At 72.2% G+C, this 57,671-nt stretch carries 46 protein-coding genes (2 of these 46 cut by a window edge); 29 read left to right on the top strand and 17 right to left on the bottom strand.

Annotation, left to right across the window (positions count from 1 at the left end; genetic code table 11):
* Both guaB and IE257_RS20035 read left to right on the top strand, forming a co-directional pair.
* Positions 1-530, top strand: partial view of an IMP dehydrogenase gene (gene guaB, locus IE257_RS20040; protein ID WP_189970555.1) — the final stretch only. Its footprint begins 970 nt before the window's first position; 530 of the gene's 1,500 nt are visible here — the last part of the coding sequence; the start codon falls outside the window, past its left edge; its stop codon occupies positions 528-530.
* A 208-nt stretch (positions 531-738) separates the two neighbouring features.
* Positions 739-1,863 carry a GuaB3 family IMP dehydrogenase-related protein gene (locus IE257_RS20035; RefSeq protein WP_189970553.1) on the top strand — a complete coding sequence of 375 codons (1,125 nt, stop codon included), beginning with the start codon at positions 739-741 and terminating at the stop codon, positions 1,861-1,863.
* Positions 1,864-1,950: 87 nt separating this feature from the next.
* Here IE257_RS20035 and IE257_RS20030 read toward each other — a convergent pair whose 3' ends face one another.
* Both IE257_RS20030 and IE257_RS20025 read right to left on the bottom strand, forming a co-directional pair.
* A complete protein-coding gene (locus tag IE257_RS20030) occupies positions 1,951-2,421 on the bottom strand; it encodes a hypothetical protein (RefSeq protein WP_189970551.1) in 471 nt (156 codons plus the stop codon).
* A 53-nt stretch (positions 2,422-2,474) separates the two neighbouring features.
* Complete coding sequence (locus IE257_RS20025; RefSeq protein ID WP_189970549.1) at positions 2,475-3,704, bottom strand: nucleotide sugar dehydrogenase; 1,230 nt, start codon at positions 3,702-3,704, stop codon at positions 2,475-2,477.
* Positions 3,705-3,936: 232 nt separating this feature from the next.
* Between IE257_RS20025 and IE257_RS20020 the strand changes: the two genes are divergently transcribed.
* The 7 genes from IE257_RS20020 (at position 3,937) to IE257_RS19990 (ending at position 18,095) form a co-directional block, all read left to right on the top strand.
* Positions 3,937-5,655, top strand: coding sequence for a glycerol-3-phosphate dehydrogenase/oxidase (locus IE257_RS20020; protein WP_189970547.1), 1,719 nt, complete (start codon positions 3,937-3,939; stop codon positions 5,653-5,655).
* 161 nt (positions 5,656-5,816) lie between these two features.
* On the top strand, positions 5,817-8,255 hold the full coding sequence (locus IE257_RS20015; RefSeq protein ID WP_189970545.1) for a serine/threonine-protein kinase: 2,439 nt from the start codon (positions 5,817-5,819) through the stop codon (positions 8,253-8,255).
* A gap of 77 nt (positions 8,256-8,332) precedes the next feature.
* Positions 8,333-10,882 (top strand): serine/threonine kinase C-terminal domain-containing protein, encoded by a 2,550-nt coding sequence (locus IE257_RS20010; protein WP_189970543.1) that lies wholly within the window; start codon positions 8,333-8,335, stop codon positions 10,880-10,882.
* A 125-nt stretch (positions 10,883-11,007) separates the two neighbouring features.
* Positions 11,008-12,663, top strand: coding sequence for a serine/threonine-protein kinase (locus IE257_RS20005; RefSeq protein WP_189970541.1), 1,656 nt, complete (start codon positions 11,008-11,010; stop codon positions 12,661-12,663).
* Positions 12,664-12,766: 103 nt separating this feature from the next.
* Entirely contained in the window at positions 12,767-14,398 is a 1,632-nt protein-coding gene (locus tag IE257_RS20000; RefSeq protein ID WP_189970538.1) for a succinic semialdehyde dehydrogenase, read from the top strand.
* Positions 14,399-14,426: 28 nt separating this feature from the next.
* The gene (locus IE257_RS19995; protein WP_189970536.1) at positions 14,427-16,238 is read left to right on the top strand and encodes a GMC oxidoreductase; all 1,812 of its coding nucleotides are present in this window, start codon (positions 14,427-14,429) and stop codon (positions 16,236-16,238) included.
* 189 nt (positions 16,239-16,427) lie between these two features.
* Entirely contained in the window at positions 16,428-18,095 is a 1,668-nt protein-coding gene (locus IE257_RS19990) for an LPXTG cell wall anchor domain-containing protein (RefSeq protein ID WP_189970534.1), read from the top strand.
* 271 nt (positions 18,096-18,366) lie between these two features.
* Here IE257_RS19990 and IE257_RS19985 read toward each other — a convergent pair whose 3' ends face one another.
* The 3 genes from IE257_RS19985 to IE257_RS39620 all read right to left on the bottom strand — a co-directional run bounded on the left by IE257_RS19985 (position 18,367) and on the right by IE257_RS39620 (position 20,383).
* Positions 18,367-18,630 (bottom strand): chorismate mutase, encoded by a 264-nt coding sequence (locus tag IE257_RS19985; protein ID WP_189970532.1) that lies wholly within the window; start codon positions 18,628-18,630, stop codon positions 18,367-18,369.
* A gap of 220 nt (positions 18,631-18,850) precedes the next feature.
* Positions 18,851-20,053, bottom strand: coding sequence for an RNA-guided endonuclease InsQ/TnpB family protein (locus tag IE257_RS19980; protein WP_189970530.1), 1,203 nt, complete (start codon positions 20,051-20,053; stop codon positions 18,851-18,853).
* 96 nt (positions 20,054-20,149) lie between these two features.
* Positions 20,150-20,383, bottom strand: a complete 234-nt coding sequence (locus tag IE257_RS39620; RefSeq protein WP_397733098.1) for a DUF7848 domain-containing protein — start codon at positions 20,381-20,383, stop codon at positions 20,150-20,152.
* Positions 20,384-20,715: 332 nt separating this feature from the next.
* Between IE257_RS39620 and IE257_RS19975 the strand changes: the two genes are divergently transcribed.
* The 6 genes from IE257_RS19975 (at position 20,716) to IE257_RS19950 (ending at position 26,787) form a co-directional block, all read left to right on the top strand.
* The gene (locus IE257_RS19975; protein WP_189970528.1) at positions 20,716-21,474 is read left to right on the top strand and encodes a DUF6879 family protein; all 759 of its coding nucleotides are present in this window, start codon (positions 20,716-20,718) and stop codon (positions 21,472-21,474) included.
* A 13-nt stretch (positions 21,475-21,487) separates the two neighbouring features.
* Positions 21,488-22,351: a helix-turn-helix domain-containing protein gene (locus IE257_RS19970; protein WP_189970526.1), complete on the top strand. Its 864-nt coding sequence runs from the start codon at positions 21,488-21,490 to the stop codon at positions 22,349-22,351.
* A 70-nt stretch (positions 22,352-22,421) separates the two neighbouring features.
* Positions 22,422-24,008 carry a glutamine-hydrolyzing GMP synthase gene (gene guaA, locus IE257_RS19965; protein WP_189970524.1) on the top strand — a complete coding sequence of 529 codons (1,587 nt, stop codon included), beginning with the start codon at positions 22,422-22,424 and terminating at the stop codon, positions 24,006-24,008.
* A gap of 124 nt (positions 24,009-24,132) precedes the next feature.
* Positions 24,133-24,894 carry a class II aldolase/adducin family protein gene (locus IE257_RS19960; RefSeq protein ID WP_189970522.1) on the top strand — a complete coding sequence of 254 codons (762 nt, stop codon included), beginning with the start codon at positions 24,133-24,135 and terminating at the stop codon, positions 24,892-24,894.
* Positions 24,895-24,996: 102 nt separating this feature from the next.
* A complete protein-coding gene (locus tag IE257_RS19955; RefSeq protein ID WP_189970521.1) occupies positions 24,997-26,253 on the top strand; it encodes a hypothetical protein in 1,257 nt (418 codons plus the stop codon).
* Between the two features lie 18 nt (positions 26,254-26,271).
* Entirely contained in the window at positions 26,272-26,787 is a 516-nt protein-coding gene (locus tag IE257_RS19950; RefSeq protein WP_189970519.1) for a TQO small subunit DoxD, read from the top strand.
* On the opposite strand, the gene IE257_RS19945 is transcribed toward IE257_RS19950, so the two are convergent.
* Positions 26,733-26,957, bottom strand: a complete 225-nt coding sequence (locus tag IE257_RS19945; RefSeq protein WP_189970517.1) for a hypothetical protein — start codon at positions 26,955-26,957, stop codon at positions 26,733-26,735. The two genes, IE257_RS19950 and IE257_RS19945, sit on opposite strands and share 55 nt — an antisense overlap.
* Positions 26,944-28,269, bottom strand: coding sequence for a PspC domain-containing protein (locus IE257_RS19940; protein ID WP_189970515.1), 1,326 nt, complete (start codon positions 28,267-28,269; stop codon positions 26,944-26,946). The genes IE257_RS19945 and IE257_RS19940 overlap by 14 nt, the downstream gene beginning before the upstream one ends.
* A gap of 131 nt (positions 28,270-28,400) precedes the next feature.
* Here IE257_RS19940 and IE257_RS19935 point away from each other — a divergent pair, with 131 nt between their 5' ends.
* The 3 genes from IE257_RS19935 (at position 28,401) to IE257_RS19925 (ending at position 31,581) form a co-directional block, all read left to right on the top strand.
* Positions 28,401-29,696 carry an ATP-binding protein gene (locus IE257_RS19935; protein ID WP_189970513.1) on the top strand — a complete coding sequence of 432 codons (1,296 nt, stop codon included), beginning with the start codon at positions 28,401-28,403 and terminating at the stop codon, positions 29,694-29,696.
* Entirely contained in the window at positions 29,693-30,391 is a 699-nt protein-coding gene (locus IE257_RS19930) for a LuxR C-terminal-related transcriptional regulator (RefSeq protein WP_189970511.1), read from the top strand. The genes IE257_RS19935 and IE257_RS19930 overlap by 4 nt, the downstream gene beginning before the upstream one ends.
* An 86-nt stretch (positions 30,392-30,477) precedes the next feature.
* Positions 30,478-31,581 carry an alpha/beta hydrolase gene (locus IE257_RS19925; RefSeq protein ID WP_189970509.1) on the top strand — a complete coding sequence of 368 codons (1,104 nt, stop codon included), beginning with the start codon at positions 30,478-30,480 and terminating at the stop codon, positions 31,579-31,581.
* A gap of 90 nt (positions 31,582-31,671) precedes the next feature.
* On the opposite strand, the gene IE257_RS19920 is transcribed toward IE257_RS19925, so the two are convergent.
* The 3 genes from IE257_RS19920 to IE257_RS19910 all read right to left on the bottom strand — a co-directional run bounded on the left by IE257_RS19920 (position 31,672) and on the right by IE257_RS19910 (position 34,256).
* The gene (locus IE257_RS19920) at positions 31,672-32,742 is read right to left on the bottom strand and encodes a C40 family peptidase (RefSeq protein WP_189970507.1); all 1,071 of its coding nucleotides are present in this window, start codon (positions 32,740-32,742) and stop codon (positions 31,672-31,674) included.
* A gap of 143 nt (positions 32,743-32,885) precedes the next feature.
* Complete coding sequence (locus IE257_RS19915; protein ID WP_189970505.1) at positions 32,886-33,239, bottom strand: hypothetical protein; 354 nt, start codon at positions 33,237-33,239, stop codon at positions 32,886-32,888.
* A gap of 111 nt (positions 33,240-33,350) precedes the next feature.
* The gene (locus IE257_RS19910) at positions 33,351-34,256 is read right to left on the bottom strand and encodes an alpha/beta fold hydrolase (RefSeq protein ID WP_189970503.1); all 906 of its coding nucleotides are present in this window, start codon (positions 34,254-34,256) and stop codon (positions 33,351-33,353) included.
* 124 nt (positions 34,257-34,380) lie between these two features.
* Between IE257_RS19910 and IE257_RS19905 the strand changes: the two genes are divergently transcribed.
* Positions 34,381-34,740: an ArsR/SmtB family transcription factor gene (locus IE257_RS19905; RefSeq protein ID WP_189970501.1), complete on the top strand. Its 360-nt coding sequence runs from the start codon at positions 34,381-34,383 to the stop codon at positions 34,738-34,740.
* Between the two features lie 12 nt (positions 34,741-34,752).
* Positions 34,753-37,302 (top strand): DNA helicase PcrA, encoded by a 2,550-nt coding sequence (pcrA, locus tag IE257_RS19900; protein ID WP_189970499.1) that lies wholly within the window; start codon positions 34,753-34,755, stop codon positions 37,300-37,302.
* A gap of 49 nt (positions 37,303-37,351) precedes the next feature.
* Here pcrA and IE257_RS19895 read toward each other — a convergent pair whose 3' ends face one another.
* Positions 37,352-39,001 carry a M23 family metallopeptidase gene (locus IE257_RS19895; RefSeq protein ID WP_372453143.1) on the bottom strand — a complete coding sequence of 550 codons (1,650 nt, stop codon included), beginning with the start codon at positions 38,999-39,001 and terminating at the stop codon, positions 37,352-37,354.
* 164 nt (positions 39,002-39,165) lie between these two features.
* A complete protein-coding gene (locus IE257_RS19890; RefSeq protein ID WP_308279490.1) occupies positions 39,166-39,927 on the bottom strand; it encodes an esterase/lipase family protein in 762 nt (253 codons plus the stop codon).
* A gap of 192 nt (positions 39,928-40,119) precedes the next feature.
* Between IE257_RS19890 and icmB the strand changes: the two genes are divergently transcribed.
* Positions 40,120-40,521: a coenzyme B12-dependent isobutyryl CoA mutase small subunit gene (icmB, locus tag IE257_RS19885; RefSeq protein WP_189970495.1), complete on the top strand. Its 402-nt coding sequence runs from the start codon at positions 40,120-40,122 to the stop codon at positions 40,519-40,521.
* Positions 40,522-40,633: 112 nt separating this feature from the next.
* On the opposite strand, the gene IE257_RS19880 is transcribed toward icmB, so the two are convergent.
* Positions 40,634-42,214, bottom strand: coding sequence for a DUF5691 domain-containing protein (locus IE257_RS19880; RefSeq protein ID WP_189970493.1), 1,581 nt, complete (start codon positions 42,212-42,214; stop codon positions 40,634-40,636).
* Between the two features lie 294 nt (positions 42,215-42,508).
* The gene (locus IE257_RS19875) at positions 42,509-43,852 is read right to left on the bottom strand and encodes an SWIM zinc finger family protein (protein ID WP_189970491.1); all 1,344 of its coding nucleotides are present in this window, start codon (positions 43,850-43,852) and stop codon (positions 42,509-42,511) included.
* 134 nt (positions 43,853-43,986) lie between these two features.
* Here IE257_RS19875 and IE257_RS19870 point away from each other — a divergent pair, with 134 nt between their 5' ends.
* The 5 genes from IE257_RS19870 (at position 43,987) to sucD (ending at position 51,098) form a co-directional block, all read left to right on the top strand.
* Entirely contained in the window at positions 43,987-45,093 is a 1,107-nt protein-coding gene (locus IE257_RS19870) for an ATP-binding protein (RefSeq protein ID WP_189970489.1), read from the top strand.
* Entirely contained in the window at positions 45,090-47,399 is a 2,310-nt protein-coding gene (locus tag IE257_RS19865; RefSeq protein WP_189970487.1) for a DUF5682 family protein, read from the top strand. The genes IE257_RS19870 and IE257_RS19865 overlap by 4 nt, the downstream gene beginning before the upstream one ends.
* A 217-nt stretch (positions 47,400-47,616) precedes the next feature.
* On the top strand, positions 47,617-48,729 hold the full coding sequence (locus IE257_RS19860) for a VWA domain-containing protein (RefSeq protein ID WP_229920559.1): 1,113 nt from the start codon (positions 47,617-47,619) through the stop codon (positions 48,727-48,729).
* Between the two features lie 281 nt (positions 48,730-49,010).
* Positions 49,011-50,189 carry an ADP-forming succinate--CoA ligase subunit beta gene (sucC, locus tag IE257_RS19855; RefSeq protein WP_189970484.1) on the top strand — a complete coding sequence of 393 codons (1,179 nt, stop codon included), beginning with the start codon at positions 49,011-49,013 and terminating at the stop codon, positions 50,187-50,189.
* 21 nt (positions 50,190-50,210) lie between these two features.
* Positions 50,211-51,098 carry a succinate--CoA ligase subunit alpha gene (gene sucD, locus IE257_RS19850; protein ID WP_189970482.1) on the top strand — a complete coding sequence of 296 codons (888 nt, stop codon included), beginning with the start codon at positions 50,211-50,213 and terminating at the stop codon, positions 51,096-51,098.
* Positions 51,099-51,154: 56 nt separating this feature from the next.
* Here sucD and IE257_RS19845 read toward each other — a convergent pair whose 3' ends face one another.
* Entirely contained in the window at positions 51,155-52,414 is a 1,260-nt protein-coding gene (locus IE257_RS19845; protein WP_189970480.1) for a helix-turn-helix domain-containing protein, read from the bottom strand.
* Positions 52,415-52,533: 119 nt separating this feature from the next.
* On the opposite strand from IE257_RS19845, the gene IE257_RS19840 reads away from it, so the two are divergent.
* On the top strand, positions 52,534-54,129 hold the full coding sequence (locus IE257_RS19840) for a cell division protein PerM (protein WP_189970478.1): 1,596 nt from the start codon (positions 52,534-52,536) through the stop codon (positions 54,127-54,129).
* 136 nt (positions 54,130-54,265) lie between these two features.
* Here IE257_RS19840 and IE257_RS19835 read toward each other — a convergent pair whose 3' ends face one another.
* Positions 54,266-54,853 carry a hypothetical protein gene (locus IE257_RS19835; protein WP_189970476.1) on the bottom strand — a complete coding sequence of 196 codons (588 nt, stop codon included), beginning with the start codon at positions 54,851-54,853 and terminating at the stop codon, positions 54,266-54,268.
* A 243-nt stretch (positions 54,854-55,096) separates the two neighbouring features.
* On the opposite strand from IE257_RS19835, the gene purN reads away from it, so the two are divergent.
* Together purN and purH are read left to right on the top strand one after the other, a co-directional pair.
* Positions 55,097-55,720: a phosphoribosylglycinamide formyltransferase gene (gene purN, locus IE257_RS19830; RefSeq protein WP_189970474.1), complete on the top strand. Its 624-nt coding sequence runs from the start codon at positions 55,097-55,099 to the stop codon at positions 55,718-55,720.
* Entirely contained in the window at positions 55,717-57,321 is a 1,605-nt protein-coding gene (gene purH / locus IE257_RS19825) for a bifunctional phosphoribosylaminoimidazolecarboxamide formyltransferase/IMP cyclohydrolase (RefSeq protein ID WP_229920526.1), read from the top strand. The genes purN and purH overlap by 4 nt, the downstream gene beginning before the upstream one ends.
* A gap of 91 nt (positions 57,322-57,412) precedes the next feature.
* Here the strand turns inward: purH and IE257_RS19820 are convergent, their stop codons facing one another.
* A protein-coding gene (locus IE257_RS19820; protein WP_189970472.1) for a hypothetical protein crosses the window boundary here: on the bottom strand, positions 57,413-57,671 show its 3' portion. 434 nt of this gene lie beyond the right edge of the window; the window shows 259 of its 693 coding nt (coding positions 435-693); the start codon falls outside the window, past its right edge; its stop codon occupies positions 57,413-57,415.

Below are 57,671 nucleotides of genomic sequence, written 5' to 3'. Positions count from 1 at the left end.
CGATCTACGAGGCCGCGCTCGCCGCCAAGGCGGCCGGCGTCCCGGTCATCGGCGACGGCGGCCTCCAGTACTCCGGCGACATCGCGAAGGCCCTGGTCGCGGGCGCCGACACGGTGATGCTCGGCTCGCTGCTCGCGGGCTGCGAGGAGTCCCCGGGCGAGCTGCTCTTCATCAACGGCAAGCAGTTCAAGTCCTACCGCGGCATGGGTTCGCTCGGCGCGATGCAGTCCCGCGGCGACCAGCGCTCCTTCTCCAAGGACCGCTACTTCCAGGAGGGCGTGGGCGGCGACGACAAGCTCATCCCCGAGGGCATCGAGGGCCAGGTCCCGTACCGCGGCCCGCTCTCCGCGGTCGTGCACCAGCTCGTCGGCGGCCTGCGCCAGTCGATGTTCTACGTCGGCGGCCGCACGGTCCCCGAGCTGCAGGACCGCGGCCGGTTCGTCCGGATCACCTCGGCGGGCCTCAAGGAGAGCCACCCGCACGACATCCAGATGACGGTCGAAGCGCCGAACTACTCCCGCAAGGGCTGAGCGGGCGCGAGCGAGCGCTGACAAGGGGCGGGGCCGGGACGACCGGGCCCGCCCCTTTCGCGGTTGCCGGGGGCCCCGCCCCCGGACTCCCGCGCCCCGAACGCAGTCGGGGCCCCGGGTTCCGGCGTCCGTACAGCGGTCATGGGAACGCGGCTCTCCGGCGTTCGGGGATACTGGACGGGCAGACCCAGAGGAAAGGCCACCACACGTGACTGAGATCGAGATCGGGCGCGGCAAGCGCGGCCGCAGGGCGTACGCGTTCGACGACATCGCCATCGTCCCGAGCCGGCGTACCCGGGATCCGAAGGAGGTCTCGATCGCCTGGCAGATCGACGCGTACCGCTTCGAGCTCCCCTTCCTGGCCGCTCCCATGGACTCGGTCGTCTCCCCGCAGACCGCGATCCGCATCGGCGAGCTCGGCGGCCTCGGCGTGCTGAACCTCGAAGGCCTGTGGACCCGGTACGAGGACCCGCAGCCGCTGCTCGACGAGATCACGGAGCTGGACGAGGAGTCCGCGACCCGCCGTCTCCAGGAGATCTACTCCGCGCCGATCCAGGCGGACCTGATCCGTCAGCGGATCAAGGAGGTGCGCGACTCGGGCGTCGTGACCGCCGCCGCGCTCTCCCCGCAGCGCACCGCCGAGTTCTCCAAGGCCGTCGTCGAGGCGGGCGTGGACATCTTCGTGATCCGCGGTACCACCGTGTCGGCCGAGCACGTGTCGGGCGCCGCCGAGCCGCTGAACCTCAAGCAGTTCATCTACGAGCTCGACGTCCCCGTCATCGTCGGCGGCTGCGCCACCTACACGGCGGCCCTGCACCTGATGCGCACCGGCGCGGCCGGTGTCCTCGTCGGCTTCGGCGGCGGCGCCGCGCACACCACGCGCAACGTGCTCGGCATCCAGGTCCCGATGGCGACCGCCGTCGCCGATGTGGCCGCGGCCCGCCGCGACTACATGGACGAGTCCGGCGGCCGCTACGTGCACGTCATCGCCGACGGCGGCGTGGGCTGGTCGGGCGACATCCCGAAGGCCGTCGCCTGCGGCGCGGACGCCGTGATGATGGGCTCCCCGCTGGCCCGTGCCACCGACGCGCCCGGCAAGGGCAACCACTGGGGCATGGAGGCCGTCCACGAGGACGTGCCGCGCGGCAAGAAGGTCGACCTGGGCACCGTGGGCACCACCGAGGAGATCCTCACCGGTCCCTCGCACACCCCGGACGGCTCGATGAACATCTTCGGCGCGCTGCGCCGCTCGATGGCCACCACCGGCTACAGCGAGCTCAAGGAGTTCCAGCGGGTCGAGGTCACGATCGCGGACTCGCAGCACAGCCGCTGATCGTTCCCACGGTCCGGCTCGTACGCACGAAGGGCCCGGCACCCCGAACGGGGGTGCCGGGCCCTTCGACGTCCGGGGCGGGCCGGCTCAGGCGGAGCCCTTGCGGGCCGTCTGGAAAGCGGCGTACGCGCCGATCGCGAAGAACAGGACCGAGATCGGCTGGAAGTTGTCCAGGTAGGTCTGGTGGGTCAGGGCGAGCTCGCTGGTGAGGAGCTCGGGCACCGAGACCGGCCAATCCTTGGAGATGGCGATCGCGATGTCCAGGACGTAGCCGACGTACACGCCGACGAGCGTCAGTACGGCGCTCAGGACCGGGAGGATCGGGTTGCGGCCGCCGAGGCGCGTGGCGACCAGGGCGACGAGGATCCCCACACCCGCCGCCAGGTAGCCGATCTGGAACTCGATCGCACTCATGATGCCGCCGTAGGCGGCACCCGCGGCCAGAGCCGTGACGAGGGCCCCGGCGGCCGCCAGGCCGATGTTGCCGGTGCGGGCCGGGGCCGGGGCCGGGGCCGCCGTGAAGGAGTCGGGCGCGGGCGGCGTGAAGTTCTGGCTCATGGAAAATCCCCCCGGGGATGTGCGCGCACAACTGTCCACGGGGACGTATGTGCTCAGAGCCGGTGGGCCGCGCCCACCGGGCTGGCGCCGCGGGTGTCCAGGAGCAGCTGGGCCTTCACGGCGAGTCCTTGCAGGTCGTAGGTGCGGTGGTGCTGGAGCAGGATGGTCAGGTCCGCGTTGGCGGCGGCCTCGTACAACGACTCGGCACGGGGGACCGGCTGGTCCCTGACCCGCCACCCCGTGATGTACGGGTCGTGGTAGCTGATCAGCGCGCCCAGGTCGAGGAGGCGGCTGGCGATCTCGCGGGCCGGAGAGCCCTCCTGGTCGGCGAGGTCGGGCTTGTAGGTGACGCCGAGGAGCAGGACGCGGGCCCCGCGGGCGGATTTGCCGTGCTCGTTCAGCAGGGTGGCCGAGCGCTGGATGACGTACTGCGGCATCCGGTTGTTGATCTCCTGCGCCAGCCCGACCATGCGCAGGGGGTGGCCGGGGGTGCGCGTGGTGTGGGGGAGGTAGTTCGGGTCGAGGGGGACGCCGTGGCCGCCGACCCCGGGGCCGGGACGGAAGGCCTGGAATCCGTAGGGCTTGGTCTCGGCGCAGCGGATGACGTCCCACAGATCGACGCCGAGGTCGTGGCAGAGCACGGCCATCTCGTTCATGAGGGCGATGTTGACGTGGCGGTAGTTCGTTTCGAGCAGCTGCACGGTCTCGGCCTCGCGCAGGCCGCGGGCGCGGACCACCTTCTCGGTGAGGCGTGCGTAGAAGGCGTGCGCGGACTCCGTGCAGGCGGGGGTGAGGCCGCCGATCACCTTGGGGGTGTTGGAGATGCCGTGCGTGCGGTTGCCCGGGTCGTGGCGGCTGGGGGAGTAGGCCAGGTGGAAGTCCCGGCCGGCCCGCAGTCCGGATCCGGTTTCGAGGATGGGGCGGAGGTAGTCCTCGGTGACGCCCGGGTGGGCGGCGGATTCGAGGATCACGGTGGTGTGGGGGCGCAGCCGGGCGGCGAGCGCGCGGCCGGCCTCGCCGACGGCGGAGAGGTCCAGTGCGCGGTCGGCGCCGAGCTGGGTGGGGGCGCAGATGACGGCCGTGCGGACCCGGCCGAGCTCGGCGGGGTTGGTGGTGACCCGGAAGCCGGCCGCCGACATGCGGCGGATCTCGGCGGCGGTGAGGGTGGAGTCCGTGACCGGACCGCTGTCGTAGCCGACCGTCTCGATTCCGGCGGCGACGGCCGCCTGGGCGAGTGGGAGGCCGAGATGGCCGAGTCCGATGACGGCGAGATCTGCGGGCATGGGGGTGCCGTCCCTTCCCTGACATGAGGGGGCTGCGGCGCAAGTCCTCCGGGGGCACAGGGGAAGCTGGCGCAATGTCAGACTAGGCGTATATATGACAGATATGTCGCATTCCGGGGCGAACGCCACCGTTGTGTTGTCCACAGGCGGTGGCTGATGTGGGTGCGGGCGGTCAGAATCAAGGAACGGGGGCATGTGAGCGGGATCTCATCCGCACCAACGGGAGGCAGCCGTGAGGACAGCGACACTGGGGCCGACACAGCGGGCCGAGGCTCTCAGCCGGATGGCCGAGCGGGAACTGGACGTGCTGGTGGTGGGCGCGGGGGTGGTGGGCGCCGGCACCGCGCTGGACGCCGTGACCCGCGGCCTGTCGACCGGCCTGGTGGAGGCCCGGGACTGGGCCTCGGGCACCTCCAGCCGCTCCAGCAAGCTGATCCACGGAGGCCTGCGGTACCTGGAGATGCTCGACTTCGCCCTCGTACGTGAGGCCCTGAAGGAGCGCGGCCTGCTGCTGGAGCGCCTCGCCCCGCACCTGGTGAAGCCGGTGCCCTTCCTGTACCCGCTTCAGCACAAGGGCTGGGAGCGGCTGTACGCCGGCTCGGGCGTCGCGCTGTACGACGCGATGTCGGTCTCCAGCGGACACGGGCGCGGCCTGCCCGTGCACCGGCACCTGTCGCGGGCGCGCGCCCTGCGGGTGGCGCCGGCGCTGCGCAAGGACGCGTTGGTGGGCGCCCTGCAGTACTACGACGCCCAGATGGACGATGCCCGGTACGTCACGACGCTGGTGCGGACGGCTGCGGCGTACGGGGCGCACTGCGCCAATCGGGCGAGGGTCGTCGGCTTTCTGCGCGAGGGCGAGCGGGTGGTCGGCGCGCGGGTGCGTGATGTGGAAGGGGGGCGGGGGGCGACCGGGGAATACGAGATCCGGGCGAAGCAGGTCGTGAACGCGACGGGGGTGTGGACGGATGACACCCAGGCGCTGATCGGGGAGCGCGGCCAGTTCCACGTACGGGCCTCGAAGGGCATCCATCTGGTCGTACCGAAGGACCGGATCCATTCGAGCACCGGGCTGATCCTGCGCACCGAGAAGTCGGTGCTGTTCGTCATCCCGTGGGGCCGGCACTGGATCGTGGGGACCACGGACACCGACTGGGACCTGGACAAGGCGCACCCGGCGGCGTCGAGCGCGGACATCGACTACCTCCTGGAGCACGTCAACTCGGTGCTGGCGGTGCCGCTCACGCGCGACGACGTCCAGGGCGTGTACGCGGGCCTGCGGCCGCTGCTGGCCGGGGAGTCGGACGCCACGAGCAAGCTGTCGCGCGAGCACACGGTGGCGCACCCGGTGCCGGGGCTGGTGGTGGTTGCCGGGGGCAAGTACACGACGTACCGGGTCATGGCGAAGGACGCGGTGGACGAGGCCGTGCACGGGCTGGACCAGCGGGTGGCGGACTGCGTGACGGAGGACGTCCCGCTGGTGGGGGCGGAGGGATACCAGGCGCTGTGGAACGGCCGGGCCCGGATCGCGGCCCGGACGGGCCTTCATGTGGTGCGGGTGGAACACCTGTTGAACCGCTTCGGGTCCCTGACGGAGGAACTGCTGGACCTGATGGCCGCAGACCCGGGGCTGCGCGAGCCGCTGTCCGGAGCGGACGACTACCTCCGGGCGGAAATCGTGTACGCCGCCTCGCACGAGGGGGCGCGGCACCTGGACGACGTACTGACGCGGCGGACGCGGATCTCGATCGAGACCTTCGACCGGGGGACGCTGTCGGCGCGGGAATGCGCGGAGTTGATGGCGCCGGTCCTGGGGTGGGACAAGCAGCAGATCGAGAAGGAAGTGGAGCACTACGAGAAGCGGGTCCAGGCGGAACGGGAATCGCAGCGCCAGCCGGACGATCAGACGGCGGACGCGGCGCGGCTGGGGGCGCCCGACATCGTTCCGTTGTAACTCCGGGATGCGGAGGGGGGAACCGCAGACCCGGGGCGCCCGTCCGTTGCGGAGTGAGGAACAATGAGGGTTCTGCCGGGGCGGGTTATCGCGGGCCCCGGCCGCCGGGTCGCTCAGCCGCTGGGGCAGGCGGAGCAGCGGCACGATCGCAGAGGGGACGCATGTCGAAGCCGGAGCACACCGAGTCGCCTGCCGGGTCGCCTGCGGCGAAGCCCAGCAGTGAGAAGTCTGGGGCTGGCGCCGCGGCTTCGGCTGCCGGATCGCCTGTGGCGCAGCCCGCGGCTGCCGAGCCGGCTGACGCTGCGCCTGCGGCCGCGGCTGCGAAGCCCGGGTCGCCTGCGGCGAAGCCGCGCAGTGAGGAGCGTGCGGCTGACGCCGCGGCTTCCGATGCGCCTGCGGCGGAGCCGGCGGATGCCGAGCCGGTGGCTGATGCTGCGTCCGAGGCGAAGCCCGGGCTGAGCAAGGCCGCGGGGTCGCCTGCCGCTGCTGAGGCGCCTGCGGCGGAGCCCGCCGGCGACGGGCCGGTGGCTGCGAAGCCCGGGTTGGGCAAGGCGGCCGCGGCGCCGGTGGCGGAGACCGCCGATGCCAAGCCGGCCGTGAAGCCCAAGGGCGGGGGGAATCCCGTCGTCGAGAAGGCGGATGCCATGGCCGCCGCCGTCAAGGCCGCGGCCGCGAAGGCCGCCGGGGACGGGCAGGACAAGGGGCGGTTGCTGGCCGGGCGGTACCGGCTCGGCAGCGTGCTCGGCAAGGGCGGGATGGGTACCGTCTGGCGGGCCCAGGACGAGACCCTGGGCCGGACCGTCGCCGTCAAGGAACTCCGCTTCAGCAGCGGGGTCGACGAGGACGAGAAGCGACGCCTCATCACCCGTACCCTCCGCGAGGCCAAGGCCATTGCCCGGATCCGCAGCGGCGGCGCCGTCACCGTCTACGACGTCGTGGACGAGGACGCCCGGCCGTGGATCGTCATGGAGCTCATCGAGGGCCTCTCGCTCGCCGAGTTCATACGCGAGAACGGCCCGCTCACGCCGCACCGCGCCGCCGAGGTCGGCCTCGCGGTGCTCGACGTGCTGCGCGCCGCGCACGGCCAGGGCATCCTGCACCGTGACGTGAAGCCGTCCAATGTGCTCATCGCCGGCAACGGCCGGGTCGTCCTCACCGACTTCGGCATCGCGCAGGTCGAGGGCGACCCCTCCGTCACCTCCACCGGCATGCTCGTCGGCGCCCCGTCGTACATCTCCCCCGAGCGCGCCCGCGGCCACAAGCCCGGCCCGCCCGCCGACATGTGGTCCCTCGGCGGGCTGCTGTACGCCTCCGTCGAGGGAGTGCCCCCGTACGACAAGGGGTCCGCGCTCGCCACCCTCACCGCCGTGATGACCGAGCCGGTGGATCCGCCGAAGAACGCGGGTCCGCTGGCCGAGGTCATCTACGGCCTGCTCGCCAAGGACCCGGCGCACCGGCTCGACGACACCCGAGCCCGGGCGATGCTGGGCGCCGTCCTCGCGGCGCCCGAGCCCGAGCCCGCTCCCGTAGTCGCCGCGGCGGCCGAGGAGACCCGGCAGATTTCGCTCGCGGACGCCAAGGAGGCCGCGGAGAAGTCGGCCGCCGAGAAGGCCGAGAAGGCAGCCGAGAAGGCGGCGAAGAAGGAACGCGAGCGCCGCGACCGCGAGCAGCGCGAGCGCGCCCGCGCCGCGCTGAAGGCGGCCCGCAAGGCGGCGACGACCGCGGCCGCCACCACGGCCGTTTCCGCCGCGGAGCCGCCGAAGTCCAAGCCGTCCCCCGTCAAGGCTCCGCTCACGGACGTCATGCAGCGCCGCACCATCGTGCTCGCGGCGGCGGCCGTGGTCGTGGTGCTGGCCGTCGTCGGCTCGCTCATCGCCTACGCCTTCAGCGGCGACGACAAGGACACCAAGGACGAGAGCAAGGGCGGTGGCAAGCCCACCCCGGCGGCCTCGGCACCGAAGGACCCGAGCGGCGGCGGGACCGGGGACACCTCCCCGAAGCCCTCGGGGAACACCGGTGACCCGGGCGGCAACGCCAATGGCAGCGCGGGGGCGGGCACCGGTGCCGGTACCGGCGGGCAGCAGTCCCCGGCCGCGAACCAGGGGCAGGGCGCCACGTCCGGCGGCGGCGCGGGCGGCGCGCTCCCGGCGGGGTTCGTCCAGGTGCAGGACTTCGGGTTCCACTTCTCGATGGCGATGCCCGAGGGCTTCAAGCAGACGGGCACCGCGGGTGAGAACTCCGGCGGCATATACAGCCGTGACGGCGGATTCCCGCGGATCCAGGTCGACTACACCGACAAGCCGGGCAACGACGCGCGCCTCGCCTGGGCCAAGGCCGCCCCGGCGGTTGCGGGCAGCAGCACGAGCTACCGGCAGATCCGCATCGACGCGGTGGACTACCGGGGCTACCCGACCGTCGCGGACTGGGAGTTCGAGCGGGAGCAGAAGGGAATCAAGGTCCGCGTGCTCAACCGCGGCTTCAAGCTGGACGCGACGCACGGCTACGCCATCATGATCAGCTGCGCCGCCGACCAGTGGGACGGCGCCGAGTGCACCCAGTTGCGCAACGTCGCCTTCGAGACCTTCCAGCCGCTCGGCTGACCTCGGGACGCGGGCGGCCCCGGCGACGTATCGTGTCGGAGGGGCCATGGGGACCCGCCGCACTCGGGGGAGGCGATGTGGAGGAGTACGCGGGCCGGATCCTGGCCGGCCGCTACCGCCTGCCCCTGCCGCCGTCCGACGAGTACGAACTGATCGAGACGCGCGCCTTTGACACGCGCAGCGGGCAGGAAGTCCTGGTACGGCAGGTGCCGTTGCCGGAGGTCGTGGACGCGGAGCTGCTGGACGGGCACCGCGCCGTGCCGGCCGCGCGCCGGTCGCCCGCCGATCTGCCGGCCGTCCGCCGCGCCATCGAGGCGGCGCAGGCGGCGGCTTCGATCCCGGACCATCCCCGGCTGGACCAGGTCTTCGACGTGTTCGCCGAGGGCGAGTCGCTGTGGATAGTGAGCGAACTGGTCCCGGCCAGGCCGCTGGCCGCGCTCATAGCCGATGAACCGCTGAGTCCCTACCGCGCGGCCGAGGTGGCCTCGGACGTGCTCACCGCGCTGCGGGTGCTGCACGCGCACGGCTGGACGCACCGGAACATCACCGTCCGGACGGTGTTGGTGTGCGAGGACGGGCGGGTCGTGCTGACCGGCCTGGCGGCCGGCGCGGCGGAGGAGGCCCTGTGCGGGTACGACCCCGTCCCGAGCGCCGAGGACACCGGCGGCGCGACGGGGTGGGGTACCGCCCCGGTTCCCGTTCCGCTTCCGGTCCCGCTTCCCGGTCCCGCCACCGGTTCGCTTCCGCTCCCGGCACCGGCACCGGCACCGGCACCGGCACCGGCGTCGGGGCCGGGGCGGGTGCCTGTTTCCGCTCCGGTCGTGATCCCGGACCCGGCTCCCGCAGCCGGCCCGGTGGAGCTCCGTACGGAGCCGCCCGCCGCCTACGCGCCGCTGGTGGCCCCCGGGTACGACACCGGGCCGCGGTACAACGACCACATCACCCCCGGCCGGCCGCAGGAGCGCCCCGACCTCCAGGCCGCAGCACGGGCCGGGGCCATCGCCGCCTACCGGGCCGGGGCGCGGGCCGCAGCCGCCCGGGTCGTCGAGGAGCGCAGGGCCGGGGCCGAGATCGAGGGCGGTTCGCCATCGCCGGAGCGTCGGCCCGAAGGGTCGACCCTCCCGCACGGGTACTCGTACCCCTACGGCGGTCCGCAGACCGGTGCCGCCGCCCCCTGGCACGGCGCCACCCCCCGCCGGGCGGAACTCCCCGCAGCAGCCCCGGAACCGGAACCGGAGCCCTTACCGGAACCGGAACCGGAACAAGTACCGGAACAAGTACCGGAACAAGTACCGGAACTCCGGCCCGAGCCGGCGCCCGAACCCCAGCCCGAACGCCCCGCCCTGCCCGCCCGACTCGCCCTGCCCCAGGGCTACCGGCAGGCCGAGGCCCCGGCCCCGCCCGCGTCGGACCAGCCGCAGTCGAGCGGCCGGTCCGGGCCGCGCACCGGCCTGGACGCCGAGCGCGCGCGGCAGACCCGGATGGCCGTCGTCGGGGCGGTCACCGAGCGGTGGGCCCCCGAGCAGGCCGGTCCCGTGCACGGGCACTGGCAGCTCGCGGCGCCCGTCGGGCCCGCCACAGACCTGTGGGCGCTCGGCGCGCTGCTCTACCGCGCGGTGCAGGGGCACGCCCCGTACCCGGAGGACAGCGCCGCCGAGCTGGTCGAGATGGTCTGCGCGGAGCCGCCGGCCTTCGCGGAGGAGTGCGGGGCGCTGCGCCCGATCGTCGAGTCGCTGCTGCGCCAGGACCCCACGGAGCGGCCCGACTTCGAGGAGCTGCGCGGCTGGCTGCGCTCGCTCGTAAGGTCGGCGCCCGAGCCGGACGCCGGATTCGGGATGCTCCCGATGCCGGAGCCGGATCCTGCGCGGCTGCCCGTCGTACGCCGCCGCGGCGAGGTCCACGGGCGGCACCGGAACCCCTCCGCCCCCCGCAAACCGCGCGCTCTCGGCCGGACCCTGCTCGTCGGGATCCTGGTCCTGCTCGCCGGCGGGGTGGCGTACGCGCTGCTGTTCATGCCGCGGGCCGCGGATCCGGAGGCCGCGGGCGACGCCCAGGGCAGCACCGGCCAGGCTCCGGCCAAGCCGAGCCCCTCCCAGGTGCCTTCCGGCACGCCCGAGTCCAAGCCCGCGCCGCAGACGACCGGGCCCGCCGAATCACCGGCCGCCCCGGCCCCGGCTCCGGCCGGTTACACCACCCAGCAGGATCCGGAGCACTTCGAGATCGCCGTGCCCGAGGGCTGGGAGCGTCGCGGAATCAATGAGTCCGGTCAGGTCCGGTACACCGACGGTCAGTTCGTGCTGACGGTCGTCCCCGGCCGTGACAAGGTCCAGGGCAATCCGGACCCGGCGGCGTACCAGAAGGACAAGGAGCCGGAGCTGACCCCGTACCGGACGTCCACCTGGTCCACCGTCGGGGACGTGAAGACCACGAAGGTGGGCCAGCAACTGCGCGCCACGGGCCGGTACACATGGATCGACGGGACCGGTCGCAACGTGTTCGCACGCAACTTCGTGGTCGCACTGGGCGGGAGCTACCACGTCGTTCTGGTCACCGGTCCGGAGGACGAGCAGTCCAAGGTCACCGAGGTCTTCGAAAAGGCCACGGCGAGTTACAAGGCGGGCGGTTGAACGAATACTGACGACTGATCAGTACGGCGATTGCGTCACAGTGCCGTCTTTCGGCGCCCGGGCGGTTCCGGCAGCCCCTCCGGGCTCCGTAATCTGGCCTGAAGTGCAGAGAGCGGCGGGATTTCGTGGAACAGCAGACAGGTGGGGGCGACGTGCTGGCGGGCCGGTACCGGCTCGTCGAGCCGATCGGCCGGGGCGGCATGGGCAAGGTGTGGCGTGCGCATGACGAGCTGCTCCACAGGACCGTCGCCGTCAAGGAACTGACGGCGGGTCTGTACGTCGCCCAGGCCGACCGGGACGTCATGCACGCCCGGACCCAGAAGGAGGCCCGGGCCGCGGCCCGGATCCAGCACCCGGCGGTCGTCACCGTCCACGACGTGCTGGAGCACGACGACCGGCCGTGGATCGTCATGGAGTACATCGACGGCCCCTCCCTGGCGGAGGCGGCCAAGGCGGCGGGACGGATCGAGCCGCGCGAGGCGGCCCGGATCGGGCTGCACGTGCTGGGCGCGCTGCGCGCCGCACACGCGGTCGGCGTACTGCACCGGGACGTGAAGCCGGGCAACGTGCTGCTCGCCAAGGACGGCCGGGTGCTGCTCACGGACTTCGGCATCGCCGCGATCGAGGGCGACTCGTCCATCACGCGGACGGGTGAGATCGTCGGCTCCATCGACTACCTGGCACCGGAGCGCGTCACCGGCGGGTCCCCCGACCCCTCCTCGGACCTGTGGTCGCTGGGCGCCACCCTCTACACGGCGGTCGAGGCCCGTTCGCCGTTCCGCCGTACGTCGCCCATCTCCAGCCTGCAGGCCGTGGTCAACGACGAGCCGCCGGCGCTGCGCCAGGCCGGGGCGCTCGGGCCGGTCATCACGGCCCTGCTGCGCAAGGACCCGAAGGAGCGCCCCTCGGCGGCGGAGGCCGAGCGGATGCTGCTGGAGGCGATGGAGGGCCGGGAGTCGAAGGCGGCGCAGGCGTACGTACCCACGCGCGCGCTGACTTCGCAGGAGCTCGCCCCGGCCCAGGAGCCGGCCCCGCAGCCGGCGCCGCAGGGCGAGGTCGGGCAGACGACCGCACTGCCGGAGCCCCCCACCCGTCCGCCCACGGCGACGGTGGCGACGGCGGCTTCCCCGGCCGACCCGGCCCGGGGCTGGGGCGGGCGCGCGGTGGTCGTGGCCCTGGTGGCGGCGCTGCTCGGCGGGGGCGGGGTGTTCGGGGTGCTCAAGTACACCGGGGACCAGGGCAAGGAGGGCGATCCGGACAAGGTCGTCAGCTCGACCGGCGGACAGTCGGGCGACGACGGGAAGCCGCAGGCGGCGACCCCGCCGGCCGGCTACAACAGGGTCACCGACCCCATCGCAGGCTTCACGCTGTTCGTCCCGGAGGGCTGGAAGCGCCAGGCGAACGGCGACCAGATCGACTACACCCCGGACGACGGGAAGCACTTCATCCGGATCGCCGCCGATCCCAGCCCCGACTACAAGGACCCGTATGCGCACCTGCTGGACCTGGAGCAGCAAGTGGCGAAGCGGACGGACTACAAGAAGCACCAGCTGAACCAGAACACCTTCCAGGGCAGCACCCGGGCCGCGCTCTGGGACTTCAGCTGGACGGAGAAGCAGAACCACCCCGGTCCGCGCAGGGCCAGGGAGCAGATGTACGTCGCCCCGGACGAGACGGAGTACGCGATCTACATGTCGAGCCCGGTCGCCGATTGGGACAAGACCCGCCAGCAGTTCGACATCGTGCTCAGCGGCTGGGAGCCGCCCGCCGGGAAGCCCTGATCGGCCCCGATCCCGTCATCCTGCCAGCGATCACTGGCGGAAATGGCAAAATCCGGTTACCGGCGGGTACCCAAAGGCTGTCCGGCGCAATACGCTCACCGGCATGACGGACTCGCAGGCCCCCGCCGCCCCCCTCCGGACCGCACCGCAGCCCACCAACCCGGTCGCCCCGGCGCCGGCCGGTGCCCGCACCGCCGCCGATGTGGTGACCCCCGACCTGGTCGCCCGGCTGACCCGCGGAGTGATCGGATCCGGTCGCACCGCCAACCACACCCCCTTCACCGGGGACCGGCTGGCGGAGCTGCCCGAGGCCACCCCCGAGGACGTGGCCGAGGCCTTCGAGCGGGCCCGCGCCGCCCAGCCCGCCTGGGCGGCGGTCCCCGTACGCAAGCGGGCCGCGGTCCTGCTGCGCTTCCACGACCTGGTCCTCGCCCGGCAGGCCGAGGTCCTCGACCTGATCCAGCTGGAGACCGGCAAGGCCCGCCTGCACGCCCACGAGGAGGTCCAGGCGGTCGCCGTCTCGGCCCGCCACTACGGCCGCAAGGCCCCCGGGTACCTGCGCCCCAAGGGCCACACCGGCGCCATGCCCACCCTCACCAAGGTCACCGAGCTGCGCCAGCCGCGCGGGGTCGTCGGCCAGATCGCCCCCTGGAACTACCCCCTCGAACTGTCGGTCGGCGACGCCCTGCCCGCCTTCGTCTCCGGCAACGCGCTCGTCATGAAGCCCGACACCGAGACCGCCCTGACCGCCCTGTGGGCCCGCGACCTGCTGATCGAGGCCGGCCTGCCCGCCGAGGTCTTCCAGATCGTCCTCGGCGAGGGTCCCGTCGTCGGCCCCGAGGTGGTCCGGCACGCGGACTACGTCTCCTTCACCGGCTCCACCCGGACCGGCCGAGAGGTCGCCCGGGGCGCGGCCGACCGCCTCGTCGGGGTCTCCCTCGAACTCGGCGGCAAGAACGCCATGCTCGTGCTGCACGACGCCGACATAGAGAAGGCCGCCGCGGGCGCCGTCCGCGCCTGCTTCTCCTCCGCCGGACAGCTGTGCATCTCCATCGAGCGGCTCTACGTCCACGCCTCGATCGCCGACGCCTTCGTCGAGCGGTTCGCCGCCCGTACGAAGGCCATGCGGCTCGGCGCCTCCCTCGCGTACGGGGCGGACATGGGCTCGTTGGTGGGGACGCGCCAGCTGGAGACCGTGCAGCGGCACGTGGACGAAGCCGTGGCCAAGGGCGCCACCCTCGTGGCCGGCGGCACGGCCCGCCCCGACATCGGACCGCTCTTCTACGAGCCCACCATCCTCGACGGCGTCGAGGCGCCCATGGCGGTGTGCGGCGAGGAGACCTTCGGCCCGGTCGTCTCGATCTACCGCTTCACCGACGAGGCCCGGGCGATCGACGAGGCCAACGCCACCGCCTACGGCCTGAACTCCAGCGTCTGGACCAAGGACTCCCGCCGCGGTCACGCCGTCGCCGCCCGCCTGCGCACCGGCACCGTCAACATCAACGAGGGCTACGCCCCCGCCTACGGCAGCGCCCAGGCGCCCATGGGCGGCATGAAGGACTCCGGCCTCGGCCGCCGCCACGGCTCCGAGGGCATCCTCAAGTACACCGAGGCCCAGACCGTCGCCCACCAGCGACTGCTCCCGATGGCGCCCTCGCTGGGCATGGACGACGAGAAGTACGCGGCGTTCATGACCCGCAGCCTCCAGGTCATGAAGGCCCTGCGACTCCGTTGATCCTCCGATTCCGTTAAGGGGCAGCACCGTGTCTGAGTCGTACGACTACGACGTCATCGTCATCGGATCGGGCTTCGGCGGGTCCGTCTCGGCGCTGCGACTGACCGAGAAGGGCTACCGCGTCGGCGTCCTGGAGGCCGGCCGCCGTTTCACCCGCGAGAGCCTGCCGAAGAACAGCTGGGACCTGCGCAACTACCTGTGGGCCCCGGCCCTCGGGCTGTACGGGATCCAGCGGATCCACCTGCTCGGCAACGTGATGGTGCTCGCGGGCGCCGGTGTGGGCGGCGGCTCGCTCAACTACGCCAATACCCTCTACGTGCCGCCCACCGCCTTCTTCGAGGACCGGCAGTGGGCGTCCATCACCGACTGGCGGAGCGAGCTGGCCCCCTACTACGAGCAGGCCAAGCGGATGCTCGGGGTGCGCCTCAACCCGACCATGACCCCCTCCGACGTCCACCTGAAGGCGGCCGCCGAGAAGATGGGCGTCGCGGACTCCTTCCACATGGCCCCGGTCGGCGTCTTCTTCGGGGACGGCGACGACGCCGCCGGTCAGCCGAAGGTGCGGCCCGGCGAGGAGGTCCCCGACCCGTACTTCGGCGGCGCCGGTCCCGCCCGCAGGGCCTGCACCGAATGCGGCGAGTGCATGACGGGCTGCCGGCACGGCGCGAAGAACACCCTGAACGAGAACTACCTGCACCTCGCCGAGCGCGCCGGCGCCGTCATCCACCCGATGACCACCGTCACCGCGCTCTCCGACCACCCCGAGGGCGGCTACCGCGTCCGCACCGTCCCCACCGACGGCCGCCGCCGGGGCCGCGCCAAGGTCCTACGCGCCCGTTACGTCGTCGTCGCGGCCGGTACCTACGGCACGCAGACCCTGCTGCACACGATGAAGGACCGCGGCGAACTGCCGCGCCTCTCGCAGCGGCTCGGGGAGCTGACCCGGACCAACTCCGAAGGGCTGGTCGGCGCGCAGACCGACGACCGCCGCTACCGCAAGCGCCACGGCGCGGGCCCCGGCGCGGGCCCCGGCGCGGGCCCGGGCAAGGAGCAGCGCGCCGATTTCACCCGGGGCGTGGCGATCACCTCCTCGGTGCATCCCAACGCCGACACCCACATCGAGCCCGTGCGGTACGGCCGGGGCTCGAACGCCATGGGGTTCATGACCGTCCTCCAGGTCCCCCACAGCAAACACCGGGTCCGTGCCTGGCTTGGCCGGACCGTGCGGCACCCGCTGCAGCTGGCGCGGTCGCTGTCCAACCGGCGCTGGTCGGAGCGGACCATCATCGGCCTGGTGATGCAGTCGCTGGACAACTCGCTGACCACGTACCGCAAGCCCGGGGGGATCGGGAAGGGCCTGCTCACCGCCCGCCAGGGGCACGGCGCCCCGAATCCGGTCCAGATCGCGGAGGCCACGCAGGCCGCGACCCTGCTGGCCGAGGAGATCAACGGCTTCCCGGGCAGCAACATCGGCGAGCTGATGGGGACCCCGCTGACCGCACACTTCCTGGGCGGCTGCCCGATCGGCGCCTCGCCCGAGGAGGGCGTGGTGGACCCCTACCACCGGCTCTACGGGCACCCGGGCATTTCGGTGGTGGACGGTTCGGCCGTGTCCGCGAACCTCGGGGTGAACCCGTCGCTGACGATCACGGCGCAGGCGGAACGGGCGATGTCGTACTGGCCGAACAAGGGCGAGCGCGACCCGCGGCCCGAGCAGGGGGCGGCGTACGTGCGCCTGGACGCGGTGGAACCGGTCCGTCCGGCGGTCCCCAAGGAGGCCTTCGGCGCGCTGCGGCTGCCGTTCCTCGCGGTCCCGGAGATTCCGCCGCGCCGATCCTGAGCGATCCGGAATCAGTTGTGTGACAGCGGTGGGTACCGCGCTCCCCCTCCGAGCGCGGTACCCACCGCGGTACATACGTGACAGATGTTCAGCCTTGATGGTTGTACCGGAATCCCGCGGGGTGGTCTGTGGTGTCGATCACACGGTGAAGTGTGCAACTGGGATTGATGTTCGACAGTCAACGGCTGCATGAGAAAGCGCATCTCTTTGCTGGCTGCCGGTGGCCTGGTGGCCCTGGGCCTGGCCACCACTCCCGCACACGCCGCGGACCCCGTCTTCACCCTGGCCGGACCGGCCGGGATCGGTCTGCGCCCGCACCCCGGGCAGAGCGGTGAGCCGCAGAAGACCTCGGTGGCGTTCCGGATCGTCAACGACACCACCAAGACGTTCGACCGCCAGAGCACCTTCACGATCGACCTCGCCCCGCTCAAGGGCATCGCCGACGTGACGCTCGCCAAGGAGCAGCAGGGCGCGAACTGCACGCTCGCGGAAGCGACCGTGACCTGCAAGCGCTGGGCCCTGTGGACCGGCGAGACCACCGTCGTGGACCTGGACCTCAGCGCGGCCAAGGACAGCAAGGTCGGCCGGACCGCGGACCTGACCCTGACCGGCCGGGCGGAGGGCGCCACCTTCAAGGCCGCCACCACCAAGGTCCGCGTCGGCGGCCCCGACCTGGTGCTGGACCGCGCCGATCTGAAGGCGGAGCTGAAGCCGGGCGACAAGCAGAACCTGCCGATCATCTTCGCCAACGAGGGCACCGACCCGGTCAACGGCGTCGTGCTCGAAGTGCGCACCACGCACGGCATCGGCCTGGTCGAGCAGTACGACAACTGCTCGTACTCCGAGGACAGCGCCGCCGGCCAGCCGTGGAACACGGGCTGGAGCACGGTGCAGTGCCTGCTGGAGGGCGAGTACGAGCCGGGCGCGGTCTACGGCGTCGACGGCGCGCTGACCCTCAAGGCCGCCCCGCACGCCTTCATCGACGGGCTGACCTACGCGGTGTACGCCGCCGGCGACCAGCCGAAGTCGGGCAAGCACCGCACGCCCGCGGGCGGCAAGAAGCTGGCCGCGGCGAAGCAGGCCGGCAAGGCCTCGGCGCGGTCCGCGCAGCAGACCGGCGACCTCGACCCCTGGGACAACATCCAGGAATTCGACTTCGCGACGCGCAACACCGCCGACCTGGTGGCCACGGGGGCGTCCCTCAAGGGCAAGGCCGGCGAGACGGTCCGCGCGGACTTCGGCTTCCGCAACAACGGCCCCGCGTGGGTCGCGTACCTGCGCTCCGGTGAGGACGTCGCCCGGACGGACATCGTGATCCCGGCGGGCGCGAGGGCCACCCGGGTCCCGGCCGGCTGCACGGGCGTCAACGCGGACGGCAGCCACCGCGAGCAGGCTCTGGGTGCGCCGCGCTACTTCTGCTCCACGGGTCACGTGGTGGGGGAGGCCGCGACGTTCTCCTACCCGTTCGAGCTGAAGATCGAGACGGTCGTGGCCGACGCCAAGGGCTCCGTCACGGTCGGCCAGTGGACGCCCGAGGGCACCACGGGCCACCGCTGGGACCCGACCCCGGCCAACAACAAGGCGGCCTTCGTGATCAATGCGAAGGACGGCGGTCCGGCCCCGACGCCGACCACCTCGGTCAGCCCGACCCCGACCGCCTCCGCGACGGCCACCGCGACCGCGACGGCGAGCGCCTCGGCCACCGGTACCGGTACGGGTACCGGCACCACGGCGAACGGCGGCCTCGCCTCCACCGGCAGCTCCGCCGCGGCGATCGCGCTCGGAGGCGCGGTGCTCGTGGCCGCGGGCGGCGGGCTGTTCCTGGCGTTCCGCCGCAAGGCGGGCGGGCACGCGTAACGGCGCGACAGCGCAGAACGGCCGGCCCGGGGCGTCCCCGGGGCCGGCCGTCCTTATGCGGGGTGACCGGGCTGCTGTCCCCTGCCGTCCGGTCACGCGAAGGAGCGAGGTCCCACGACGCACGCTCCACGGGGCGTGCGTCTCATCGCTCCGGCGGAGCCACGCGTGGTGTTGCGGTTCCGCGGCTGGCTGACGCGGACATCCTCACCAACGAAGGGGCCCGGAGCCGGTCACGGTCCGGACGAGTGACGAACAGCCGCCACCCGGGGGCTCACACGCGGCCGCGGCACAGCTCCAGCAGGGTCATCGCGAGTGCGGTGCCGGGCTTGCCGAGGGCGTCGCTCCAGTGGGAGAGCACCTCCATCTCGCGCGACAGGTGCACCCGCCGCCCGCCGGACGTGATCCGGGCGTCCTGGATGACCGTGGAGACGGCCATCCGCTCCTGGATCAGCCCGATGATCCGGTCGTCGAGGGCGTCGATGCGCGCACGGGAGTCGGCGATGAGCTGCTCGGGGGTGGCGGTGATCGTGGTCATGGTCTCTCCTGAAGGTGTCTGCCGACAGGAGCGGAAAACGCAGAGCGCCCCGGTCCTGTCGGACCGGGGCGCTCTGGGAAGTCAGTGGCTCAAGCGAGCATCACGAGGACCCATGGCGACCGGACCGACCGGTGCCATAGGTAAAGAGGAAGCTCAGCTGCTTGCGCATGGGACGGATTTTGACATCCTCCCTCCCCAAAAGGGAAATGGGATTCCTGGCTCACGCTGCCCGGCGGACCGGCGGTCCGTCGGGTCTTCCGCGATCGACACCAGCCGGGTTGAGACCAGCCCGGACGAGCATCACGCGTGCGGAGTTTTTGTCCCTCGGTGAGACGGCTCCACACGCGGTGCAGGTGTAGGTACGTTCCGACAGCGGCAGGGCGTGCTTGGCTCTCGCTCCGCACCGTCCGCAGTCCATGGTGGTGTGCGCCGGGTTCACGAGCCGCAGGTCCCGGGCGTGCTTGCGCGCCATGTTGATGAGTTCATGCTTGGTGGCGGAGATCGCCGCGTCGGCCGCCTTGCGAGCCATGGTCGACTTCGCCAGGAACCTCGGCCGGAAGTCCTCCACAGCGATCTGGTCGAACTCCGTCACGACGCGCTTGGCCCACTTGCGGGCGGTGTCCTGGCGTTGCCGGGCGATCTTCTTGTGCGCCTTCGCGGCCAGCCGCTTTGCCGTGCGGTAGCCCTTCGAGGCCGCCCGTCCGGGCTTCGGCCTCCGTCGGGCCATCATCCGCTGATAGCGGGCCACCTTCCCAGCCGTCTTCTTCCCATGCTCGGGATGTCGGAGGTCGTGGGCGTCGCTGGTGGTGGTCGCTGTCTCCTTCACGCCCCAGTCGATACCGATCGCCCCGCCGGTCTCAGGGAGTGGCTGCCCTTCTGCCTGGACAACGAAGGAGGCGTACCAGTGGCCGAGGTTGTCCTGGTAGATGCGGACGCTCGACGGGTCGGCAGGGAGGTCGCGTGACCACACCACGGTCAGCCGTATTCCGCCCCCCAGGTGCAGTCGGCCGTCTTTCAGTCGGAAACCACGCCGGGTGTAATTGAGTGTCAGGCTGGCCAGGTCCTTCTTCTTGAACTGGGGCATCCCCGCCCGCCGCCGCATCGGCAGACCGGTCTTGACGTCCTTCAAGGCCTTCGAGTGTGCCTTGGTGAAGTCCCGGATGGTCTGCTGCTGGGGCATACAGCCACCCTGGCGCAGCCACTCGTGCTTGCTGCGCCAGCCGGTCAGCATCTTGGCAAGGGGCACGAAACCGCACTTCTCCCCGGCCGTGTGCGCAGCCCGAGATTCGGCCACGCACTGGTTCCACACCCAGCGACCGCGGTCCCACTCCGACAGCAGAGCCAATTGCGCGGTGGACGACACGCGCAGTCGGTAGCTGTACCTGGCGTACCCGGCCTCTCCGACTTCCCCCGCTGCCGCCATAACGCCAAGTTTTGGAGTTGCAGCCCGCTGTTCTCCCCGAAATCCTTGGGGTCCACACGAACGAGTGACCGATCGCACGCAGTGGCCGGCGGTCCCTTATTCAGCTGGTGTGACGCGCGCGTGGTCGGTGTACACGCGCCGGAACAGGTTGTGGCCGGTCCGCCCCGTGTGCCGCAGTGCCCAGTCCTGCGCTGCTCCTTGCTCGTCCTGTGGCCCGGACTCGGCCCCGCATCGGTACGCCGTGCAGAAGACCTCGTAGGTGACGCCGCCCTCCGGCGCGTGCTGGATGGTGTGTGCGACGTACCGGAGGACCGCTCGTGGGCTCAGCATCGGCTGCGCCCACGGTGAGCGACGATCTCCACATTGCAGTCCGACACAGCCGAGAGGTCACCCCGCCGGTGGGCCTCCGAGCGCTGGTTCGCCAGTGCCGCGCACACGTCGCAGCCTGCGGCCGGTTTCGGAGCCTCCGAAGGAAGTGACAGATGCACAGGTGGGCTCATGGTTGTCAGTGATGCCATGAACGGCACGCTAGAGAGCGTCGGTTGGGGCCACGCGAGACTATTCGCGATTATTCCTCTGCTGTGGTTGGTCATGCATCGACATTCCTGCGTGGCAGCCGACATCCTTTGAAGCGGAACTGGCGCGACGAAGGGGCAGGAGCAATGGCACGCAGGTTGCGCTTCAACGGCACAGGCAGCGGCGAAGGTGGCTGTCCCGCCGTGCATGAAGATCTCGACAGCGGAGAAGTCGTAGTCCACGGACCGCCGCTCACCGATCCCGATGACGTCGCCCAGCTGCGTCACCTCTCGCCAGGTGAGACGGCGATCGTGGTTCCGCGCGAACTGCTTGTCGACTTCGGCCCCAAGGAGGTCATCCGCGTGCCCCGCATCATCGACCTGGCTGCCTTCGGGAGGCTGTTCGAGAACTTCAAGCACACCGCGTGGCGGCTGGAGACGCGCTGCCGGTACGCCTCAGACGAAGCCACTGACACGTACGCCCAGTTCCTGCGGGGCGAGAGTCCGTCATGGGACATGGAAACAGCGTGGAGCACGACCATTCGGCAGAAGACATCAGGCGGAGCCACGGTTGGTCGTGTACGTGTTGTCGACAGCCGCCCGACTCCGGGGCAGCGCTACCTCATGGCTCACACCGAGAAGAACATCGCGCTCGGGGAGGAGATCCGCAATCTGTGGCGTGCGGACGCCGAGCGGCTGCGGTTGCCCACCGAGGATTTCTGGATCTTCGATTCCCGGCTCGTCGCTGTGCTCAATTTCGACGAGGGCGACAATCTGCTCGACGTCGAGCTGGTCACCGAGCCTGTCGAGGTCAATCGTTACGCCCAGGTGCGGGACACGGCCTGGCACTACGCCGTCTCGTGCGGGACGTTCGCCGCAGCACTGGCGGCAGCCGAGCAGCAGTGAGCGTGTGCAACCGGTGAGTACGGACTACCAGCAGGCGAGAGCGGCCCTCGGCGTGAGGCTGCGGGAGCTGCGTGAGGCCTGCCCCGGAATTCGGCTTACTGGTACGGCGCTGGCGGCGCGTCTTGGCTGGACTCAGTCGAAGGTCAGCAAGCTGGAGACGGGGCGGCAGACAGCCACGGCGGACGACCTGAGGGCGTGGGCGGCGGGGGTCGAGCAACCGGAAGCAGCGGAGGAGCTGCTGTCCCGGCTGCGCGGGCTGGAATCCAGGATCCGCTCGTGGCGCCGCCAGCTGGCCGGGGGACTTCGGCCTGTACAGGATGTGCACAACCAGGCGCAGGCGGACGCGCGTGTGCTCCGCGCGTGGGAATCGTCCTGGGTCGTCGGGGTGCTTCAGACGCCTGACTATGCGCGTGCGATCCTCAGCCGCTTCGCGGATCTGCATCAGACGCCCAGAGACATCGAAGAAGCCGTGCGTTCCCGGATGAAGCGGCAAGAGGGGCTGTACGACTCCGGAAAGCGCTACCGAATCCTGTTGTGGGAAGCGGTTCTCCATGCTCGGATCTGTTCGCCCTCGGTACTCAGCGCCCAGCTCGACCGACTGCACGGTGTGATCGGCCTCGACACCGTGGAACTGGGGATCGTCCCCCTCGGGGCGGCTCTGCAGATCCCGCCAGGACTCGGATTCTGGATCTACGACGACCGGCAGGTGGTCGTGGAGACCTGGCACGCGGAACTCTGGCTGGACGACACCGACAGCGTCGCCACCCACCTCCGGGCCTGGCAGGCCCTCCGTGAATCCGCCGCCTTCGGAGCGGACGCACAGTGCGTGATCAGCCGGGCACGTCGGGCAGTGGAGGCGCCGGGATTCGGATGGTGAGACGAAGAGGGCCCGGCGTCCCCCGTTAGAATCGACAAAACAGCCACCTCTTCCGCCGGAAGGCCGCCCCGTGCCAGAAGCACCCTCCGCCGCCCACGACAGCGCCCCGGACACGGTTCTCGTCGTCGACTTCGGCGCCCAGTACGCCCAGCTCATCGCCCGCCGCGTCCGCGAGGCACGGGTCTACAGCGAGATCGTGCCGAGCTCGATGCCCGTCGACGAGATGCTGGCCAAGAACCCCAAGGCGATCATCCTCTCCGGCGGTCCGTCCTCCGTGTACGAGGAGGGCGCCCCGCGGATCGACCGGGCCCTCTTCGAGGCCGGCGTCCCCGTCTTCGGCATGTGCTACGGCTTCCAGCTGATGGCCGTCACCCTCGGTGGCCAGGTCGACAACACCGGCGCCCGCGAGTACGGCCGCACCCCGCTGGCCGTCTCCAAGAACGGCTCCACCCTCTTCGAGGGCACCCCCGCGAACCAGTCGGTGTGGATGTCCCACGGCGACGCCTGCTCCGCCGCCCCCGAGGGCTTCGCCGTCACCGCGTCGACCGACGTCGTCCCGGTCGCCGCCTTCGAGAACGACGAGAAGAAGCTGTACGGCGTGCAGTACCACCCCGAGGTGATGCACTCCACGCACGGCCAGCAGATCCTGGAGCACTTCCTCTACCGCGGCGCCGGCCTCGCCCCCAGCTGGACCACCGGCAACATCGTCGAGGAGCAGATCGCGGCCATCCGCGAGCAGGTCGGCGACAAGCGCGCCATCTGCGGTCTCTCCGGCGGCGTGGACTCCGCCGTCGCCGCGGCCCTCGTGCAGAAGGCCATCGGCTCGCAGCTGACCTGCGTCTACGTCGACCACGGTCTGATGCGCAAGGGCGAGACCGAGCAGGTCGAGAAGGACTTCGTCGCCGCGACCGGCGTGCAGCTGAAGGTCGTCGACGCGCAGGAGCGCTTCCTGACCGCGCTCGCCGGCGTCTCCGACCCGGAGACCAAGCGCAAGATCATCGGCCGCGAGTTCATCCGCGTCTTCGAGCAGGCCCAGCTGGAGATCCTCCAGGAGGACGGCCCGGCGGTGGCCTTCCTGGTGCAGGGCACCCTGTACCCGGACGTCGTCGAGTCCGGCGGCGGCACCGGCACCGCCAACATCAAGTCCCACCACAACGTCGGCGGGCTCCCCGACGACATCGAGTTCGAGCTCGTCGAGCCGCTGCGCCAGCTGTTCAAGGACGAGGTCCGGATGGTCGGCCAGGAGCTCGGCCTGCCGGACGAGATCGTCCAGCGCCAGCCCTTCCCGGGTCCCGGCCTCGGTATCCGCATCGTCGGCGAGGTCACCAAGGAGCGCCTGGACCTGCTCCGCGAGGCCGATGCCATCGCCCGCCACGAGCTCACCGCGGCCGGCCTGGACCGCGAGATCTGGCAGTGCCCGGTCGTCCTGCTCGCGGACGTCCGCAGCGTCGGCGTCCAGGGCGACGGTCGCACCTACGGCCACCCGATCGTGCTGCGCCCCGTCTCCTCCGAGGACGCGATGACCGCGGACTGGACGCGCATGCCGTACGAGGTGCTCGCGCGGATCTCGACCCGCATCACCAACGAGGTGGCGAACGTGAACCGGGTCGTCCTCGACTGCACGAGCAAGCCCCCGGGCACCATCGAGTGGGAGTAGTCCCACCCGGATCGCCGTGAAGCCGCCGCCCGTCACCGCGGGCGGCGGCTTCGCCGTTTCTCTGGCCAGTTGGCAGGGCCCCGGGTACCTTGCGCGGCGAACCGAGCCGTCCGAGGGAGCGCCCATGCCGGATCAGCCCGTACCCGTGCCCGTGGAGCGGCTGGGGTTCGAGATGCCGCCCGTGCACGACACCGTCGAGGCGGCGCGCGCCCACCGCAAGGAACGGCTCGCCGAGGCGCTGCGGCTGCTGGCGCGCCTCGGCCACCAGGACGGGGTGGCCGGGCAGATCACCGCACGGGACCCGGAGTTCGAGGACTGCTACTGGGTGAACCCCTTCGGCCGGGCCTTCGGCGCGCTCACCGCGGACGACCTGCTGCTGGTCGACGGGGACGGCCGGGTGGTCCGGGGCGGGCGCCGGGTCAACCAGCTCGCCTTCGCCGTGCACGCGGCCGTGCACCGTCGGCGGCCCGAGGTGGTCGCCGTCGTCCGCGCGCAGGGCCCGTACGGGCGGGCGCTCGCGGCGCTGGGCGAGCTGCTGGCCCCGATCACCGAGGAGGCCTGCGCCTTCTACGAGGACCACGCGCTGCTCGACGAGTACTCCGGGGCCGACGAGCCGGAGCGGACCGCGCTCGCGCTGGGCCCGTACAAGGCGCTGATCCTGCGCAACCGGGGGCTGCTGACGGTGGGGGATTCGGTGGACGCCGCCGTCTGGTGGTTCATCGAGGCGGAGCGGGCCGCGCAGGTGCAGCTGATCGCCCGGGCCGCCGGGAAGCCGGTGCCCGTCGACCACCGCGCCGCGGCCCTGACGCGCGAGCGGTTCGGCTCCGATCTGGCGGCCTGGGTGAGCTACCAGCCACTCAGGGAACTGGTGGCGTCAACATCATGAACCGTTAATCACCTGCTCTGACATCGTGCGCAATCCGGAGCACTGTCGCAGTGGGGCACAATTCGCTGGCATTGCACCGTAGTTCAGAGAGGCGGCACGTCCGTGGCTGTCCAAGAGATGTCCCGAGGTACCCACACCACCTCCTGCGCCTGCGACGAGTGCGCACGGGAGGGCCACCGCCGCGCCGTCGCAGCGTTCCTGGAGAAGCGCGACGAGTTCGCCTCCGGCCAGGGCGTGCCGGCTGCCGTGGCCCACTCGCTCGGCGCCTCCCGGCAGTGGGTCTCCGACGAGCTGACCCTGTCCGCCCGCACCGTCGCCGACCGGGGCCGGGAGGCCGGGAACTCCTGGCTGTACCTGTTCTCCCGGCGGGCCGTCCTCGCCGTCTGGATCGCCGCCGGGGTCCTGCTGCTGGTGCAGGTCGCCGCTGCGCTCGGCACCGGCTGGTCCACGGCGCGCACCGCCGGGCTGCTGGCCGCCCTGGTGCTGGCCGGGCTGCTCACGGTCGCGGCCCGCGCCCAGTCGGTGCGCGGCGGGCTGCTGGCCCCGCTGGTCGGTGAGGACAACCGGCTGTCCACCTCCAAGGCGGTGCCCAGCGCCTGGGTGGTGCTGACGGCCTTCGCCACGCTGCTGCCCGCGCTGCGGCTGGCCGCCTCGGCGCCCGGGCCCGAGCGGCAGGCGCTGTACGCGGGCCTCGCGCTGGACCGGGCGCTGCCGCTGCTGGCGGTCGTCTCGCTGACCTCCGCCGTGGCGGTGCTGGTCCGCCGGGTGGTGTCCGTACGGATCATGAACCAGCGCTTGCAGAAGCTGCCGGCCGACCGTCCGCGCGGGGTGGACCTGCTGACGGACGATGCGGGCCGCGGAAGCTTCCCGGACGCCCAGTACGTGCTCGTCTCGACGGTCGTGCTCGGCTACGCCGTGGCCTCGCTGGCGCGCTTCCCGGACCGGTTGCCTCAGCTGCCGTGGGCGCTGGCCCTTCTGGTGGCGCTGTCCGCCGTGGTGTACCTGGCGGCGAAGTACGCGGAGGGCAGCCGTCCGCTGGTGCTGTCGGTGGTGCGCAGACGGGAGCCCGGGGACCTGGACGCAGCCGTCCGCCCCGGGGACGACATCGAGATCCGGGGCGTGGGCTTCGTACCCCCGGGGGCGCAGACGCCGGAGATGCTGGCCCGTCTGGTCGTACGGGTCGGGGCGGTGCACGTGCACGTGCCGCTGGTCCCGGTGGCGGGCGGATTCACCAATCCCTCCGACGCCGTGCTGACCGTGCCGGTCCCGGCGGAGGTGGAGCCGGGGCGCGTCGAGGTCCAGGTGGTCACGGCTGCGGGGGTGGAATCCAACCGCTGCACCATCGATGTTGCCGAGTGATCGGGGTACACATGTCCCGTGAACCGAACCGATGTTCTTGAGACCGATGCCCCGCGCGGCGTCGTGGGGCTGCGCGAGCTGGCCTCCCGGCACGCGCTGCTGCCCCTGCGGCTCTTCCTCGGCGTGACCTTCGTGTACGCGGGGATCGACAAACTGACCGACCCGGCGTTCCTCTCCGCCTCCGGAGACGGCTCCATCGGCGACCTGATGCGCGGGGTGCGCGACACCTCCGCGATCCCCGGCCTCGTGGACCTGTCGCTGAACTCGCCCGTCGGCTTCGCCGTCGCCCTGGCCATCGGGGAGATCCTGGTCGGCCTCGGGGCCCTGGTCGGCCTGCTGACCCGCATCGCGGCCGTCGGCGGAGCGCTCATCTCGCTCAGCCTGTGGCTCACGGTGTCGTGGGCGGTGACCCCGTACTACTACGGCAACGACCTGATCTACCTGATGGCGTGGACCCCGCTGATCCTCGCGGGGGCGCCCTACCTGTCGCTGGACTCGGTGATCCGGTCGCGCCTGTCCCGGCGCACGGCGTAGGTCACCAGCCCCACCAGCGCGGCCAGCGAGAGCCCGCCCAGGGTCATCGGAATGATCGCGAACCAGGGCAGGTCCGCACGACCGGTGCTGTCCAGCAGGTAGAACACGCCCGCCGTCACCAGGACCAGTCCCGCGATCAGCCGTCCCGGCTGGAACTCATGACGCCGCACGAGCCACCTCCACCAGTCCCAGACCCGCACTGAGGTGCAGGTCGATCGTTCCGCCGGCCTCGGTGCCGGCCGCCGGCGCCAGGGTCTCCGTACGGTTCTGCTCGCCGACCTGCTCGATCCGGTCCGCGCGGTCCCCGGGCAGCTGCACGTCGCCCGCGCGCCGGATGGTGACATCGGCCTGCGCGGTCACCTCCCGCGGCAGGACGACCTTGAGCCGGCCCGCTTCGATGGAGGCCTCGACGGCCACGGTGGTGCCCTTCGGCACGTCCAGCCGGCTCAGGTCCAGCGTGGCGAGCCCGGTGCCCGCCTCGTACACGGGCCGTACGTCGGCCACCGCGGCCGGACGCCATTCGACCCTGCGCCAGTCGGTGCCGACCTCGTGGGGCAGCACGGCCGCGCCCGCCAGCAGGCCGGAGGTGAACACGGCGAGCACGATCGTGCCGAAGCCGGTGCGCCCCGCCAGGGAGCTGACCGCGAGACCCAGACCGAAGACGACCAGCGCGGCGGCGAGCCCCGTCTGCAGCGCCCCGCCGAGCGGATTGCCCTCCCAGGTGGCGGCGGTCCCCGCGATCCCGGCCAGCAGCGCCAGCACGAAGACCCGGCCCCCGATGCCGCCGCGCGGGCGGGCCGGGGCGGCGGGCGCCTTCGCGGACGACTGCGGGGTGCGGCCGGCCACCACGGGGTCCGCGGTGTCGTCGGGCCCCCACAGGTAGCCCGTCCCGCCGACCGGGCCGGTCGTACCGTCCTTGACCAGCGGATCCCGCCACCAGGACGGGCCGCCGGGGGTGGGCGGCGCCTTCGTCTCCGGCGGGGCCGGCGAGTGCCCGGCGCGGTGGGCACTGCCGGCCGGATCGGGCGTCTGCGCCTCGGGCTGGAAGGTGTGCCGCTGCCGCTGCGACCAGTACGAGGCTCCGCCCAGCGCCAGGACGACCAGGACGGAGAAGGCCGCCAGCCCGCCGTTGTCCAGCATCGACAGGAACAGCGCGCAGCCCACCAGCGCGGCGAACACGGCCGCCAGCGTCGCGCCCTCGATCCGGCCGGTCAGCAGCTTCTTCGCCTCGCTGTCCTCCTCGCCGTCCTGGGGGAGCAGCAGCCACGCGAAGCCGTAGAAGATCAGACCGACGCCGCCGGTGACGGCGAGGACGCCGAGGACGATGCGGAAGACCACCGGGTCCAGGTCGAAGTACCGGCCGAGGCCGCCGCACACGCCCGCGAGGACCTTGTCGCGCTTGCTGCGGCGCAGGGGTGGCCTGGCATCGGCCGCCCGAGGGGCCCCCGGCTCGGCCGGCGGGGCGTCGTGTACTTCGGTCATGGGTCCATGGTGACGGGCCGCGGAAGCGGACGGCATCGGGCCCTACCCTGGTGCAACCCTGATATCCCCCCGGTACAAGTGGGGGGATGCCCTGATGACCGGCCCCCGCCGGGCGTGTGACCCTTGGTGACATGCCCGTAGCCGCCGCTCCCCGTACCCCGCACGCACCGGACGCCGACGAGGTCCCGCAGCGCAAGCTCTACCGCAGCGCCGACGGCCGGATGCTCGGCGGTGTCGCGCGCGGTCTTGCCGGGCACCTCGGACTGCCCGTGGGGTGGGTGCGCCTCGCCTTCCTGCTGCTGTTCATGTGGGGCGACGGGCTGGGCGTGCTGCTGTACGCCGCGTTCTGGGTCTTCGTACCGCTCGGCGTCGGCGGCCGGACCGGGCACCGCTCCTTCTTCGAGACCCTCCCCGACGGCAGTCGCCGGCTGCGCAAGCCCGACCGCGGGCAGATCACCGCGCTGATCGCCCTGTTCATCGGCGCGGGCATCTTCATCTCCAAGGTGCAGCTCGGCGGCGCCTCCGGCCGGTACGTGTGGCCGACGCTGCTGGTCGGGGCCGGGGTGGTGCTCGTCTGGCGGCAGGCCGACAACGCCCGCCGTGCCCACTGGTCCACGGCCGTCGGGCGGCACGGACGCCTCCTGCAGGCCGCCCGGGCCCTGGCCGGCGTCGCCCTGGTCGGTGTGGGCCTGACCGTGTTCATCGTCGTACGGGGCTCCGCCGCGCAGCTCGGCAACGTCCTCACCGCGACGCTCGCCGTCCTCGTCGGGGTGGCCCTGCTCGCCGGGCCCTGGCTGATCCGGATGACCCAGGACCTCTCCGAGGAACGGCTGATGCGCATCCGCGCCCAGGAGCGCGCCGAGGTCGCGGCCCACGTGCACGACTCGGTGCTGCACACCCTCACCCTGATCCAGCGCAACGCGGAGGACGTCTCCGAGGTACGCCGGCTCGCGCGGGCGCAGGAACGCGAACTGCGGAACTGGCTCTACAGACCGGAGGGCACCGGCAAGGACGAGGCGGAGGAGCCGGCCACCCTCGCGGAGGCCGTGAAGAAGACCGCCGCCGACGTCGAGGACCACCACGGCGTCCCGATCGAGGTCGTCGTCGTCGGCGACTGCCCGCTCGACGAGGGCCTGGCGGCGCAGATCCAGGCCGCGCGCGAGGCGATGGTCAACGCCGCCAAGTACGGTGGCGAGGGCGGGCCGGTACAGGTGTACGCGGAGGTGGAGGGGCGGACGGTGTTCGTGTCCGTGAGGGACCGCGGGCCGGGCTTCGACATCGACGCGGTACCGAGCGACCGCATGGGCGTACGAGAATCGATCATCGGCCGGATGCAGCGCAACGGCGGGACCGCACGGCTGCGGTCCGCGCCCGACGGCGGCACGGAAGTCGAGCTGGAGATGGAGAGGGCGGCGAACGCAGCATGACCGAGGCCGGAGAGAACGCAGGCACGGGGGAGACCAGGCGGGTCCGGGTGGTGCTCGTCGACGACCACAGGATGTTCCGTACGGGAGTGCAGGCCGAGATCGGCGAGACCGAACGCACGGGCGTCGAGGTCGTCGGTGAGGCCGCCGACGTCGACCAGGCCGTCACCGTCATCACCGCCACCCGGCCCGAGGTGGTCCTGCTCGACGTGCACCTGCCCGGCGGCGGTGGCGTCGAGGTGCTGCGGCGCTGCGCCCCGCTGATGGCGGCGGCCGTGGACCCGGTGCGGTTCCTGGCGCTGTCGGTGTCGGACGCGGCCGAGGACGTCATCGGGGTCATCCGGGGCGGGGCGCGCGGCTACGTCACCAAGACCATCACCGGGACCGACCTGGTGGACTCGGTCTTCCGGGTGCAGGACGGGGACGCGGTGTTCTCGCCGCGGCTGGCGGGCTTCGTGCTCGACGCGTTCGCCTCGACGGACGCGCCGCCGGTCGACGAGGACCTGGACCGGCTCACCCAGCGCGAGCGCGAGGTGCTGCGGCTGATCGCGCGCGGGTACGCGTACAAGGAGATCGCCAAGCAGCTCTTCATCTCGGTGAAGACGGTCGAGTCGCACGTCTCCGCCGTGCTGCGCAAGCTCCAGCTGTCCAACCGGCACGAGCTGACCCGCTGGGCGACGGCCCGCCGCCTGGTGTGACGGATGCCGTCCGACCTGCGGTGTGACCGACACCGCAGGCGGACCGGGCAACCGGGAGCGCGCGCGCCGCCCTCTACGGTGGCGTGATGAGCTTGACGGGGACACCCTTCTTCGTGGCGGTGATCGCCCTGACCGCGATCGCCGTCATCCTTCCGCTGGCCGTGTGGAGCAAGGTGCGCGGCCCTGCCGTCGTACGCACCGTCCTGCGCGCGCTGATGGTGGTGTTCGCCCAGGTCACAGCGGTTGCAGTGGTCTTCGTCGCCGTCAATCGGGCCGAGCACTTCTATGCCTCCTGGGGCGACCTGTTCGGCACCGGCAAGTACGTCACCGCCGCCCCCGACCTCGGCCCGGACGGGCTCGGCGGCAAGAAGGTCGAGGAGGCGCCGAAGGTCAAGCAGGAGTTCCAGCCCGTCGAGGGGCTGGGCGGGCGGGTCAGGAAGACGGAGCTCGACGGCAAGATCTCCGGAGTCAAGGGCGACGTCATGGTGTGGCTGCCGCCCCAGTACGACGACCCGGCCTACAAGGACAAGAAGTTCCCCGTGGTGGAGCTGATCCCGGGCATACCGGGGACAGGGAAGTCCTGGTTCCAGGGCGTCAAGGCCCACGAGGTGCTGGAGCCGCTGATGAAGAGCGGCAAGGTGCAGCCGTTCATCCTGGTCTCACCGCGCGCCATGCTGGTCGGCAACGGGGACACCGGCTGCGCGAACATCCCCGGCAAGGTCAACGCGGACAGCTGGTTCAGCGTCGACGTCCGCAAGATGGTCGTCGACAACTTCCGAGCCTCGGACGACTCCCGCACCTGGGGCGTGGCCGGCTACTCGGCCGGCGCCTACTGCGCCGCCAAGCTGGCGATCCTGCACCCCGACCGCTACAGCGCGGCCGTCTCCCTGTCCGGCTACAACGACCCCGGCCAGGAGCCCTCCTCGCTGGTCGCCCAGGATCCGACGCTGCGCACCACGCACAATCTGAAGAACCTGCTCAAGGCCGCCCCCGCGCCGCCCGCGGTCTCGCTGTGGATGTCGGGGGCCGAGCACGACGGCTACCTGTCCGGCACGGACCTCAAGGCGATCGCGAAGAGCCCGACGGTGGTGCACGCGGAGAAGGTGGTCGGCGGGCACAACCTCGAATCGTGGTCGAAGCAGCTGCCGCAGACCTTCGGCTGGCTGAGCACCGTGGTCAAGAAGCCGTAGGCGTCGCGCAGCGGTACGGGTCGCGAGGCCGTACGGGTCACGAGGCCGTACGGGTCACGAGGCCGGTACGGGTCACGAGGCCGGTACGGGTCATGCGGGGCGGGAGGCGCCGGCCCAGGGCATCGAATCGATCGGTGCGAGCCGGACCGTCGAGCCGGGCCGCGGGGCGTGGATCATCTGGCCATTGCCGACGTAGAGGCCGACGTGGGTGACCCCGGAGTAGAAGAACACCAGGTCGCCGGGGGCCAGCTGGTCGCGGGAGACGCGCCGGCCGGCGTTGATCTGGGTGTAGGTGGTGCGGGGCAGCGAGACCCCGGCCGAGCGCCAGGCCGCCTGGGTGAGGCCGGAGCAGTCGAAGGACCCCGGGCCGGTCGCGCCCCAGACGTACGGCTTCCCGATCGCGGTGTGCGCGAAGGCCACGGCGCGGGCCGCGCGCGAGCCGTCGGACGGGGGCGGGGGCGTACTGCTCCTGGGGGCGCCGGGCGCGGCGGGTGCGTTCGGTGCGGCGGCCGGGCCGCCGGGCGACTGGGCCTCGTAGGCGGCCCGCTCCTCGGCGGTGAGCCGGGCCAGCAGGTTCTTGGCCGCGGTGAGCTTCCCCTCGATCACGGCCTTGTGCCCGGCGATCTCGTCCTGCTTGGAGCGGAGGTCGGCGAGCCGTCCGGCGGCCTGGTCCCGCAGCTTGCCGACGTCGTCCAGCCGACGGCGCACGGTGCTGATCCCGGCGGCGTTGCGGTCGCCGGCGCGGGCGATGAAGGAGGCCTGGGAGAGGTACTCCTGCGGGTCGGACGCCAGCGCGAGCCGCACGGTGGTGCCCAGGGAACCGCTGCGGTACTGGGAGGCGGCGAGCGTTCCGAGCGCGCTGCGGGCGGTGTTCAGCTGGTCGGTCTTGCGGGCGGTCTCCTCGCGCAGTCCGGTCAGCGCACGCTCGGCCTCGTCCGCCTGCTCCTTCGCCCCGTTGTACCGCTCGGTCGCCGCCTCGGCCTCCTCGTAGAGCCGGTCCACCTCGGACTTGACCTGGTCGGGTGTCAGTCGGGGGTCGGCCTGGGAGGTGCCTTCGAAGGCGGTGGCGGTGGCAGCGCCCGCGAGGGCGAGGGTGGCGGCGGTCGTCCGTGCCGGGCCGCCGGAGAGCGTGCGCTGCCTGGGCTTTCGATGACTGGCCACGAGGGCCTCACGTCCTTCCTCTGTCGGTGCTTGGAGGAGGACGCTAGACCCGCAGGTAACGGGCGGATGACGGGATGACCGTAAGTGGCTCGATATGACCGGAGCTGGCTGCCCGGGACCGGAGCGGATCGTTCCGGTGTGGGTCAGTGCCAGAGAACGGCGATGAAGATGTTGATCACGGTCAGCCCGCCGACCGTGCCGAACAGCGCCTTTTCCACCTGCTCCTCGTCGCGCTTGACGTAGACGAGGCAGAGGATCACGAAGAGGATCGCGAGCTTCACGCCGACCTTGATGTTGTTGACGGGGTTCCCGTCCATCTGGTTGAGGCCGACGAGCACCACACCGGTCACCAGCATGGTGAGCGCGCCGTGCAGCATGGCGGGCGTGAAGCGGGCGGTGCCCGTGCTCATCGCCTTCATCTGCGTCAGGAAGCCGCCGAGGAGGGAGGCGATCCCGATGATGTGCAGGCCGATGAAGACATTGATGAGTACGTCCATGGCGTCGAGCGTACGGGGTGGTATCCGGCGGATTTCCACCGGTCACCGCAGTACCGGGGCCGACCGGATCGGCCGGGGAACCGGGTCGGCCGGGGAGCCCGGTCAGCCCGGTCAGCCGAAGAACGTGGTCAGTTCGGCGACGACGGTCTCCGGCCGCTCCTCCGGGAGGTAGTGGCCGCTGCCGTCGACGCGGACGACCCGGGTGTCGGTGCCCAGCGCCGGGACCGCGGCGAGCAGGCGTTCGTAGTTGCTGTGCTCGCCGCCGAGCGCGAGCAGCGGGGCCGTGACGGGGGAGTAGCCGGCGAGGTCGTCGATGTCCTGGCGGAAGGCCCGGTACCAGGCGTTGCCGGCCCGGATCGCGTCCGGGGAGTCGTACGCCCGGGCGTACACCGCGCGGGAGCGGGCGTCGATGGAGGCGGGGTCGGTGGTCATGGCCGCGAACAGCCAGTCCAGCAGCAGGTTATAGCGGCCGGCGAGGAGCTGCTCGGGCAGGCCCTGCACCTGGTTGAAGGCGAACCACCACAGGTGGCGGGCCTCGGGCCGGGGCAGCAGGGGCATCTGCGCCCAGGCCTCCTCGGGGTGCGAGACGTCGAGGAGGGCGAGCCGGCGGGTGGCCCCGGGGTGGTTGGCGGCGTGGGCGTAGGCGACCATCGCGCCGATGTCGTGCCCGGCGAGATGCGCCGAGCCGATGGAGAGGTGGCCGAGGAGGGCGTGCACGTCGGCCGCCATCGTCTTCTTGTCGTAACCGGTGTCGGGCTTGGCGGAGCCGCCCATGCCGCGCAGGTCGACGGCGATCACCCGGTACCGGCGGGCCAGGTCCGGCAGCACCTTGTGCCACTGCCACCAGGTCTGCGGCCAGCCGCCGAGGAGGACGAGCGGTTCGCCGCTGCCGCCCTCCACGTAGTGCAGGCGGGTGCCGTTGACCTCGGCGTGGTGGCTGGTGAAGCCGCCGTCGAGGGAGGCGGCGAGAGAGGCGTCGTCGAGAGGGGTGGAGGGGGCGGTGGGGGCGGTGGGCATGCGAAATCCTCACGGAAGGGTGCACGGTGGATGACTGTTCGAAGATCTCGAACGATCTGAATGTACGAGATCTTCGAATGGTTTGGCAATGTCTGTCCGTACGAGAACTGCGTACAGTGAGGGCATGCCTGCCGCAGCCGAGCCGACCCACCCCGCCGCCGACCGCATCGAACTGGTCGAGGTCCTTGCTGCGCTCGGACATCCCGTCCGCCTGGAGATCGTCCGCAGACTCGCCTCCGGACGGGAGGCCTTCTGCGGCGAGGTCGTGCCCGACCTGCCCAGGTCGAGCGTCACGCACCACCTCAAGACGCTGCGCGAAAGCGGTGTGATCTGCCAGCGCCCCCAGGGCCGCAGGCTCTACCTCGCGCTGCGCCGCGACGACCTCGAACGCAGCTTTCCCGGCCTGCTGGCGATCGTGCTGGGCGACGTCCCCGCGGCAGGGGAATTTCCCGCGGCGGAACCGGCTGTCGGTCCCGCACCCTAGACTCGGATGGCGATGAGCAGCCTCTTTGACGACAGTTTCCTGGCGGACCTCACCCCCTCCGACGAGGTCCCGCCGCCGCCCGAGGACCACGCCGCCCCGGAGGCGGGCGCGGACGACCTCTTCGGGGGGCGGTTCGACGTACCCATGAGCGGGGACGCGTACTACCGGGACGGCGCCCCCAGGCCCGTCATCGACCCGGCGGCGCTGCTCGACGGCCTGAACACCGAGCAGGCCGCGGCCGTGGTGCACGCGGGGTCCCCGCTGCTCATCGTGGCCGGCGCCGGCTCCGGCAAGACCCGGGTGCTGACCCACCGCATCGGCCACCTGCTGGCCGCGCGGAACGTCCACCCGGGTCAGATCCTGGCGATCACCTTCACCAACAAGGCCGCCGGCGAGATGAAGGAGCGCGTCGAGGGTCTGGTCGGCCCGCGCGCCAACGCCATGTGGGTCTCCACCTTCCACAGCGCGTGCGTGCGCATCCTGCGCCGCGAGTCCAAGCGGCTCGGCTTCACGTCCTCGTTCTCGATCTACGACGCGGCCGACTCGAAGCGCCTGATGGCGCTCGTCTGCCGCGACCTGGACCTGGACCCGAAGAAGTTCCCGCCGAAGGCCTTCAACGCCAAGATCTCGAACCTGAAGAACGAGCTGATCGACGAGGAAGCCTTCGCCGACCAGGCTGCAGGGGGCACCTCCCAGACGGAGTCCGGGGGAGGCTTCGAGAAGACCCTGGCCCAGGCGTACGCGATGTACCAGGGGCGGCTGCGCGAGGCCAACGCCCTCGACTTCGACGACATCATCATGACCACGGTCCACCTGCTCCAGGCCTTCCCGGACGTCGCCGAGCACTACCGGCGCCGCTTCCGGCACGTCCTCGTCGACGAGTACCAGGACACCAACCACGCGCAGTACACGCTGGTGCGCGAGCTGGTGGGCACCGGCTACCCGGACCTGCCGCCGGCCGAGCTGTGCGTGGTGGGTGACGCCGACCAGTCGATCTACGCCTTCCGCGGCGCGACCATCCGCAACATCCTCCAGTTCGAGGAGGACTACAAGGACGCGACGACGATCCTGCTGGAGCAGAACTACCGCTCCACGCAGACGATCCTCTCCGCGGCCAACGCGGTCATCGAGCGCAACGAGAACCGGCGCGCGAAGAACCTGTGGACCGAGGCCGGCACCGGCGCCGTCATCACCGGCTACGTCGCGGACACCGAGCATGACGAGGCCCAGTTCGTCGCCGACGAGATCGACCGGCTGACGGACGCGGGCGACGCCAAGGCCGGCGACGTAGCGATCTTCTACCGGACCAACGCGCAGTCGCGCGTGTTCGAGGAGATCTTCATCCGGGTCGGACTGCCCTACAAGGTCGTCGGCGGCGTCCGCTTCTACGAGCGCAAGGAGGTCCGCGACGTCCTCGCGTACCTGCGCGTTCTGGCGAACCCGGAGGACAACGTCCCGCTGCGGCGCATCCTGAACGTCCCCAAGCGCGGCATCGGCGAGCGCGCCGAGGCGATGATCGACGCCCTGGCGATGCGCGAGAAGATCACCTTCCCGCAGGCGCTGCGGCGCGTGGACGAGGCCTTCGGCATGGCCGCGCGCTCCACCAACGCGGTGAAGCGGTTCAACGTGCTGATGGAGGAGCTCCGCACGATCGTCGACTCGGGCGCGGGCCCGGCGGTGGTGCTGGAGGCGGTACTGGAGCGTACGGGCTACCTCGCCGAGCTCCAGGCGTCGACCGACCCGCAGGACGAGACCCGGATCGAGAACCTGCAGGAACTCGCGGCGGTGGCGCTGGAGTTCGAGCAGGCGCGGGAGGCCGCGGCGGCGGAGGCCGCCGAGACGGGGGCCCCGGCTCCCGGGTCCGGCACCCTGGCCGAGTTCCTGGAGCAGGTCGCGCTCGTCGCCGACTCCGACCAGATCCCGGACGAGGACACCGAGGGCACGGGCGTCATCACGCTGATGACCCTGCACACCGCCAAGGGCCTCGAATTCCCGGTGGTCTTCCTGACCGGCATGGAGGACGGGGTCTTCCCGCACATGCGGGCGCTGGGCCAGACCAAGGAGCTGGAGGAGGAGCGCCGCCTCGCGTACGTGGGGATCACCCGGGCGCGCGAGCGGCTGTACCTGACCCGCTCCAGCATGCGCAGCGCGTGGGGCACGCCCTCGTACAACCCGCCGTCGCGGTTCCTGGAGGAGATCCCCACGGAGTACCTCCAGTGGAAGCGGACGGGCGCCACGCAGAAGCCGGCCGGTCCGATGCGGAGTTCGGGGTACGGATCGTCGTCGTCCGGTTCGGGGAAGGCGACCTTCGGCACCTCGCCGGAAGCGTTCCTGTCCTCGTCGCGGACGAGGTCGGGCCCGTCCGGGTTCGCGACGCGGCGGGCCGCCGACAAGCCGGTCATCGCGCTGGTGGTCGGGGACCGGGTCACGCACGACCAGTTCGGGCTGGGCACCGTTATGGAGGTCAAGGGGGCGGGCGCGGACGCGCAGGCCACCATCGACTTCGGGGACGACAAGCCCAAGCGGCTGCTGCTGCGTTACGCGCCGGTGCAGAAGCTGTAGGGCGCGGGGGTACGGCGGGCGACCGCGCGGCCTTCGGGCCGCGCGGCGGTTACGTCGGGTCCAGGCCCTTGCCGCGCAGCCACGCCAGGGGGTCGATCGCAGCTCCGCCGCCGGGCCGGACCTCGAAGTGGAGGTGCGGGCCGGTGGAGTTGCCCGAGTTGCCCGAGTAGGCGATCACATCGCCCGCCTTGACCTTGCCGCCGCGGATCTTGGTGGAGCTGAGGTGGCAGTACCAGGTCTCGGTTCCGTCGGGCGCGGTCACTATCGCCATGTTCCCGTAGGCGCTGTTGTACTGGGTGCGCACGGTGCCGTCGGTGGCTGCCATGACCGGGGTCCCGTAGGAGACCGGGAAGTCGATGCCGGTGTGCACCGACATCCACATGCCGCCGGCCTGACCGAAGTTGGCGCTGAGGCCGTGCTGGTTGACCGGGATGGCGAACTTGGGGCGGGCGGCCTCCTTGGCCGCGGCCTCCTCCGCCTTCTTCTTCTTTTCCTCTTCCTGGCGCTCGCGCAGGTCGATGCGCTCCTGCGTGCGGCTCGCGCGGTCCGCGAAGTCGCCCGCGTCGGCGCTGAGCGCGACCAGTTGGGTGTCGAGCTTGGTGTTCGCCGCGACCGGCTTCACCGAGGCCGGGTCGGGCGCGGCCATCGTGGTGGTGTCCTCGGCGGGCCGGTCCGTGCCGGTGAGGCCGCCGACGGAGGCGGCCGCGACGCCCGCGACACCCATCACGCAGGCGGAGGGCACGGCCACGGTCAGCATGGCGGAACGCTTCGCCGGGCTGCGGCGACGGCTGCCGGCGTTGCCGCCCGCCTTGGCGCCGCTGCCCGCTTTCGCGTTGCCGCCCGCCTTGGCGGCGGTCCGGCGCGCGGAACGCGGAGCCGTGGTCACGGGCATGGCCTGAGTGGGGAGGTCGTGGACCTCGTGCAGCGCGTGCACCCCGGGCAGCTCGTCGACTTCCTGCGGCTCGTGCGGCTCGTGCGCCTGGTGCGACTCGTGGGTCGGGTGCGCCTCGTAGGTCTCGTCGACCTGGGGCGTCCCGTCGGAGAGCACCTCGAAGACGGCGGTCTCGCTGTATGTGTCGGCACCGGTTCCGGCCATGGTCCCGGTCCCGTAGGCGTAGCCGACGGAGGTCGCCTCGTATGTGTACTCGTGCTGCGCCGGTGCGGGCGCGGGCTGGTACTCGTACGCGTAGGCCGCCTCGGGCTGGGCCGGGGTCTCGGGGACGGTGTTCCAGGCGGTGGCGTCGTAGGCGCCGGTCTCGGTACCGGTGGTGCCGTAGCCCGGCATCGCCCAGTGGCCGGTCTGCTCGCCGGTGGTGTCGTAGCCGAAGGACGGCTGCTGGTAACCGGTGTAGTCGGCGTAGCCGGACTGGTCCGCGCTCGGCGCGGCCCAGGCGTTCGCGTCCCAGCTCCCGGTGGTGTCCTCGGGGGCGGCCTGGGTCGGGATCGTCGACAGGTAAGGGTCCTGCGAGGTCCATGCCGTGGTGTCGTACGCGCCGGTGTCGTAGGAGCCGTAGGCGGCGTAATTGACCCCCTGGCCCTGCGTTTCGTAGGAAACGTAGGTCGAGTCACCAGCGAAAGCGGTGGTGGAAAGGCCGTCATACCCGGCATCCGGGTACTGGCCCGACGAGGGGCGGTCGTTCACCAACTTCTCTTTCGCCTCGGCAGTGGGGGCCTGGGTGGCCGGGAACTCGAAGTTCACCGGAGGAGAGCAGTGGCGTGACTGTACCCGGCGGTTACTCGCAACGACAATCTTCGCCGGGTCCTCAGATCTCCGGAACCGGGCATTCGGCCGTCTTTCGGTCGCCGAAAGACGCACCCTTGGCCTTGAGTTCGAAATTCGTTCGACTGTCGGTCGCTTTTCGGTCAGGCGACGGAGGCGGTGTCCGCACCCGCGACGGCGGTCGGGCCGGGCCCGTCGAGGGTCCGTCGGACCGCTGCGACGACCGCGGGATGGGCGGCCAGTGCGAGATGTCCGATACCGGTGACCTGCACGTTCTCCACACACAGATCCGGGTGTTCGATCCGCGCCGCGCCGACCGGGGACATCAGCGTGTCGAACTCGCTCCAGAACGCCACGCACCGGGTGGCGCAACCGGGTGCCGGTTCGGCCAGCTCCGCCAGGACCTCGGAGTCCGGGCGTATCTGCCGTATCAGGGGGTGCGCGTCCATGAAGGGGGCGACGAGCGTGCCGGAATGCGGGGTGCCGAGGGTGACGAGGGTGCGGACGCGGGCGTCGCCGCCGAGCCGCTGCACGTAGTACCGGCCGACCAGCCCGCCCAGGCTGTGTCCGACCAGATCCACCCGGTCCTGTCCGGTGCGCTCGCACAGCTCCTCGACGCGCCGGGCGAGTCGGCGGGCGGTGACGCGCAGGTCGAGGGTGAAGGGCGAGTAGTTGTACGCCTCCACGTGCCGGCCTCCCGACCCGAGGGCGCGGCGCAGCATGACGAACACGGACCGGTTGTCGGTGAACCCGTGGAGGAGGAGGGCGGGCGGCCGTGTCGCGGGCGGGCGGGCGGTGACCTTCTCCTGGCACACTCCGGTGGGGTACAGCAGAAGGTGTCCGCCGAACACCATCACCTCGAGCGCGCCGGCCCGCAGCGCGGCGCCGGACAAGGGCACGGACATGGGTATGCACAGCCCCATAGACGGCCTCCCCTGAGCCTTTGAGGGACTCCGGCGGTCGCGCCACCGTGCCGTGCGGCTGTCGGCACGGTGGCGCAATGCCGTCCCACGTGTGATTTCCCCCTCGTGGTTGACCGCGAAACGGCGGCGTGCGCGATGCTGTACTTAACGTTCGTTCACTCGGGAGGCAGTGCGATGGGTGTGACCGGTCCGATCCGTGTGGTGGTGGCCAAGCCGGGTCTCGACGGCCACGACCGCGGGGCCAAGGTGATCGCGCGGGCGCTGCGGGACGCGGGCATGGAGGTCATCTACACCGGCCTCCACCAGACCCCCGAGCAGATCGTGGACACCGCCATTCAGGAGGACGCCGACGCGATCGGCCTCTCGATCCTCTCCGGCGCCCACAACACGCTGTTCGCGCGCGTGCTGGAACTCCTCAAGGAGCGCGACGCGGAGGACATCAAGGTCTTCGGCGGCGGCATCATCCCGGAGGACGACATCGGCCCCCTGAAGGAGAAGGGCGTGGCCGAGATCTTCACCCCGGGCGCGACGACGACCGCCATCGTGGACTGGGTCCGCGGCCACGTCCGGCAGTAGCCGGCCGGCCACCTTGCGTCAACGCAGCCCCGCCGGCGTTTGCTGCGCGGGGTTCGGGGCGGAGCCCCGGGTCCCGCGGGAGCGGGACCCACGGCCTGGCCCCCCGCGGGGGCTAGGCCAGCTCGGCCAGCATCGCCGCGCGGAGCCGGAGCGTGGCCACCAGCCGCTGGAAGGCCTCGGCCCAGTACGCGGCGGCCCCGGGAGCCGCGTCCGGCAGGTCCTGCGCGGCCGCGGTCAGGGCCTCCAGCCGGTCGGCCTCCGCAGGGTCGAGACAGCGCTCGGCCAGTCCCATCACTCCGCTGAAGCTCCACGGGTAGCTGCCAGCGTCCCGGGCCGTGTCGAGTGCGTCCACGACCGCCCGGCCCAGCGCCCCCGCCCACGGGACCACGCACACCCCGAGCAGCTGGAAGGCCTCCGAGAGGCCGTGGGCCCGTATGAACTCCGCGACCCACTGCGCCCGTTCCGCATCCGGCAGGGTCTCCAGCAGCTTGGCCCGCTCCGCGAGCGAAGCCGTGCCCGGACCCGCCGCGGGCGGCGCGGAAGCCGGGCCGAGCAGGGCCCGCGACCAGAGGGCGTCGCGCTGGCGCACTGCCGCCCGGCACCACGCGGCGTGCAGCTCCTCCGTCCAGCCGTCGCCCGTGGCCACCGGCAGCGCCACGATCTCGGCCGGACCGAGCCCGCCGAACCGCTCCCGCCAGCACGACAGCGGTGCCGCCTCCACCAACTGCCCGAGCCACCATGCCCGCTCCCCGCGCCCGGCAGGCGGCCGCTTGACCACCCCGTCGCGGAGCATCCCCGCATCGCACTCGGCCGGCGGCGTCACTCCCTCCGGGCCGACGCAGGCCAGCGCGCGCTCCGCCATCCGCCCCGCCAGTGCCGACGTCGGCAGTGCCGACAGCAACTCGGCGGCCGTGGCGCGGACATTGCGGCTGCGGTCGCCCAGCGCCGCCTCCAGGAAGGGCTCGTCCCCCTCGGACAGTCCCACCCTCAGCGAATCGAGGAACATCAGCCGGTCCTCGGCCCGTTCGGTGGCCCAGGTCGTCGACAGCAGCCGCGGTGCGGCCGCCGCCTCGTGAGCCCGGACCGCCCCGAGCAGGGCGACCCGCTCCGCGAACAGCCCTTCCTGCCACAGCCGTTCCACCCCCACCCGGTCCGTCACCTCCGGCAGTTCCCCGGCGCCCGCCCCGCCGCGCAGGGCGAACCGCCAGTCCGGATTCATCCGGGCCAGCCACAGCCCCCGCGGCCCGGCCAGGGCCAGGGCCTGCTGGCGCAGGTCCGTACGGGCCCGGGCCGCGTCCAGCAGCGCCGGTACGAGTGCGTTCGGCGAGCGGTAGCCGTGCCGTGCGGCCGCGGCCAGCCATTGCGGGAGCAGCTCCGTCAGATCCGGGGCGGTCCCGCGCCGCCCCCCGCCGTTCACCGCTCCGCTGCGGCCGGCCAACAGCTGGGCGAGCCGCCGGCCCGCCGCCTGCGGCGGCGCGGGCCGCGGGTCCCGGGGAGCGGGCGCCGGGCGGGGATGCGCCGCGGCCGGTCGCAGCCCGGCCCGGCGCCGTACGGCGTGCACGGCCGCCGCGTCCAGCAGTGCTTCCGGCGAGCCCGTCGGGCCCCCGCCCCCGCCCCGGCGCCGGTCGGTGCCCAGCAGCGCGGCGGCGACCAGCTCCTCCCACTCCCCGTACCCCTCGTCACCCTTCTCCATCGGGCCCCTCCCTCGTCACTCGTCACTCGTCGCTCGTCGCTCGTCGCTCGTCGCTCGTCACTCGTCGTGCGTTGCGTGCTGTGCTCCGGTCCCGCCCCCTCCACGGGACCGGAGCGGTCGATGTCCCCGTCTGCCTGCGTTCAGCTGGCGTGGTTGTCGTTCATGCAAGCCCCCCGGCTCGTTGTTGTTCGGTGGAGCGGCGCCCCCCGGCGCCGTACATCTCCTCGCCGCCCCGAAAGACGGCACAGGACCCCCCAGGCCCCCTGCGATGTGGTGTTTGTTTCCTGGTCCCGGTCAGGCCAGGGCGACGGGCTCGGTCGAGTCCGGCTGCCAGGCCGTCAACGGGGTGAAGCCGCGGTGGCCGCATTCGCCGAACACCGTCACCGGGCCCCCGCCCGACAACGCCGCCAGCTGCCACAGGCCCCCGCGTGAGCGGCTGCCGCCCCCGGTGAGGGGCACCGGCAGGGCGGAGGTGCCCTCCGCGTCCGCCAGCTGCCAGCCGAGCTCTCCCGGTATCGGGACCACCGGACCGAGCACCACCGGCCAGGACTCCAGCCACGGGTCCTCCCGCAGTGCCGCCCCGTACGCCTCCAGCGCCGCCCCCGTACTCACCCCGGCCGGCACCTCCCCGCACGGCACGGCCGCCGCGAACCTCTCACCGAGGTCCGCCCGCAGCCCCGCAGACCCGGGCCGGAAGCACATTTCCGCCTCCAGCACCAGCCCCACGGGCATCGCCAGGCCCGGTGGCCGCCCGGGCGGGCCGAAGTCCAGCACCAGAGCGGGCCGCCCGCCCTCCAGCCCGCGCAGCCATATCCGGCGGGTGGTGAGCCGGCCGTCCGGCGACACCGTGTCGTACTGGGCGAGCACCAGCCAGCGGTCCCGTACGGCCTCCCCCTCCTCGGAGGCCGGCAGTCCCACGCGGCTGCGCACCGTCGCCGCCAGTCCTTCCGGCAGCCCGGCCACCCCCCACCACGCCCGGTCGAGCAGGTGCAGCAGCGCCGCCTCCTCCAGCATCCGGGCGGGCCAGCCGGGGCCGCAACTGGGTATCGTGCCCAACTCCCTTACGCGACCGGCCAGTCCGGGTGCCTGCGCGTCTACCATGCGGGCCGCAGTCTCCTCCCACCCCGCGTATCCCGCCTGCTCCTGGCCCGCGAGTCCGCCGCGCAGCAGATCGGCCAGTCGCTGCTCCAGCTCGGTGACGCCCGCGTCGATCCGGGCCGCCCGCCGCTCGGCCCGCCGCCGGGCCCCCTCCTCGTCGACCGGGGCGGCCCTCCCGCCCGCCGGCCGCGCGACCTTGGCCGCCCGGTCCGCCAGCCACTGCGCGGCCCAATCCGGTGCCTCGGCCGGCTCGCCGGCCCCTTCCGCCGACCAGAGGAGCAGCAGTCCGAGGGCGTGCTTGCAGGGGAACTTCCGGCTCGGACAGGAGCACTTGTAGGCCGGGCCCGTCAGGTCCACGACCGTGCGGTACGGCTTGCTTCCGCTGCCCTTGCACAACCCCCACACAGAACCGGAAGCGGAACCTCCGATCTGCAACCACGGCCCTGCGCCGCCGAGTCTGCCACCCGCCTTGCGTGAGGCATCGTCAGGAGCCAGATCCAATACCTGTTCCGCTGTCCAGCGGTCCCCCTGATCAGTCATGGGAACCACCGTAGAGACCGCCACTGACAATTGCTCTGACCTGCAACGATGTTATCAGCAGGGGCCGTTGTCAGTGGCGTGGTGCACCTTGGATGCAGCAGTCGGAAGCGGCTGCCGAGCATTGGAGGGGGACCATGACCATGCCCGAGACCGAGCAGCGAGCAGAAGCTCTGCGGCCGCACGCCGAAGACGCCTTCGCACACGAACTGAAAGCCCTGGCGGCCGCCGACGACCGGCCCCGCCCGACCCGCTGGAAGCTCTCCCCGTGGGCCGTCGCCACCTACCTGCTCGGCGGCACGCTCGACGACGGAACGGTGATCACGCCCAAGTACGTGGGACCGCGCCGCATCGTCGAAGTCGCCGTCACCACCCTGGCCACCGACCGCGCCCTGCTCCTGCTCGGCGTCCCCGGCACCGCCAAGACCTGGGTGTCCGAACACCTCGCGGCCGCCGTCAGCGGAGACTCCACCCTCCTCGTGCAAGGCACCGCCGGCACCCCCGAGGAAGCCATCCGGTACGGCTGGAACTACGCCCGGCTCCTCGCCCACGGCCCCAGCCGCGAGGCGCTCGTCCCCAGCCCCGTCATGCGGGCCATGGCCGACGGCATGACCGCCCGCGTCGAGGAGCTCACCCGCATCCCCGCCGACGTCCAGGACACCCTCATCACCGTCCTGTCCGAGAAGACCCTGCCCATACCGGAACTGGGCGACGAGGTGCAGGCCGTGCGCGGCTTCAACCTCATCGCCACCGCCAACGACCGCGACCGCGGGGTCAACGAGCTCTCCAGCGCGCTGCGCCGCCGCTTCAACACCGTGGTGCTGCCGCTGCCCGCCACCGCCGACGCCGAGGTCGACATCGTCGCCCGCCGCGTCGACCAGATGGGCCGCGCCCTCGACCTGCCGGCCGCGCCCGAGGGCCTGGAGGAGATCCGCCGGGTCGTCACCGTCTTCCGCGAGCTGCGCGACGGGGTCACCGGCGACGGCCGTACGAAGGTGAAGTCGCCCAGCGGCACCCTGTCCACGGCCGAGGCCATCTCCGTCGTCACCGGCGGCCTGGCCCTGGCCGCCCACTTCGGGGACGGCGTCCTGCGCCCCTCCGACGTGGCCGCCGGCATCCTCGGCGCCGTGGTCCGCGACCCGGCGGCCGACAAGGTCGTCTGGCAGGAGTACCTGGAGGCCGTGGTCCGCGAGCGCGACGGCTGGAAGGACTTCTACCGGGCCTGCCGGGAGGTGACCGTATGAGCCCGGCCACCGCACGGGCCGGAGGACCGCTGCTGCTGGGCGTACGGCACCACGGGCCCGGCTCCGCCCGCGCCGTCCGGGCGGCCCTGGACGCGGCCCGGCCCGGGGCGGTGCTGATCGAGGGCCCGCCCGAGGGGGACGCGCTGCTGCCGCTCGCCGCCGACCCCGGCATGCAGCCGCCCGTGGCGCTCCTCGCACACGCGGCGGACGATCCGGGCCGGGCCGCGTTCTGGCCGCTGGCCGGGTTCTCGCCCGAGTGGGTCGCCATCCGCTGGGCCCAGGAGCACGAGGTCCCGGTCCGGTTCATCGACCTGCCGGCGGCGCACTCGCTCGCCGCCGAGGGGGACCGGCCGGAGGGGGACCGGCCGGAAGGGGGCGAGCCCGACGCCGTCCGGCTCGACCCGCTCGCCGTACTGGCCGGGACCGCCGGGTACGACGACCCCGAGGGCTGGTGGGAGGACGTGGTCGAGCACCGCGGAGCCCGGGGCGACGGACAGGACGTGCTCGGCGCCTTCGAGGCGCTCGGGGACGCCATGGGAGCCCTGCGCGAGGCGTACGGCGACGGCGGCCACCACCGCGACCTGGTGCGCGAGGCGTACATGAGGCAGCGGATGCGCGCCGCCCGCCGGGAGTTCGGCGACGCCTATGCCGTGGTGTGCGGCGCCTGGCACGTCCCGGCGCTGCGGGCCAGGACCACCGTGGCCGCGGACAGGGCGCTGCTGAGCGGCCTGCCCAAGGTCAAGGTCGAGACCACCTGGGTGCCCTGGACGCACCGCAGGCTCGCCCGGGCCGGCGGGTACGGCGCGGGCATCACCTCGCCCGGCTGGTACGCCCACCTCTTCACCGCACGGGACCGGCCCGTCGAGCGGTGGCTGACCAAGGTCGCCGGACTGCTGCGGGAGGAGGACCTTCAGGTCTCCTCGGCCCACGTCATCGAGGCGGTCCGGCTGGCCGAGACCCTCGCCGCGATGCGAGGAAGGCCACTGCCCGGCCTGATCGAGACCCTGGAAGCGGTCCGGGCGGTGATGTGCGACGGCTCCGACATCCCGCTCGCACTGGTCGAGGACCGCCTCGTCGTCGGCGACGTGCTCGGCGAGGTCCCGGACGGGGCACCGGTCGTACCCCTCCAGCGGGACCTGACACGTCAACAGCGGACGCTGCGGCTCAAGGCCGAGGCCGAGGACCGCGAGTTGGAACTCGACCTGCGCAAGGACACCGACACGGCGAAGTCCCTGCTGCTGCACCGGCTGCGGCTGCTCGGCATCGGCTGGGGCACCCCGGTCGCCTCCCGGTCCGGCACCGGGACCTTCCGGGAGACCTGGCGGCTGCGCTGGGAGCCGGAGCTGTCGGTGCGCATCGCCGAGGCCGGCATATGGGGGACCACCGTCCTCGGGGCGGCCACCGCCAAGGCCGAGGCCGACGCCGCCGCGGCCGAGGAGCTCGGCGAGGTGACGGCGCTGGCCGAGCAGTGCCTGCTGGCCGGCCTGGCGCAGGCGCTGCCCGCCGTACTGCGGGCCCTGGCAGACCGGGCCGCGCTGGACACGGACGTGGCGAAGCTCGCCGAGGCCCTGCCGGCGCTGGCCCGCTCGCTGCGGTACGGGGACGTGCGCGGCACCGACGCGACGGCGCTCGGCGTCGTGGCGGCCGGGCTCGCCGAGCGGATATGCGTGGCGCTGCCGTCGGCCTGCACGGCCGGACTGGACGCCGACGCGGCGGCGGAGATGCGCACCCACGTGGACGGCGTGCACGGGGCCGTCGGCCTGCTGGCGGACACGGACGAGGGACTGCGCGAGCGCTGGTCGGCGGTGCTCGCGGTGCTGGCGGACCGGGACACCGTGCCCGGCCTGATCCGCGGCCGGGCGGCCCGGCTGCTCCTCGACGACGGGCGGCAGCCGGCCGAGGAGACGGCCCGGCTGATGGGGCTCGCCCTGTCCCCGGCCTCCTCCCCGGCCGATGCTGCGGGCTGGATCGAGGGCTTCGCGGGCGGGAGTTCGGGCGGGGGCACGCTGCTGGTCCACGACGACCGGCTGCTGGGCCTGATCGACACCTGGCTGGTGGGGGTGCCGGAGCGCGCGTTCACCGACGTACTGCCGCTGCTGCGGAGGACGTTCGGGGCGTACGAGCCGGGCGTGAAGCGGACCCTGGGCGAGCTGGTCCGGCGCGGCCCGGGCGGGTCCGCTGCCGCGGTGACGACGGGCGCGGCCCCCGAGGGCTTCGCCCCGGATCTGGACCCGGTCCGGGCGGAGGCCGTGGTGGAGCTGGTCCGCATGCTGCTGTCGGCTCCGGACCGGGTCTCGGCGGCCTGAGCGGGCGGGCGGCCCCGGGAGGGTGCGGCGCCGCTGCCGGGGCTCCGCCCCGGACCCCGCGCCTGCGGGGCCGAAAGAGTGACGCGTACGTCTGCGGGGACGGATGCGGTGGATACGACTGGTGCAGGGGGACGGGAACGTGAACGGTACGGACGCGAGCGCGGGAGAGCAGGACATCGCGGGCCCCGCCGGAGCCGAGCGGCTGCGGCGGTGGCGGATGGTGCTCGGCGGGGGCGAGGCCGACGGCACCGGCTGCGCGCTGACCGGGCGGGACGCGGCGATGGACGCGGCGCTCGGCGCGCTGTACGGCGGGGGCGGTGAGGCAGGGTCGCGCCGGACGTCGGGGGCCCGGTCGGCCGGCCTCGGGGGCTCCGCGCCGAACGTGGCCCGCTGGCTCGGGGACATCCGTACGTACTTCCCGAGCTCCGTGGTCCAGGTCATGCAGCGCGACGCGATCGAGCGGCTCGGCCTGGCCGCCCTGCTGCTGGAGCCGGAGATGCTGGAGGCCGTCGAACCCGACGTGCACCTCGTCGGCACCCTGCTCTCCCTCAACAAGGCGATGCCCGAGACGACGAAGGAGACGGCGCGGGCCGTGGTGCGCAAGGTGGTGGAGCAGTTGGAGAAGCGGCTCGCGACCCGCACCCGGGCCACCCTCGCCGGCGCCCTCGACCGCTCCGCCCGGATCAACCGTCCCCGCCACCACGACATCGACTGGGATCGCACCATTCGGGCCAACCTCAAGAACTACCTGCCCGAGTACCGCACCGTCGTCCCGGAGCGCCTCATCGGTTACGGCCGGGCGGCGCAATCGGTGAAGAAAGAGGTGATCCTCTGCATCGACCAGTCGGGTTCGATGGCGGCCTCCGTCGTCTACGCCTCCGTCTTCGGCGCGGTCCTCGCCTCCATGCGCTCGATCGCCACCCGTCTGGTCGTCTTCGACACCGCGGTCGTCGATCTGACCGACCAGCTCGACGACCCGGTCGACGTCCTCTTCGGCACCCAATTGGGCGGCGGCACCGACATCAACCGCGCCCTCGCCTACTGCCAGTCGAAGATCACCCGGCCCGCGGACACCGTCGTCGTCCTGATCAGTGACCTGTACGAGGGCGGCATCCGCAACGAGATGCTCAAGCGGGTCGCCGCGATGAAGGGGGCGGGCGTCGAGTTCGTGACCCTGCTCGCCCTGTCCGACGAGGGCGCCCCGGCCTACGACCGCGAGCACGCCGCGGCCCTTGCGGCGCTCGGGGCGCCGGCCTTCGCCTGTACCCCCGACCTGTTCCCGGAGGTGATGGCCGCGGCGCTGGAGAAGCGCCCCTTGCCGACCCCCTGACGGCAGCGCTCCGGTTCTTTGCTGTGAATCGGTGAATCACACGAACTTCCAGTTCAACCGTGAGGCGATCTGTGACAGGTATCACCGCTCAGGTGTGATCTGCGATTTAGGGTCCCACGTCCCTCGGGGATAACCTGCGGGACGGACATGCCGCGTCCACGGTCACCGTGTGCGCCTTCCTTGTGACAGCGCCGTCACGTTGCCCTCCGCGGCACGCCCACGCAGATAGCAGACAACCGCGAATCACTGCGAATCTTTAAAAAGACAAGGGACGGACGCGCGTGGACCTGTTCGAGTACCAGGCGAGGGACCTCTTCGCCAAGCACGGTGTACCGGTGCTGGCCGGTGAAGTCATCGACACGCCTGAGGCGGCTCGCGAGGCCACCGAGCGGCTGGGCGGCAAGTCGGTCGTCAAGGCGCAGGTGAAGGTCGGCGGCCGCGGCAAGGCCGGCGGCGTGAAGCTGGCCGCCACCCCGGACGAGGCCGTTGCCCGGGCGACGGACATCCTCGGCATGGACATCAAGGGCCACACGGTCCACAAGGTGATGATCGCCGAGACGGCTCCGGAGATCCTCGAGGAGTACTACGTCTCGTACCTCCTCGACCGGACCAACCGCACCTTCCTCGCCATGGCGTCCGTCGCGGGCGGCATGGACATCGAGCAGGTCGCCGAGGAGACCCCGGAGAAGCTCGCCAAGGTCCCGGTGAACGCCAACGAGGGCGTGACCATCGAGAAGGCCCGCGAGATCGTCGCGCTGGCGCAGTTCCCGGCCGAGGTCGCCGAGAAGGTCGCCGAGGTCCTCGTGACCCTGTGGGCGACCTTCATCGCCGAGGACGCGCTCCTCGTCGAGGTCAACCCGCTCGCGAAGGTCGCCAACGGCGACGTCATCGCGCTCGACGGCAAGGTCTCGCTCGACGAGAACGCCGAGTTCCGCCAGCCGGGTCACGAGGAGTTCGTGGACCACGCGGCCGCGAACCCGCTCGAGGCCGCCGCCAAGGCGAAGAACCTCAACTACGTCAAGCTCGACGGTGAGGTCGGCATCATCGGCAACGGCGCGGGTCTCGTCATGAGCACCCTCGACGTCGTCGCCTACGCCGGCGAGAACCACGGCGGCGTCAAGCCCGCCAACTTCCTGGACATCGGCGGTGGCGCCTCCGCCGCCGTCATGGCCAACGGTCTCGAGATCATCCTCGGCGACCCGGACGTCAAGTCCGTCTTCGTCAACGTCTTCGGCGGTATCACCGCGTGCGACGAGGTCGCCAACGGCATCGTCCAGGCGCTGCAGCTGCTCGCGGACAGGGGCGAGGCGGTCACCAAGCCGCTGGTCGTCCGTCTCGACGGCAACAACGCCGAGCTGGGTCGCAAGATCCTCTCGGACGCCAACCACCCGCTGGTCCAGCGCGTGGACACCATGGACGGCGCGGCCGACAAGGCCGCCGAGCTCGCGGCTGCGAAGTAAGGGCAGAGGTCACAGACTCACATGGCTATCTTCCTCAACAAGGACAGCAAGGTCATCGTCCAGGGCATGACCGGTGCCACGGGCATGAAGCACACCAAGCTGATGCTGGCTGACGGCACCAACATCGTCGGCGGCGTGAACCCGCGCAAGGCCGGCACCACCGTCGACTTCGAGGGCACCGAGGTCCCGGTCTTCGGCTCCGTCGCCGAGGCGATGGAGAAGACGGGCGCCAACGTCTCCGTCCTCTTCGTCCCGCCGGCCTTCGCCAAGGCCGCCGTCGTCGAGGCGATCGACGCCGAGATCCCGCTGGCCGTCGTCATCACCGAGGGCATCGCGGTGCACGACTCCGCCGCCTTCTGGGCGTACGCGACCGCCAAGGGCAACAAGACCCGGATCATCGGCCCGAACTGCCCGGGTCTGATCACCCCCGGCCAGTCCAACGCCGGCATCATCCCGGGCGACATCACCAAGCCCGGCAAGATCGGTCTCGTGTCCAAGTCGGGCACGCTGACCTACCAGATGATGTACGAGCTCCGTGACATCGGCTTCACCTCCGCCGTCGGCATCGGTGGCGACCCGGTCATCGGCACCACGCACATCGACGCCCTGGAGGCCTTCGAGGCCGACCCGGACACCGAGCTCATCGTCATGATCGGCGAGATCGGCGGCGACGCCGAGGAGCGTGCGGCGGACTTCATCGCGAAGAACGTCACCAAGCCGGTCGTCGGCTACGTCGCGGGCTTCACCGCCCCCGAGGGCAAGACCATGGGCCACGCCGGCGCCATCGTCTCCGGCTCCTCCGGTACCGCGCAGGCCAAGAAGGAGGCCCTCGAGGCCGCCGGTGTGAAGGTCGGCAAGACCCCCACCGAGACCGCGAAGCTGGCGCGCGAGATCCTCAACGCCAAGTAAGCGCGACGCTGCACGGGCGTGGCCCGCACCCCTCGGGGTGCGGGCCACGCCCGTTCTCATTCACCCTTCGGGGCGATCCGCGCCGGTCCGGCCTCCGGGTCGGCGAGCAGCTTGTCGTGGAGCTGTCTGCTGTGCTCGGTGAGCTGCTGGGGGCCGGCGAGCGGGGGCACGCCGGAGACGCTCTCGCCGGGCGCCAGCGGGGGCTCGTAGTGGGTGGGCGCGGTCATGACCGTGTAGGCGGTCGAGACGGCGATCATCGCCGTCAGGCTGAGGGTCGCGCGGGTCCACATCCGGGTGCGCCGTTCCCCGCCGCCGCGGACGGCCGCGGCCGGGCGCGGGTCGAGGTCGACGGCCGGTCGCAGCGCGGTGAACAGGTCCCGCAGGAGTGCGGACTGCTTCTCGGGCGGTACCTCGGCCAGTTCGGGGATCCGCTCGGTGAGGTCGGCGTGCGCGTGCACGAGCCGGTTCCCGGCGGTGGGGGTGGTGGCCTCGGTCTCGGCGGCGGTGTCGGGAAGGTCGAGGCCGACGCCGTCGTAGAGCAGGACGGTACGGCGGTGGACGGGGGGCAGCGAGAGCAGCGCGTCGAGGAGGACCCGGTCCGCGGGCTCGGCGGGGGGCTTGTCGGGGTGGCGGTGGGCACGCCGGAACCGGTGCCAGGGGGAGAGCGCGTACTCGTACACGATCGCCCGCACCCAGCCCACCGGGTCGGGGTCGGTGGCCACCTCCGGCCACCGTGCCCACGCCTGGGTGAAAGCTTTCTCCACCGCCTCCAGGGCGAGGGCCCCGCGGCCGGTGAGCAGGTAGGCCTGCCGGGCGAGGTCGCGTGCGGCGCAGGCGTAGAGGGCGTCGAAGGCCTCGGCCGGGCCGTGTGCCGGGACCACCGGGGGCTGTTCGACGGGCTCGACGGGCTCGGGGGGTTCGGGGGGCTCGCCGGTCGTGGCGGCGGGCTCGCCGGTCACGGCGGCGGTGGCCCCGACGGCCGCGGGTTCGGCCGGTGCGTGAGAGGCGGGTGGGTCGGCGGCAGGGTCCTCCGCCGCCCGTGCGGGCTTGGCCTCCCCGGGCTCGCCGGTGGGTGCTGCGGCTTCCGTGGGGTCCGCGAGACGGGCCAGGAACTGCGTGTACGCCTCGCGCTTGCGCCCGCGGGGGGCCGTGCGGCCCGATTCCCAGGAGCGGACGGTCGCCGCGGTGACGCCCACCGCCGCGGCGACCTCTTCGTGTGTCAGTTCCGCCGCCTCGCGCAGTCTGCGGCGCTCCTTCGGGGCGGGCAGGCTCAGCTTCGAGTCCGCTGAGGAGGCCGTCTCGACGCTTCGTGTCATGCCACACTCCCCGCGAACCGACAGCCCTGGGCGAAAAAGTACATAAACGTATATTGAGCGACACCACGGGCATTCGCCTGTTACCCGCCCATAGCGCGTGTCGTTGGCACCATGGCGGGGTGACCCAAGTGACCGAACGCGGGACCTCGTTGTCGGCGGCCCCGCGAGCCGGCGTGCGGCGCCGTTCGCCGGCCGCCGCCGCATGCGTCGTGGGCGGCGCCGTTGCGGCCGGACTCGGGCTCGGCTTCCTCGCCGTGCTCGTCATCGTGCTGTGGATCAGTTCCCCCTACCCCGACAGCGGCCCCGGCGGGGCCCTGCACCTCGCCGCCGGGCTCTGGCTGCTAGCGCACGGGACCGAGCTGGTGCGGTACGACACCCTGTCCGGCGTTCCCGCGCCCGTCGGCATGACGCCCCTGCTCCTCGTCGCGCTGCCCGTGCTGCTCATGCGGCGGGCCGCTCGGCTGGGCAGCGCGGCCGAGGAGGAGGACGAGGTGCTGCCCGCCGGAGCCGTGTTCTCCGCCGTGCTCTGTGGATATCTCGCCGTCGGGGCCGTCGCCACGGTCTACGCCGCCGGCGGCCCCATGTCGGCCGACCCCATCAGCGCGGCCTGGCACATCCCGCTGGTCGCCGTGCTCGCCGCCGCCGGCGGGGTGTGGGGGGCCCGGGGGCGTCCGCTCGGGCCGCTGCCGTCCTGGCTGCCGGGGGGCGTACGGAGGGCTGTCGTGCGCCCCCGGTACGCGCTGGCGCTCCGGGCGGGTGCGGGTGGGGCCCTGGTGCTCCTGGGTGGTGGCGCGCTGGTCGTCGGCGCCTCGCTCGCGTGGCACGGCGCCGAGGTGCAGTCCTCCTTCCTGTCGCTGACCGGGGTCTGGTCGGGCCGCTTCGCGGTCCTGCTGCTTGCGCTGACGCTGATCCCGAACGCCATGGTCTGGGGCGCGTCCTACGCCCTCGGCCCCGGCTTCGCCCTCGGCGCCGACGTGACGGCCGCCCCGCTCGGCTTCCCCGGCGCGCCCGGGCTGCCCCGCTTCCCGTTGCTGGCCGCACTCCCGTCCGCGGGCCCGGGGACCCCGCTGACCTGGTCGGTCGCCGTGGTGCCGGTGGTTGCCGGGCTGGCGGTGGGCTGGTTCGCGGTACGCCGGGCGCGCGAGGTCTCGTACGGGGAGACCGCGCTCACGGCGGCCCTGGGCTCGGTGGTGTGCGGCCTCGCCATGGCCGGGCTCGCGGCGGCGTCGGCGGGGCCGCTGGGTTCGCGGCGGCTCGCCGAGTTCGGGCCGGTGTGGTGGGCCACGGGGGCGGCGGCCCTCGCGTGGACGGCGGTGCTGGCCGTGCCGGTCGCGGTGGCGGTGCATGCGTGGCGGAACCGCCCGGCGATGGGGCCGGGCGGGCTGGACGCGCTGGATGCCGATGACGCGGTGGATGACGGGTGGCACGACAGCGGGGTGCGGGAGGTTCGGTGGGCGGCCATGAGAAAGGCGGCGGGGGCGCTGATTCCCGAGATCGGGGTGTCGGTGCCTACGGCGGTTCCTGAGGTTCCTGCCGCACCCGAGGTGCGGGTGCGGCGGGCCGTGACCGTGGTGGCCGGGCTGGATCTGGATCCGGGCCTGCTTGTGGGGAAATCGGCGGAGTCGGTGGAGCCGGTGGAGCCGGTGTCAGGGCCGTTGGCTCCGCCGGTGGTTGGGGCGCGGGTGCTGGCCCGGCGGAAGCCGCCGCCCGAGTAGGCCGTTCGGGTGCGGCGCCGCTGCCGGGGCGCCGCCCCGGACCCCGCGCCTCAAACGCCGGCGAGGCTGAGAGGTCGCCTCGAACGCCGGCGGGGCTGGGAGTGGGCAGGCGGGGCCGGGAGGGTGCTGTCGGCCGTTACGGGCGGACCTTCAGGACTTCGCCCACCAGGTTGTTCGGGAGGAGGGTGTTGCACTGGAGTTCCGCCGACTTGGTGAGGGCGTCGTCGCGGCACACGTAGAAGTCCTTGTACGCGAGCTGCAGCGCGTACGAGCTCATCGCCAGCAGGATCGCCAGTGAGGCCGTGACCAGCCCGCTCACCGCCGCCGTGCGCTGGGGGCGGGCCGCGGGGCCCAGGGCGTCCAGGCCGCCCGCCGGTGCGGCCGGGGCGCCGTCGGCCGTCGCCGGCACGGGCTTGCCGCGCAGCGCGCTGATTCCCCAGTAGAGGGCGAGCGCCCCGAGCAGAAGTCCCACGGACGGGATCCCGAAGATCCCGAAGAAGAAGCCCCACATGCCGGCCAGCAGCGCGTACCGGGCGCGGCGCTGGATCGGGTCCGTCGGGTCCCAGCGCGTCGGCCCCCGCTGCCCGTCCGAGTCCTTCGGGCTCTCGCCGTTCCCGCCACCGCCACCGTCGCGCGGCTGCCACGGCTGGTCGGGCCGGCCTTCCGGCGGAGCGGCGAAGGGGTTGTCGTCGGTGGGGGAGTCGGGCTGACGGCGGTCCGGCATCGGGTGTGTTTCTTCCCCTGTGTCATGGACGTCGTGAGGACGTCGTGGCGAGGTGGGCCCAGTTTGCGGCTTGTACGCCAGACGCTACCGCCCGGTCGTCCCCCCGTCCCTCGGGGGCTGTCCGGTGTACCGGTATCGTTGCAGGCGGTCGGCGGCTTCGTACGGTTGCCCATATATCGGTACCCCGAAGTTTCGTATGACCACACAAGACGAACACCGCAATCCCGCGAGAAAGGGCCTCCCATGGCCGCCTCCCGCCTGGTCGTGCTGGTCTCCGGTTCCGGCACCAACCTCCAGGCCCTCCTCGATGCCATCGACGCCCACCCCGGCGGATCCGAGGGCTTCGGTGCCGAAGTCGTCGCCGTGGGGGCCGACCGCGAGAACATCGCCGGCCTGGAGCGTGCGGAGAAGGCCGGGATCCCGACCTTCGTCTGCCCGGTCAAGGGCTACGGGAGCCGCGCGGAGTGGGACGTCGCCCTCACCGAGGCGACCGACGCGTACGCGCCGGACCTCGTCGTGTCCGCCGGATTCATGAAGATCGTGGGCAAGGTGTTCATCGACCGCTTCGGCGGCCGGTTCATCAACACCCACCCCGCCCTCCTCCCCGCCTTCCCGGGTGCGCACGGCGTCCGGGACGCCCTCGCGTACGGCGCGAAGGTCGCCGGCTGCACGGTCCACTTCGTGGACAGCGGCGTGGACACCGGTCCGATCATCGCCCAGGGTGTGGTCGAGGTCCGGGACGAGGACGACGAAGCCGCTCTCCATGAGCGCATCAAGGAAGTCGAGCGTCAGCTGCTCGTCGATGTCGTGGGGCGTCTGGCCCGGCACGGCTACCGCATTGAGGGACGAAAGGTAACAATCCAGTGACCGCCGCAGACATCGCAGCGAGCAACGACCCGACCACGAACCAGCGGCCGATCCGGCGTGCGCTCATCAGCGTCTACGACAAGACGGGACTGGAAGAGCTCGCCCGCGGCCTGCACGAGGCCGGCGTCGCGCTCGTCTCCACCGGCTCCACCGCGTCGAGGATCGCCGCGGCCGGAGTGCCCGTCACCAAGGTGGAGGAGCTGACCGGCTTCCCCGAGTGCCTGGACGGCCGGGTCAAGACCCTGCACCCGCGCGTGCACGCCGGCATCCTGGCCGACCTGCGCCTGGAGGACCACCGCAACCAGCTCGCCGAGCTGGGCGTCGAGCCCTTCGACCTGGTGATCGTCAACCTGTACCCCTTCCTGGCGACCGTCCAGTCGGGTGCCACCCCCGACGAGTGCGTGGAGCAGATCGACATCGGCGGCCCGTCGATGGTCCGCGCCGCCGCCAAGAACCACCCCTCCGTCGCGGTCGTCACCAGCCCGGCCCGCTACGCCGACGTCATCGCGGCGGCCCAGGGCGGCGGCTTCGACCTCACCGCCCGCAAGCGGCTCGCGGCCGAGGCCTTCCAGCACACCGCCGCCTACGACGTGGCCGTGGCTTCCTGGTTCACGAACGCGTACGCCCCGGAAGCCCCCGAGGACGACACCGCGGCCCTGCCCGAGTTCCTGGCCGGCGCCTGGGAGCGCAAGTCGACCCTGCGCTACGGCGAGAACCCGCACCAGGCCGCCGCCCTCTACACGGACGGCCAGCCCGGCGGACTCGCCAACGCGGAGCAGCTGCACGGCAAGGAGATGTCCTTCAACAACTACGTGGACACCGAGGCCGCGCGCCGCGCCGCCTACGACCACGAAGAGCCGTGCGTCGCGATCATCAAGCATGCCAACCCGTGCGGCATCGCGGTCGGCGCGGACGTCGCCTCGGCCCACCGCAAGGCGCACGCCTGCGACCCGCTGTCGGCCTTCGGCGGCGTCATCGCCGTCAACCGCCCGGTGACCGTGGAGCTCGCCGAGCAGGTCGCGGAGATCTTCACCGAGGTCATCGCCGCCCCCGCCTACGAGGACGGCGCGGTCGAGGTCCTGGCCAAGAAGAAGAACATCCGCGTCCTGAAGGTGGACGGCACCCCGCACCAGCCGGGCGACCTCAAGCCCATCAGCGGCGGTGCGCTGCTCCAGCAGAGCGACCTCTTCCAGGCCGAGGGCGACGACCCGGCCAACTGGACCCTGGCCACCGGCGATGCCCTGTCCCCGGCGGAGCTCGCCGAACTGGCCTTCGCCTGGAAGGCCTGCCGGGCCGTCAAGTCCAACGCGATCCTGCTCGCCAAGGACGGCGCCTCGGTCGGCGTGGGCATGGGCCAGGTCAACCGCGTGGACTCGGCGAAGCTGGCGGTCGAGCGTGCGGGTGCCGAGCGCGCGCAGGGCTCGTACGCCGCGTCCGACGCCTTCTTCCCCTTCCCGGACGGGCTGGAGATCCTGACGGCGGCGGGCATCAAGGCCGTGGTCCAGCCGGGCGGTTCGGTCCGTGACGAGCAGGTCGTCGAGGCCGCGCAGAAGGCCGGCGTGACCATGTACTTCACCGGGACCCGGCACTTCTTCCACTGAGCCACCCGGCACACCCCGATCTACGGCGAAGGCCGCGTCCCGCAGTGCGGGGCGCGGCCTTCGCCGGTTCCGGTTCCGGGGACTACCGGGTTCAGTACACCGGGCGCTTGAAGTAGTCGCCGGCCTTCGCGAGGCCGATGACGATCGTGAGGCCGAGGGCGAGGGAGACCAGGGCGGGCACCACGGCGATGGCGGTGGGGCCGGTCGAGTACTCGCTGGCACCCAGTGCCGCCAGGTTGACGAGCACGCTGAGGCCGGCGAAGAAGGTCTGGATCGAGCCGTAGACGATGCCGGAGACGCGGACCCCGTTGCGGCCCTTGCCCATCTTGGCCGCCGTCAGGAACGGCCAC

The organism is Streptomyces avidinii, assembly GCF_014650695.1.
Classification (GTDB): Bacteria; Actinomycetota; Actinomycetes; order Streptomycetales; family Streptomycetaceae; genus Streptomyces; species Streptomyces avidinii.
Note: the sequence above shows the minus strand (reverse complement) of the source record. Positions and strands in the feature narration are given on the sequence as shown.

Coding starts and splice junctions, on each gene's coding strand:
- IE257_RS19880 (WP_189970493.1), bottom strand. CDS start 42,214: ATGGAGAAGGGTGACGAGGGGTACGGGGAGTGGGAGGAGCTGGTCGCC.
- IE257_RS19915 (WP_189970505.1), bottom strand. CDS start 33,239: ATGGACGTACTCATCAATGTCTTCATCGGCCTGCACATCATCGGGATC.
- IE257_RS20000 (WP_189970538.1), top strand. CDS start 12,767: ATGACGGACTCGCAGGCCCCCGCCGCCCCCCTCCGGACCGCACCGCAG.
- IE257_RS19870 (WP_189970489.1), top strand. CDS start 43,987: ATGACCATGCCCGAGACCGAGCAGCGAGCAGAAGCTCTGCGGCCGCAC.
- IE257_RS19985 (WP_189970532.1), bottom strand. CDS start 18,630: ATGACCACGATCACCGCCACCCCCGAGCAGCTCATCGCCGACTCCCGT.
- IE257_RS19975 (WP_189970528.1), top strand. CDS start 20,716: ATGGCACGCAGGTTGCGCTTCAACGGCACAGGCAGCGGCGAAGGTGGC.
- IE257_RS19990 (WP_189970534.1), top strand. CDS start 16,428: ATGAGAAAGCGCATCTCTTTGCTGGCTGCCGGTGGCCTGGTGGCCCTG.
- IE257_RS19960 (WP_189970522.1), top strand. CDS start 24,133: ATGCCGGATCAGCCCGTACCCGTGCCCGTGGAGCGGCTGGGGTTCGAG.
- IE257_RS19845 (WP_189970480.1), bottom strand. CDS start 52,414: ATGACACGAAGCGTCGAGACGGCCTCCTCAGCGGACTCGAAGCTGAGC.
- IE257_RS19940 (WP_189970515.1), bottom strand. CDS start 28,269: ATGACCGAAGTACACGACGCCCCGCCGGCCGAGCCGGGGGCCCCTCGG.
- IE257_RS39620 (WP_397733098.1), bottom strand. CDS start 20,383: ATGCTGAGCCCACGAGCGGTCCTCCGGTACGTCGCACACACCATCCAG.
- IE257_RS19910 (WP_189970503.1), bottom strand. CDS start 34,256: ATGCCCACCGCCCCCACCGCCCCCTCCACCCCTCTCGACGACGCCTCT.
- IE257_RS19860 (WP_229920559.1), top strand. CDS start 47,617: ATGGTGCTCGGCGGGGGCGAGGCCGACGGCACCGGCTGCGCGCTGACC.
- purN (WP_189970474.1), top strand. CDS start 55,097: ATGGCCGCCTCCCGCCTGGTCGTGCTGGTCTCCGGTTCCGGCACCAAC.
- IE257_RS19875 (WP_189970491.1), bottom strand. CDS start 43,852: ATGACTGATCAGGGGGACCGCTGGACAGCGGAACAGGTATTGGATCTG.
- icmB (WP_189970495.1), top strand. CDS start 40,120: ATGGGTGTGACCGGTCCGATCCGTGTGGTGGTGGCCAAGCCGGGTCTC.
- IE257_RS19930 (WP_189970511.1), top strand. CDS start 29,693: ATGACCGAGGCCGGAGAGAACGCAGGCACGGGGGAGACCAGGCGGGTC.
- IE257_RS19925 (WP_189970509.1), top strand. CDS start 30,478: ATGAGCTTGACGGGGACACCCTTCTTCGTGGCGGTGATCGCCCTGACC.
- IE257_RS20025 (WP_189970549.1), bottom strand. CDS start 3,704: ATGCCCGCAGATCTCGCCGTCATCGGACTCGGCCATCTCGGCCTCCCA.
- IE257_RS19890 (WP_308279490.1), bottom strand. CDS start 39,927: ATGTCCGTGCCCTTGTCCGGCGCCGCGCTGCGGGCCGGCGCGCTCGAG.
- IE257_RS19980 (WP_189970530.1), bottom strand. CDS start 20,053: ATGGCGGCAGCGGGGGAAGTCGGAGAGGCCGGGTACGCCAGGTACAGC.
- sucD (WP_189970482.1), top strand. CDS start 50,211: ATGGCTATCTTCCTCAACAAGGACAGCAAGGTCATCGTCCAGGGCATG.
- pcrA (WP_189970499.1), top strand. CDS start 34,753: ATGAGCAGCCTCTTTGACGACAGTTTCCTGGCGGACCTCACCCCCTCC.
- IE257_RS19835 (WP_189970476.1), bottom strand. CDS start 54,853: ATGCCGGACCGCCGTCAGCCCGACTCCCCCACCGACGACAACCCCTTC.
- IE257_RS19935 (WP_189970513.1), top strand. CDS start 28,401: ATGCCCGTAGCCGCCGCTCCCCGTACCCCGCACGCACCGGACGCCGAC.
- IE257_RS20030 (WP_189970551.1), bottom strand. CDS start 2,421: ATGAGCCAGAACTTCACGCCGCCCGCGCCCGACTCCTTCACGGCGGCC.
- IE257_RS19905 (WP_189970501.1), top strand. CDS start 34,381: ATGCCTGCCGCAGCCGAGCCGACCCACCCCGCCGCCGACCGCATCGAA.
- IE257_RS19865 (WP_189970487.1), top strand. CDS start 45,090: ATGAGCCCGGCCACCGCACGGGCCGGAGGACCGCTGCTGCTGGGCGTA.
- IE257_RS20015 (WP_189970545.1), top strand. CDS start 5,817: ATGTCGAAGCCGGAGCACACCGAGTCGCCTGCCGGGTCGCCTGCGGCG.